The sequence below is a fragment of the Glutamicibacter sp. AGC84 genome (assembly GCF_053543575.1).
On record NZ_JBLVOC010000001.1, the window covers coordinates 1 to 54,525 of the forward strand.

Consider the following 54,525-nt stretch of genomic DNA (forward strand, 5'->3'; position numbering starts at 1 on the left):
GGACGTATCGACGTCCAAAAACGGCTCGGTCAAACTCTTGAGTCTCACCCCGCGCCGGCCTAGATCGCGGATCGTTTCAATGGCCATAAGTTCAGTGCTTGCCACACGATCCAGGGCACGAATAATCAATGTGTCCCCGGACCGCAAATGGTCCAGGCACGCCGTCCACTGCGGCCGCTCAATGACTCGGCTGGACTCGCCCCGGTCAACATAAACACGACCGCGCCAGGGGCGCGCAGCTCCGCCTCCTGCGACTGCGGGTTCTGCTCCCGCGTGCATATCGGGCGTAACCGATAACCTCGTTCACCGTCCCATCCCCTGATCCTTGCCGCGCGCAACACCACGCGGAATGTACGGCTTGGCAACACCAGTAGACGGCAAACCCTTTGCCCCTCGCCCAGGCGCATAAGCAATATTCGGGTTCCTCTCCCAGGCACGCTCCGCGCCAACCTCGGCACTTGCCGGGGCCGAAGTACGTTCAACTGCGTTCCTCGTAAAAACCGGCACCAACGACTCTGGATAAACCGGATAACTCCCAAGATCCGGGGCACTCATCGCTGAGGCGTTATCCGCCCAAGCAAAAACATCCTGGAACAAGTGCGCGTGGATCTGCTGCACATGCGCAGCATCAAACGTCTTATCTACCGACGCACTCCCTGTCATAGGCTCGAACTGCCGCGCCTGAACCGCCGCGTACTCAAACCTGCGCAGCTCCACAGGACCACGCAGACCTGCCTCATTACGCAGCGTGCCCTGATCCGGCTGCGGACACAGATACGACTCCCAGGAACTGAAATCAGCCGTGTCCTACCCCTCGGTATTTGCCGTCGCCCGACGCAAATACTCCACCCGGTCAATCACGCCCGTCACGAAGTTCACCAAGTTCTCCACGTCCGGGCGGTTCGGCATCCAGCCCTCGTGCCAGGAAGACGCAAGTGACTGCAACACCGCGTTACGCTGCCTAGGCTCCAACCCAGCAAACAACTCCGGCCACTGCTGCTCAACGTCTAAAACACGTTCCATCACACAAAACCCCTTACCAGACGCCTAGTAACAAATATATTAGATTTCCCAAAAACGTATTCTCAATTTCGGAAAATACTTTAAGGAACATGCCAAAAACGGATACAGCATTGAACTTGTACGAAAGCCGGGTACGTAGGAACGTCCTACGTCCTGAGACGATACGAAGAAAGTTCGAGAATGGGCACAACGAATACGCGCCCCATAGAAGACCCCACTGAGAAGAATCTCTTTGGGCTTGATTCGCACCTGTCATTTGAGGGTGAAATCGCACCGACATTCCGTAATCAGTCTGTTCCCCTTGAAGTTCGTGCTGCAAGTCTTTCCTGGGTCTTCAAAGCCACGGACCTCCCATGGAAAAATGAGCTGAACGACGAAATTCCTAAAGAGGGCGGGATTTATATGATTGCTAATCGCCCAGCCGAAGCAATGATCTATCACGGAAAAGCCAGCGGCTCCCAAGGACTGCATGGCCGTCTCAGCAATCAGCGCCGCTGGGCCAGACAACAGCGGGAACGAACGGCCAACGCCAAGACATATGAGGATTATTTCCACGAGTCTTTCGAAGTACCCGCCGTTCGGGCTATGGCCCACCCAGACAGTGAACTTTGGATTGCCGTGACTTCGAAGGCTTCTTGGAACGTTCCGCTCAACAATGGTCACTACATACCGGAAACGCCAGAGCATTGGGAGTTCCTCTACGCTTGGTCCCATCTCGTAGCGGGGCACCGATCGATCATCGGCGGTGGCGCATGGGAGGCAAAGCCCGGAACGATGAACTTCATCATGAATCAGGTGGCCTACACAAGATTCCACGACATGTGCATCAACGACCCAGATTTGCTGAACATAATTCCCAAAATGGTTCAATGATGGTTTTGAACCCGCCGGGTCCGGTACTTAGTTTCGGAAAATATAAAATATTGAAAACCCGACGATTGTAAGTTTTCGAAGTCCTCAGCACATCTGTCCATACCCGTCAGCACTGAACCGATCCGCCCGTAAGGGGATCCTTCTGCGGGTCACCGGACCGATATGACGAGGGGAAGATGCATATCATGTTGCTCTTCGGGAAGTCACAGCGCCATCCGCTAGAACCAGAATTTGTTCGTCAGACCCCGCGGTTTCAATTGCTTCGATGATGTGAACAGAAAACAACCTCCAACGTCCATCGTCCTCAGTATCATCCGTGGGGTCCCACAGCGGTACATCCTCGAAAGCTTGAACGTGATGGAGAATCTCGGAAGGAGAGTCCGCGAATTCAAAGTGCTGACCGCCAGCCTTAACAATGATGCACACATGTGTTCCATCAGTCCGTTCAAGGCTAGTGACAATCGCATAGCTCTTTAAGGCCTGGGTCAATCTTTCAAGGATAACTTCCAGATTTTCGCTCAACTCACTGTCTCCTTTGCTCTTGCCCTGATCTATTTGGAGGACAGTATCAGGAACCAATTGCGCAACGTTGAAGCATTGGAACCATACAATATGCCCATAGACTCGTAGAGTCTATGGGCATATGCCAATTCAAGGACTCAAACTAAGGCCCGATTACGTAGCCCTACGTGTCAGGGCTGAACGGTACCAACGCCTCACAGTAAATCCACCCCAACGAGTAGGGGGCAGCCCGAACAAACTGCAGTCACCAATCATCTACGTCAACAGGAGTTCAGCATGCAAACTACCGAAGCCGCGCAACGCTGGGCGACAACATGGGCCAACGCTTGGCCACTCAAGGACGTGGATGTCATTGTCCGGTTGCAAGCTGATGAGGGCGACCACTGGGCCTCGATGTTCAGACGATTAAGTGGGCCTAACGGTCTGCGCACTTATCTAGAGGAATGCTTCGCGGAGGAAACCCAACCGGCAGAAACATGGTTCAGCGAACCAATCGTCAACGGAAGTTCAGCTTCCGTCGAGTACTGGGTCGTCATGTTCATCAAGGACCAGCCAATGACCGTCTCGGGATGCACTGTGCTTTCATTCGACAATTCAGGCTTAGTAACAACGGCGCGAGACTACTCACACGTCAAAGACGGGCACCACTTGCGACCTGAGCTTCCGTTCGGAGCCTGACGTCATACTCTGTCCCGTTGGAGGTTACCACGCGAAGGTCCCTCTCAGATGACACCTAGGCCTACTGCTGAGTGCTATCCATGCTCCTGGCCAGCGCCCGGCGCAGGACGTAGCCAACCACCAGCGGAACGCCTGCCATCAGCGTGTATTGCAACCACAGCGGGTTGATCAACGCCGGCTCAACGAGGATGAATGCGGTGCAGACGGCAATGAAAAGCATCATGAGCGCGGTGAGTGCCACCGAAGTTGCACTCTCTTTGTGGGATTCTGGCCCGGTCTCGTGTAAGCCTGCAATGAAAAACCCAAACAGGAAAGTGGAAACCACGATCCCGAGGGCTGCTAGAAAGGTCATGAACTCCACGATTACCTGGCTCTCCCGCTTGGATGTGTGTTTACACTCATCAGATCGCTATCTTCGTTTGAGGTGAGCATAACAGGATCCCAAACCGAGGATTGTGTGAACGATAAAAAGCTCACCGAAACCTAGCGCGACGGAACTCGATGCGCTTTCTAGATCGTGCAGGGCTTGCCTGCTAAGCGTCAGTGCGGATTAGGCACCACACATGATCGAAATTCCTCGCGTCTAGATCTGTCCGGCGGATCCATACCTGAACCGGCCGCTCGTGGAACCAACCAGGTGTCGGGAAAGTCCTTGGATTGATCTCGAAAAGCAAAACATGTTCATCCGACGCATCCGTGAGCGGCAACAACGTGGCCAGCTGCCCGTTGTACTCCTCACGGATTTCACACGCGCTCCAGCCTGACATCCTGCTGATGCGTTCATCCGGGATGAAATCTGGATGCTCCGGGCGATGATCCGGAAGCTGAGCCTCGAACCTTAACAACCTGTTGTAGATCTCGAACTCGGTAAGCTCTACGAAATCCGCATAGAGATGAGCTTCTTCCTCGGATCTGAAATCGACACTGAACTGATCCTTGAGATTCATGAACCCGTCAATGTCCAGCGGCATCAACGGAATCGAGAGTATTGCATCACCAGAAGGTTCCATGAATGCGAAGGTTTCGACCTCGTCATTTTCGGGTACGAAGTACCGAATCGCCCAAGGCGGATTCAGAAGGTCTTCCACGTCTTCGGGTTCGCCCATGTTCTGCGTGTCGTGGAAGAACTGGATGATGCCTTCGTTCGGAAGACCCGTGGGGATGAATCCAGGATCTCCCACGTTCATGGATTCGTATCCGAGGTCGACTTGGGCAATATGCGTGAGCAGTGTCCCGTCGGAACTTCTCGGCCATTCCCGGCCATTCTCAAAGGGTTGACCGCCGAACCAGGAGGCCCCAAACCGTGTAGGTTCCTTATCCAGTTCCTTGCGCATTCTCTTTGGCTTTTTGAACTCCATGATGCCAAGTCCAAGAGAAACTTTGGGGTCAATCTGGATGCTGGGGAACTTCGACCGAACCGAAGACAGGTATTCCTCGGGGTCATGCAAGTACAGATAGGGATCCGGCAGTATTTCGGTCATAAGGACCTCGCAGTCAAGTATGGAATTACTTGTTGTGACTGTACCTACCCGACCTTGACTCCACAAAAACTCACAAGTTCCATACCCAAAAGTATGTGCATCTCGCTCACGGTAACGTGCAGTATGTAACTATGCTTCGCTGCTATGTTGAAGAAAAGAGTGGCCATGGCACTTTCGACATGTCTTAGCCTTCAATTTCGATCCTCATGCTTGCCCCGTACATGATTCCTCGTGAACCAGTGAAAGTGTGAAGGGCCGCTATCAATTCCGAGAATGCATATTGCTCACCACCAGTGAATCCACGTGGCATCCTAATCCCATTCAAGCTGGCAATGTCTTTTTCTGTAACCCGCCATTTAACGATCGCGCGGCCATTTTCATCAAAGTTCGGAAATTCAATACAGATCCCCCACGGCGTTATGTGAGCTTCATACCCATATTCATCCACCAAGTAGTCAACATAGTTTTGGCGCTTGGAAGTCTCCATAAGCCAACCCTAGTGCGAATGGGTAGACACAAAATAGCGCTGGCCTCGATGTTTAAAACTGTCGGACAGCGGCAAAAGGTTTAAAACTGTCGGACAGCGGCAAAAGTTTAGGGATGAAGCGTCATGCCGAAAGACGAGAGGCTTTCACTCTCACTACGTCTTCCCGGTGGAAGGCAGAGAATGCCGTGGCGGCAAACAGGATCGCCAGGACGTCCAAGACGATGATGACCAGTAGTGAACCTTGAGCCGCGCCCCACATCAATTTGCGTCCTCGAGCAGTTACCCTGGTTGAACCGCGGAGCCGGATTCCCTTCGGCGAATCGCTGCGCTATCCGCGTTCTGCCACAGTGCGTAGAACATAAAGAAGCAAATATTCATTGATAGCAGTACCAAAGCGACGATGGTCGCAAAAGCTTTCCGAATCGGAACTAGCATTCAAAACCTTCTAACAGTGCTTCGGCAGATATATTCTCGAGCCAAAAATACGCATGACTCGCAAGCAAGACATCGTCTATTGTCTGCACTGTTCGCGGAGCATCACGAAGAGAAAGGACCGCACTCGCGACATTCGATATCGCGGAGTTCAGGCTGGTCCTGTCCAACTCAACGCCGAGCAAAGCAAACAGAAAGTCGTGTGTCAGTTTGCGTAGCTCTTGCTTGGAAAGCATCTTCTGCGTCGAAAATTCCAGAGCGTGTTGCATCGACAAAGTCGCGTTTTCCACATCCGGATGCGGCAGACATTGTTGTCGAAGCCTGGACACCAGGAATTCATCGCGAGGAATTTCTCCCAGCATGATTACCCTACTAGTCGGTCTTGCTCCCTACGCCAGGAGGATAGTCAGTCACGGGCAAGCCCGGCATTCCATTAGTTGCATAAGTGAAGCAGTATCGAGCCTACAGCCCAACCCATTCGGAGCTGCCGGAAGAGAAGTGCTGCTTCTTCCAGATCGGGACCTCGGCCTTGATGCGTTCCACCAGGTTCTCAATGGCATCGAATGCTTCCTTGCGGTGGGCTGCTGCCGAAGCAGCGACCAGCGCGGCGTCGCCAATCTTCAGAGGACCCACGCGGTGCACAGCCGAGAGCTTCAGCCCGGTGCGTTCTTCTTCCTCGGCAATGATTTTCTCCAGGAAGTCCTGCGCCTGCGGGTGATGCGAGTAGTCCAGGGAGTTCACCGACTGCCCACCATCGTGGTTGCGAATGATTCCGTGGAAGAGCACCACTGCGCCTGCAGTATCGGACTGCACGGCATCGCGGACGGAAGCCTCGTCAATAGGTTCTTCAGTGATCAACGCATAGCTCATGAGCGGGCTCCTTCGGTGTGTGCATGATCGGCCAGCAGCTGCGGGGCCACTTCAGCCAGTGCGGGAAGCCCGCCTTCAAGGTAGTTTGTTCTGATGCCTCGCCCGGCGAGCAAGGCGGCCGCGCGTTGCGAGCGAGGACCGCGTGCGCAATAGACCGTTACCTGTGCCGGGATCTGCTTCAGATCTGCGCCGGCTTCAATAGCTGCTTCCAGCTCAGGAAGGGGCAGATGCAAGGAACCGGCGATGTGCTGTTGTGCGCGTTCGTCATCATTGCGCACATCCAACAAGACAGGAGCAGCGGAACCAGCCAGCGACTCGGCGAGCGCCTTGGCATCGATGCCTTGGACCTCGGGCAGAGAACCGGAGCAGAAGAGCACGTAGTCAATCAGCTCGGTGACTTCAGCGCCTCGGGGGTCTCTAGAGAATTCGAGGGTGCGGGTGCTAGCAGCCAGCGCATCGTAGATCAGCACCTTTCCCACCAGAGGGGCACCGATTCCGGCGATCAGTTTCAAGGCTTCGGTGGACAGCAGCGAACCGACGGTTCCGCACAATCCGGGCAGCACGCCCCCGGCGGCGCAATCCGGCACGGTGCCCGGGGCAGGCGGGACCGGGAACAGGTCGCGGTAACCCGGACCATGCTCATGCCAGGCCACGGAAACTTGTCCATGATGCTGCAGGATCGATCCCCAGATCAGCGGGATGCCCGTGAGCTGCGCGGCGTCATTGGACAGGTATCGGGTCGGGAAGTTGTCGCTGCCATCGATGACGAGGTCATAATTCGCAAAGATCTGAAGCGCGTTCGATGAATCCAGGCGCAGGTTGTGCTCGATGATCTTCACATTGGGGTCCAGCGCCGTGGCGGCCTGCGCCAAGGAAGCGGTCTTGGCCAGACCGATATTAGCGCTGGTGTGCGTGACCTGGCGGTGCAGGTTGGATAGCTCCACGACATCATCATCCACAATGCCGATGGTGCCTACTCCCGCTCCGACCAGATACGGGACGCTGGCGCTGCCTAGTCCGCCCGCACCGATAACCAGTACCCGGGCGGCAGCCAGCCTGCGCTGCGCAGTGTCATCAAATCCGGGCAACGAGAGTTGGCGTGCAGCTCGTGCAGCCTGTTCCCCGCTCAGTGGCGGCCCGGGGGTCACAAGCGCGGGAAAGTCGCGTTCGCTTTTCATCGTGCTCCTTATCGCCTAGGCGCGATAGCATGAAGTCATGTCGAAGATTACGATACGCTACTTCGCTGCCGCGGCGGCAGCAGCGGGCTGCGAGCAGGAGAGCTGGGAACGCCCCGATACACTCGCCGGGCTGCGTAGCGAACTGATCGATTCCTACGGACCTGACATGGCCCAGGTTTTGCGCGCCGGAAGTTTCCTGATCAACGGCGTGGTGCGCCGCGATGCCGGCGAGCTGGGCACGGCCGACGATCTGACCGTGGATGTCCTGCCGCCGTTCGCAGGCGGATAGTCCATGTCCTGCACTCTGGAAAGCCATCGCGCGGAACTTGAAGAGCTGCTGTCCCCGGTCTTCGCCTGCCTGGACAATGAAGTGCTACCCATCGATAGCCCTGAGGTCAGCGATCGAATCCTCAGCGAGGACCAGTACGCCATTTTGCCCATCCCTGCGTTCACCAATTCGCAGATGGATGGCTACGCTGCGCGCAGCGCGGATCTGGCAGCAGCCTCGCTCCGCTCCCCCATCTCTTTGCCGCTGGGTTTCACAGCTGCCGCCGGCGACCGGCAAATACCCTTGGCTGAAGGCACGGTCAGTCCGGTGATGACCGGTGCGATGATCCCGCTGGGTGCTGACACTGTCGTCCCCATCGAGGAAAGCGTCTCTGGCGCTTTCCCGGAATTGGTTCGTGCCGGCTTCGGCACCCCCAGCGGCCACGCGGAATTCTCGGCCCCCAGCGCCGTGGGCCGCTTCATCCGCCCCGCCGGTGTTGATCTCGAAACCGGCGCCTTGGTGGCCAAGGCCGGAACCCGGCTGACCCCGACCATGATTGCCGCACTGGTTTCCAGCGGGCTGCGGGAAGTACCGGTGCGCCGGGCCTTGAAGGTGGCCGTGTGCACTACAGGGGACGAGCTCAGCGATGGGCAGCGTTCCCAGGGCCAGATCCCGGATTCGAATTCCCCTATGCTCGCAGCCTGGCTGCGCCGCTACCAAGTGCAGGTGCGCACCTTGCAGCTGCCCGATGATCCGCAGCGCTTCACCCTGGCCATCGATGCCTTGCAGGAACAGGTTGACCTGATCGTGACCGTGGGCGGCATCAGCGCTGGAGCCTATGAGGTGGTCCGCCAAGCACTGTCGCCGCTAGGCGGGGTGTTCCATCATGTGGCCATCCAGCCCGGCGGCCCGCAAGGTTTCGCCCGACTGGCCAAGGCAGCGGTGCTGTGCTTCCCGGGCAACCCGGTCAGTGCCCTGCTATCGGCAGAACTGTTCCTGGCCCCGCTGCTGCGACAGCTCAATGCCCTGCCGGAGCCCTTGCCCAGGCACTACCCGCTGGCAGCCGATGCCAGTTCCCCCGAGCACAAGCACCAGGTGCGCCGAGCGCTGATCCGCGATGGCCAGGTCGCCATCCTGGATCCGGGATCCCACCTGGTCCACGATCTGGCCCGCGCCGATGCGCTGGTGCATATCCCGGTAGGCGTCAGCCAGTTGGCTGCCGGCCAAAGCATCGAAACTTGGAGCATGAATGTCTGAGAAACTCACACACCTGCGCGAAGACGGCAGCGCCCATATGGTCGATGTCAGCGACAAGGCCGTCACCAAGCGCGTGGCCACCGCAGAAGCCATCTTCGCCACCCGCCCGGATGTTGTCCCGATGCTGATGACCGGGCAGTTGCCCAAGGGCGAGGCGTTGGGCACCGCAAGGGTCGCTGGCATCATGGCGGCCAAGCGCACCTGGGAACTGATTCCGCTGTGCCACCCGCTGCCGATTTCCAAGGTGTCCATCGATTTCACCGCCGAGGAATCCGCGGTGCGCGTCACCGCCCAGGTCACCACCAAGGGCGTCACCGGGGTGGAGATGGAAGCGTTGACCGCGGCCAGCGTTGCGGCCCTGACCCTCTACGACATGGTCAAGGCGGTGGACAAGCACGCCGAGGTCCGCTCGGTGAAGGTTTTGGCCAAGTCTGGAGGCAAGAGCGGTGACTGGGTTCGTGGAGACTAGCCGCATGGCGGCCGTGGTGGTTGCTTCGACCAGCGCCGCAGCAGGCACCGCCGAAGACAAGACCGGCCCGCTGATCACCCGGTGGCTGTCCGAGCGCGGCTTTGAGACCGGCGAGCCGACGGTGGTGGCCGACGGACAGCCGGTGCGTTTTGCCGTGGATGACCTGCTGGCCAACGACGCGCAGGTCGTGATCGTGACCGGAGGGACCGGGGTCTCGCCCGATGACCAGTCCCCCGAAATGGTTGCCCCGCTGCTGGATGTCCAGCTGCCCGGAATCATCGAGGCCATCCGCCGGCGCGGAGAAGCCTCCACCGCGCTGTCCATCATTACCCGCGGGGTCGCAGGATTCTCCGGCAACAGCTTCGTCATCACGTTGCCCGGGTCCACCGGCGGAGTGAAAGACGGGCTGGCCGTCCTGGAACCGATCCTGGAGCACCTGCTGGTCCAGCGCAGCGGCGGCACCGGGCACGGACCGCGGTAAGTTCTCTAGCACCATCATTGATCAGAAAGGCCACCAGGTTGAGCATCGAACCCGGAATTTACCAGCACTTCAAGGGCCAGCGCTACGAGGTGCTGGCCCTGGGGAAGCACAGCGAAACCGAAGAGCCGCTGGTCTTCTACCGCAAGCTCTACGATGACTACAGCTTCTGGGCTCGGCCACTGGAGATGTTTGCGGAGCACGTTGAACGCGATGGCTATAACGGCCCGCGTTTCGCCAGGATCGCCTAGGGCAAGTTGCAGATTTCCCTGGACCTACTGCGAGTCGGCAACGTTATAGCGTTCCAAGGCTTCGGCAAAGGCCGAGATCTGCTCTTCGCTCCAGCCCTCCAGACGATCGGTTACCGCAGCGCGGTGCACGGCGGCGGAAGCCTGAAGCCGGTCGCGGCCCACGCCAGTCAGTTCCACTACGCGGCCGCGCCCGGATTCCGCATCGTCATAGGCGATATATCCCAAGTCCAGCAGCGTGCCTACCTGCCGGGAGACTGTTGAACGGTTCAGCGAAAACGCGTCGGCAATGTCGGTGGCCCGGGTTCCGGGAGTATCGGCAATGAAGCGCAGCAGGGAATGCTCCACGAGTGTCAGCGGCTCGGCCAGCTGGCGTGAGCGCGTATTGGCACGTCGGGTAATCATTTGCATGTGATGGAAGATCGATTGGATATCGGCTTCCCGCTGTTCCTTGCCCATGTTCCGAGTCTAGTACGCAGGGCTTTGCCGGGCACTCAATGTTGCATCATGCAACATTAAGCGTATTCTTTAATGCTGATGACTCTCACCGACAACGCCCCGCGCCAATCCCCCGCTTCCAAGCATGCCGTTAATCCGGCCAAGAAGAAGTCCCCCGCAGCCAAGCCGGCACCACTGGGCTGGGGAAAGCTCGTGTTGACCATGCTGATCCCGTTCTTCCTGTGCGCCATCATGGGATTGTTCTATCTGGGGGCCTTCCACGCGCCCAGTCCGCACAACGTGCAGGTGGCCGTGGTGGGCGATTCCGCGCAATCCAAGGTTTTCGCCCAGACCCTGCAGGATGGGTCCGACGGTGCATTGAATGTGCGCACCGTCGCCGATGCAGACCAGGCCCGGAAACTGGTAGAGCAGCGCGAGCTCGTGGCCGCCTACGAAACCAGCGGCGGCACGGCAACGCTTTACAGCTCTAGCGCCGCGTCGGAAACCTCGGCGAATATCGCCCAGAAAGTCTTCTTGGACGTGTCCTACGAACAAGGCCAGCCATTGCACATCGAAGATGTCGTGCCCACCGGCGAGCAGGACACCACCGGGCAGGGGCTGTTCTTCCTGCTGGTCGCCTTGAGCATTGGCGGCTACGCCAGCGCCGTGCCGCTGGCCGGGTTCATGAGCAAGGTCAAGCTGCCCGTGCGCTTCGCCATGGCGGCGGTTGCCGCAGCGGTGGTTGCCACGATCGCGGTGCTGATCGCGGGCCCGGTCTACCGGATCATCGAGGATCACTACGCGGGCATCTGGCTGATTTCCTGGGCATACGCCGCCGGCATCACCCTGCTGGGCCTGGGCCTGCATCCACTGCTGCGCCACTGGACCACCCCGACGCTGACCTTGTGCTTCGTCGCACTGAATTTCACCAGTTCCGGCGGGATCTTCCAGCCGCAAATGCAGCCGGGATTCTACGGTGCACTCAATACCTTCTGGAATGGCGCCGGATGGCTGCACGCAGTGCAGACCCTCGTCTACTTCCCCGGGCAGTCCATCGGCATGGATATCCTGCGGCTAATCCTCTGGCTGATCCCCGGCATCCTGCTGGTCATCCTGACCCACGCGTGGAGCGTGCGCAGAACCCGCGTAGCGAACGAGAATGCCTCGATCAAGGATGTCGAGGAGGCTGTCGCAGCCTAGTTGGCCGGCGAACCGATGCGGTCAGCCGCTCTTGCAAACCAGCAGCCACGAACGCGATCTGGACAGCGCATGCCACAATCCGTTTACCGCGTCGCCCATCACCTGAGTGCCGACGTCCTGGAATGATCCCATGCCGCCTTGGTAGAGCCTCATCGCCCGCTTGGCCGCCGCACGCAGTTGCTTGCGGGTCGCGACCTGCCCGAACAGCTCATCGAGCGACTGCGCCACAATCGCCCGCTGCGAATCGCCGTCGACTGCGGCCGCCTCGCGCAGTTGCGAGATAGCTTGGCGGATCCCGAGCAGGCACTGGTCAACTGTACGCATGCCCCAAGGCTAGCTGCTGCGCCACGGTGTTGCCCGGCAACCACGCAATAACGGGCTTTATGCGCAAACTGCCGACAGCCCGGGCATCGTGCTGCCGCCGCTATTGACCCAATGCGGCGTGCACGGCCGGCAGGACCTCGGTGGCCAGCAGCTCGATGGAACGCAAGGTCTGCGCCTGGGATAGCCCGCCAAGCCCGACTTGCGCAAGGAATCGCGTATGACCGAGGATCTCGTGCTCCCAGAGAATCTTGTCCACGATTTCGGCCGGGCTGCCAGCAAAGAGCGCTCCGCGCGGTGACGCCCACGCATCAAAGGAATCACGATCCACCTGCCCGGTACGCGGCATATTCTGCCCAATGTACGAGCTGTAATGCGGGTAGAAGTTATCACGAGCCCCTTGCGAGGTTTCCTCGACATAGAAGTGGGAGGTAATCCCGATCCGGCCGGGCTCCCGTCCGGCTTGCTGGGCGGCGCCGCGGTAGAGCTGGGTCAGCGGCCCGAAACGCTCGGGCGCACCGAGAATCGCCAGATACAGCGGCAAACCCAGTTTTCCGGCGCGCACTGCCGAGGCCGGGGTCCCGCCCACCGCCGCCCAGATAGGCAGCTCATCTTGGATTGGACGCGGCCACACCCCGGCGCCATCCAGTGCCGCGCGGGTGTTCCCGTTCCAGGTGACCGGGTTCTCCTCGCGGATCTTCAGCAGCAGATCCAGCTTCTCTTCGAAATACTCGTCGTAGCGATCCAGCGACTGGCCGAAGAGCGGGAAGGATTCCAGGTAGGCTCCGCGGCCGGCAGTGATTTCGGCTCGTCCGCCGCTGACCAGGTCCAGGGTGGAGAAATCTTCGAAGACCCGCACCGGGTCCGCGGAGGAGAGCACCGTGACGATGCTGGTCAGCTTGATATTCTTGGTCTGCGCCGCGGCGGCGGCGAGCACAACGGGCGGCGCGGACACGGCGAAGTCCTCGCAGTGGTGCTCGCCCACGCCGAAGACATCCAGTCCGGCTTCATCGGCGACTCGCGCCCATTGCAGGATGTCGCGCACCCGGGTGGCGGCATCTATGGGCCGGCCCTGGTCGTCGCGGGTCAGCTCCCCGAAGGTGAAGATCCCGATTTCAAAGGGTGCGCGCTGGCTCATGCCTTGCTTGCCGTCAGGGCGTCCAGCTGCGCGGCGATGTGGCTGCGCACGTCGGTCAGCTCATCCATGTTGATGCCGTGGGCCAACCCCGGGTAGGTGCGGGCGGTCAGGGTCGAATGCTCGGGCAGGAACTTGGTGGTGCGTTCAATGGCTACCGGGGCAATGACCCGGTCTTCGGTGCCACGGCCCCAGAACACTGCTGGACGCTGCGTGGCGATGATTTCGTCGGCTGGCTGGGTGCCGCCTAACACGAATCCGCCCAGGATCGTGGTGGCCAGCACCCGCTCGGGCCGGGTGCGCAGCAGCTGGCTGGCCATCAGCCCGCCCTGGGAGAAACCGACTGGAATGATCTTGGTGGCGGTGTCTACATTTGCATCGATCCAGGCCCAGATCGCCGCGGTGGCCGCTTGCACCGGCGCCGCGTCGGGGACGCCCGGAGTGGTGATCTGGAACCAGGCGGCTCCGCCGTGGCCCAATTCCAGCGGAGCGCGCAGCGAAGCCCAAGGCAGATCCAATCCCAGCGGTTCGGCGAGCGAGCCCAGGTCGTGTTCATTGGAACCGAAGCCATGCAGGAAGACCAACACGGCACCGGATTCCGGGGTGCTGCTCCAATTGGCGGAACGCACATCGCTCAACAGGTTGCTCATAGCAGGCCAACTCCTCATCAGTTGCCGGTGACGGTGCCCTGGGGAGGAATTGCGGATTTCGCTTCTCCCCGGCAAAATTCAATAGTTCAAGCATACTTCAATTTGTTGAAGATACAAGTAAATTCTGTCACTTAAATTCGTCATTCCGGCCGTCGCAAACTCCCGCCTAGGCCCATTCGGAATTACTGAAGCGTTCTACGCCGCGATCGAGCTCACCCCTCGCCAAGAGTCGCGAGGCAGAAGCACGAACCAGCTGGTCAACAAAGATAATCGCGGGCCGGAATCGACCCCAGCCCAATGCGAAAACTTGGGGATTTCCCTTGGTGGAATCACTGATTCCGGAGGCATCCCGTCCCACTTCACGCAAAAATTTGGCGACAGAATCCACGAATCTCAAACTCAGGATCACGGACCGGGGCATTCGTAAATTCCGCGCAACATGGTCATTAACGCTTGAGAACCACACTCTGGACCAGACTGCGGTTCTCAAGTTCACATTATATTATTCCGGATTCATAAACGGCGCTGAATCTTGTCGCCGTGATTTGAGAATTCACCGGTAGGAGCGAGTGATGATTATCCGATATTCATCGCCCAGGGCTTCCACGAGTTGCCGCCGGAGCACTTCAGCTTCGGCCCAGTGAACCGAACTTAGATCTTGCTCTGTCCAGCCAGCAACTTCGTCATACTTATCGATAAATCTTTGATTCCATTGAATCAAACGATTCGCAATGTCCTCGGGAACCATCGGAAGTGGATCACCGCTAAAATATCCTTGTTCATAGGGCATTTCAATTGGCAAAATGTTCGTCCACTGGGGAACGATCATGAGAGTTTTCGTCATGCGTTATCTCCTCACCTGCACGCCGGCTTAGAACTTGGATAAGACGTTATAACCAACTTGTTCGTTTTCGAAATAACGACGGTCGGGTTGAAAGTTACCTTTTTTGTACGTTTGGCATTCGTAAGCACAATCGGTGCGCTATAACAGAGCTTTCCGCCGCCCGCATTGCGAATCATCGCAGGATTTTTCAGAATGCTGCGCGTTGCGTAATCCATAAAATCATCCCAACGCCCATATCCTCCCACAGAACTAATACGCTTGGCCCACTCATATGCATGTCGAGACTTTATGTGCAAGTATCCAGAGGTGCTAGACGTTCCACACTTCAGATTAACTTTTCCGCCAGCAAACGCACTATAGCCCTTAGCTGTGTAAGAAGTTACATTCCAACCTCTATTACGAGAGACGTTACAATTGAAGCTGTCTATCGGGCCCAGTAGCGCTGGATTTGCTACCTGAAGTCCGCTTGGCGACTCTGCATCTGAAGCTGGCGGGAAAATCAGCGAACTGTGCTCGTTCAATTGTTCCACCGATATTTCCGTGATCGTCGAATCTGTCGTTACCACAGTGTTTAGCGGTTGCGCATTCGCAACGACCGTTGAAGACATTGCAAGTCCCACACCGGCGATGACTGCCAAAATCTGCCTAAACTTCACTTTGCCTTGTCCTTTGATAATCGATTTTTCTACTAACGCTGGTAATCATAACTCACTTGGATTATTGAAATCAGGTCTGGAAGAAATATTTTCAATTAGTTCGACAGCCGTAGGCAGCCGCACACCAGTAATTTGAGACTTGAATCTTGCATAAACTCGCAAAGGGCAAGTCCAAGCTCTTGAGCTTGCATGCGCCTGCCAGCCAACCGCTCACACGCGATGCTGTGTGTACCTTGTCTTTTCTGGGCACCACACGCGGCTGATACCCGCCGTCGTATTCTAGATCCGTTTCTTTCCTGTCAAGGACGGGTAACCATGCCCGCTTCGGTCAGCGCCTCCGCCATAGATCCACAGGCCCACCCCGGCGTCAAAGACTGGCAAACTGCCGACTCACTCTTTGTCGACCAATGGTGGGAATCTGCCTGGCCGCTGCCGGATTTTATTGCTGCGGGTGTCACTGCAGATGCAACGCCGGTGCACGCTTGCTGTTTTAACCAAGGTGAACAGGAAGTGCGCAACGCCCTGGACAGCGAGCGTTTCCGGGGTAAGCTGGCCATGCTGGACCAGTTGTCCTCCGTCACTCGGGCCTCAAAATCAGAACAGCGCCCGGCCGCCGGTGAGGCCGAAAGGCTGCTGAGCGCGTCGATCCGCTCCCTGGAAGACGCCCACCACGACTCCGGCGAGGCCGCCGCGGGAGCCGTCCGCGACGAGGCACTGCATCAGGAGCGCAAGGCGGCCAAGGCACTGATGCATCTGGCCGAGTCCCTGGCCTACGGAGGGCTTGATAGCGCCGGTGCGCTGCTGCGGCACGTGCGCAAGCTACAGAGAATCCTAGGCCGGCACCAGGACAGCGCGATGCTGCGAACTTACCCGGACTCGGTTGCCCAACGGGACGATTCCTCCCTCAAGCTGCTCAAGGCCTGTTGCAAGATGCTGGACGCCGAAGAAGCCATCTCCGCCGCCGTGGTCCGCGATTATTCCAAAGCCTGGCATGATGCCCAGCTCTCTGGCCTGGCCGCACATCGAGACTAGGTAGGCGAGCATGGAGATCCTTCCAGCCGGGATCCGCGCGAATCCCGTCAATAAGCGCTGACCCGCGCGGCTCGCTTCATGGCAAGCTGAAATCGAGCGCTGCTGAAGAGGTCAGCGGGCTATGAGAAGGGGCATCCCATGATTTTCAACCCGTCCAGGACCGCAGTGGTGTCCATCCACAACCAGGGGGACATCATCGGGCCCAACGGCGCCTTCGCGGAAATGTTCCACGAGCAGATCACCCGCCGGAACGTGGTGGGCCAACTGGCCGGGCTGCTGGAGGGGGCTCGCACGGCCGGGGCCAGCATCATCTACACCCGCATTGCCTTCGCCCCTGACTTCAGCGATCTGGTGCCCAATTCCCCGCTGCTGCAGATGGTGAAGCAGGCAGGCTGCCTGGTGGACGGCACCGAATCGGCGGCCATCATCCCGCCGCTGATCCCGAGCCCCGGCGATGCTGTCATCACCAACCAGCAGGTCGGCGGCTTAGGCACGGAACTGGCTGAATTGCTCCGATCCCGCAACATCGGCACCCTGCTGATCGCCGGGGTAGCCACCAATATCTCGGTGGAAAGCACGGCCCGGGCGGGTGTGGACCACGGCTACCGGGTGGTGATCGTGGAAGATGCGTGCTCGGCGGCCACCGAAGCGGCCCATGCAGCGAGCATCGAGTCACTCGGGCAGCTCGCCACGATCCTCACGTGCGACGAAATCCATTGGGATCCGGCCGTCGCGTGATCCCCTGCGTGCGCTAGCGGCTAGCGGCCAGCGCCTCGCGCACCTGCTGCGCGGCCTCGAAAAGCCGCGGCAGTACCGATTGGGCTGCCTCCTGCGCGCTGTCGCTGGTATTCGGATGCACGCTCATCGACACGTTCATCGCGGCGACCACGGTGCCATCGGCGCTGAATACCGGCACCGCCACCGAGCGCAGGCCGATCTCCAATTCCTGGTCCACCACCGCATAGCCCTGGGTACGGATCCGCTGAAGTTCAACGCGTAGCTGATCCGGGCCCTCGATCCCCAGCCCGGTCATTGAATGCACGCCGGCGGCGATCACCGCCTCGCTGATTTCTTCGGGCTGGTAGGCCAGCAGCACCCGGCCCATGGAAGTGTTGGCCGCCGGGAAGCGGGTGCCCACCGAAATGCCCACGCGCATGATCGAACGGGTATGCACCCGGGCGATGTAAACGATCTGCGATCCGTCCAGGATGGAAGCGGAGGCCGATTCATGCACAGCAGCCGAGAGTTCCTCGAGCACCGGTTCGATCAGCTGCGGCAAGGTGGCGCTGGACAGGTACGAGTACCCCAGCTGCAGGACCTTGCTGGTCAGCTCGAAATGCTTGCCGTCGGTGCGCACATAGCCCAGCTCCACCAGGGTCAGCAGGAACCGCCGGGCGGTGGCCCGGGACAGGGCAGTGCGTGCGGCGACCTCGGAGAGGGTCATTGACGCGTGATCGGCATCGAAGCTGCTGATGACCGCCAAGCCGCGGGCCAGGGACTGGACCGATGTGGTTGTTGCTGCCTGCTCGCTCACCGTGCTCCTTGCGCGCTGGAAATGATTGCGGGGTGCACTTCCGGGACTCGGATGCGCACCCCCACTAATCTACTGGGTCTTCTAGGCCTGGGTCAGTTCCACCGGGACCTTGGCGGCCAGCTCCTCGAAGCTGATGCCATGGGTGGAGCGCACGAAGACCTTGGCATCACGCAGCTCGAAGACGGCCACTTCGGTGTAGATCCGCGAGACGCAACCCAGCCCGGTGACCGGATAGCTCAGCGTTTCAACCAGCTTGGATTCCCCGGCCTTGGTGAACAAGCTCATCATCACCCAGGTCGCCTTCGCGCCGATGGCCAGGTCCATGGCGCCGCCCACGGCAGGAATGGCGCCTTCGGCACCGGTGTGCCAGTTGGCCAAATCGCCATCCTTGGAGATCTGGAAGGCGCCGAGCACGCACACATCCAGGTGGCCGCCGCGCATCATCGCGAAGGAATCCGCGTGGTGGAAGAAGGAGGCCCCGGGCAGCTGCGTGACCGGGATCTTGCCTGCATTGATCAGATCCGGGTCGATGTCCTCGCCGGTGGCCACCGGGCCCATGCCCAGCATGCCGTTCTCGGTGTGCAGGGTGACGCCCTGCTCCTTGGTGAGATAGTTCGAGACGTTGGTCGGCTGGCCGATGCCCAGGTTCACGAAGGCTCCGGCCGGAATGTCGGCGGCAACGAGCTGCGCCATTTCATCGCGGGTGAGCTTTGCTTCGGTGGTGGTCATTGCGCTCATTACTTCTGTCCTCCCAGTGCCACCACGGTATCCACGAAGATGCCCGGGGTGATGACGTTTTCCGGATCGATGGCGCCGGGCTGGACGACCTCATCCACCTGCACGATGGCCGCCTTGGCCGCGGTGGCCATGATCGGGCCGAAGTTCCGCGCGGTCTTGCGGTACACCAGGTTGCCCAGCGTGTCGGCCTTCAGCGCCTTGATCAGCGCGAAATCGGCGTGGATCGGGGTTTCCAGCACATAGCCCTTGCCATCGATCACGCGGGTTTCCTTGCCCTCGGCCAGCAGCGTGCCGTAGCCGGTGGGGGTGAAGAACCCGCCGATGCCGGCGCCGGCGGCGCGGATGCGCTCGGCCAGGTTGCCCTGCGGAACCAGCTCCAGCTCGATTTCCCCGGCCCGGTAGGCCTCATCGAAGTGCCATGAGTCGGACTGGCGCGGGAAGGAGCAGATGATCTTCTTGACCCGGCGTTCCTTGATCAGCAGGGCCAGGCCGGCGTCGGCCTGCCCGGCGTTGTTGTTCACGACCGTCAGGTCCTTCGCGCCGCAGTCCATGAGCGCGTCGATCAGTTCCATCGGCTGGCCGGCGTTGCCGAAGCCGCCGATCAGGACGGTGGCGCCGTCGGTGATCTCGGCGACGGCGTCCGCGGCCGAGGTGGCAATGCGTGGTGCCATGATGCTGCCTTTCTAGAAGCTACTTGGTTGCGTTCACGTTTTCGACGACGACAGCCAGGCCCTGGCCGACGCCGATGCAGATCGCGGCAAGCCCGTAGCGCTCGCCGGATTCTGCCAGGCGGCGGGCGACGGTGCCCAGGATGCGCAGGCCCGAGGCTCCCAGCGGGTGGCCGATGGAGATAGCCCCGCCCCAGGCATTGACGATAGCCGGGTCGATGTCCCAGGCCCGGATGCAGGCCAGCGACTGGGCCGCGAATGCCTCGTTCAGCTCGACCGCGGCAATATCCGACCACTTCAGGCCGGCCTTGGCCAGAGCCTTGTTGGCGGATTCCACCGGGGCGAAGCCGAAGAACTGCGGATCCAGCGCGGCAGCGCCGTTGGAGACGATGCGGGCGATCGGGGCTGCGCCCAGCAATTCGCCGCCGCGCTCGGAACCGATGAAGGCCGCCGAGGCGCCGTCGCTCATCGGCGAGGCGTTGCCCGCGGTCACCGTGGCATTCTCCCCGGTGCGGAATACGGTGCGCAGCTTGGAGAGGGTCTGGGCAGTGGAATCGGCACGAATGGTTTCGTCGCGGGTGACTTCGGTGCCGCGCTTGTTCGCCGGCGGAACCGAAACTACCAAGTTGTCGTACTTGCCGGCCTCCCAGGCGGCCGCGGCCTGCTGGTGCGATGCCGCGGAGAATTCATCCTGGTCTTCGCGTGAGATGCCGTGCTTCTCGCGCAGCTGCTCGGTGGCCTCGCCCAGCGATACCGTCCATTCCCCGGGCATGGCCGGGTTGACCAGGCGCCAGCCCAGGGTGGTGTTGGCCAGTTCCAGATTGCTCATCGGGAAAGGACGCTCGGTCTTGGGAAGCACCCATGGAGCACGGCTCATCGATTCGACGCCGCCAACAAGGACCAGGTCCGCGTCGCCGGTGGCGATCTGGCGGGAAGCCGCGATCGATGCATCCAGCGAGGAGCCGCACAGGCGGTTCATCGTGGTGCCCGGCAGCGAGGTGGGCAGCCCGGCGAGCAGGGTGGCCATGCGGGCCACATTGCGGTTTTCCTCGCCGGCGCCGTTGGCGTTGCCGAAGATCGACTCGTCGATATCCGCGACATCCAGCTGCGGCGCCCGTGCGACCAGCTCGCGCACCACGTGGGCGGCCAGGTCATCGGGGCGGTGGCTGGACAGCGCGCCGCCGATCTTGCCGAAGGGGGTGCGGATTGCGTCGTATAGGTAGGCCTGCTGCATCGTCTCACTGCTCCATCGCTGCGGTATGTTCACATCGTGAACTTATGTTCGTACAATGAACTTTAGCAGTTGATATCCGTACCTTCAATAGATTTCCGTTGCGGTCCGCCCGGTTCCCTGCACAAAAATTCCCCGGCTGCCGAAGCAGCCAGGGCATTCTCCAAGTCACATATTGCTATTGCGCGTTAATCGCGACATTCAGCGGCTGCCATCCGGAAGACTCGTCGAACGCTGGATCCTGCACAACTAGAGAGCAAATGGATCCAATGAAGTTTCCATCCTCGTCATAAGCGATCTCATCCCAATTTTCTTCAAAATCCATGCAGGAAACCGGCTCAATTTCGCTGGTCGCCTTTCCATCTGCACCGAGGACTTGGCCAGCGGCTCGCTCTATTCCAAAGCTGGCAAACACAACCTTGGGCTCGCCCGGCGATGCTTGATACTTGTCCAGGGTGCTCATGGTTTCAATAACCCTGAATTCGCCTTCGTCAATACTTCCGCCATTGGCATAGGCCTGGTCGGTCTGGGCGATTAGCTCCTGGCACAAGGTGCAGTCCGCTGCCGAGAAGCCCTTGAGTGCGGCGGTGTCACCGCTCGCCACCGCATAGTTCAGCAGCTGCACCCAGTACTCCATGGCACCTTGCAGCCCTTCCTCGGATTTCTCACTGAGGACCGCCGGGCGCTGCGGAACTTCGGCATCTTGCTCCGGGGATCTCGGCGTGGGCGACACCGTGCCAGCAGAAGGATCACCGGCCCCTCCCTGGGATGCACTGACGCAACCGCTGGCTGCCAGCGTCAATGCAGCCATCAAAGCTGCAAGCTTTACTTGATGATTTCGAACCATTGCCGCCGCCTTCTTGGAGTTTTTCCGCGTTCGAAAACGACATTACATCAAGCATTTCGATAATACGACCGCTATTCAAATAACGTTTTGGCTACTATCTTCAATGATAATCGCTGGAAAAATTCCACGTTAACTCTGGATGAACAAGGGAAATTCGGCGCGATAGCGAACCCCGCTTGCACTAAAGCACATAGCCGCTCACCTGGATGCAGGAGAAAGGAAGCAGCCACTGCCCTAAAATAGTTCCATGGCCAATTCGCCCAGTGGGGACTCCATGCTGGACCGCTTGGTTCGGATCCTGAATTCTTTTGATCTCAACAATCAGTCGCTTAGCGTCAGCAGCCTGGCCCGGCGTGCCGATATCCCCAAAGCAACGATGTACAGGTTGCTCGATGAATTGGTATCCCATGACTTGCTGGCACGAGACGGGTCTGGCCAGGTGCGGCTGGGTTTGCGCCTTTGGGAATTAGCCAATCGAAGCGCTGCCACCCAGGACCTTCGCACCGCGGCATTGCCGTTCATGGAGGACATCAACCAGCTGCTGGGGCAAAATACCCAGCTCTCGGTACTGCACCAGGATGAGGTGCTGATCATCGAGCGTCTCTCGCGGCCCGGCTCTGTTGTCAATCAGGCGAATGTCGCCGGACGCATGCCTGTGCACCGAACCTCGATGGGCATGGCACTTTTGGCCTTTTCGCGGCCGGAAACCATTCACGGGTTCCTGGAACGCCACCACGAACTGATGACCGCCACCCATCCTGAACTCCGCGCAGAAATGGCGGAAATCCGTCGCAACGGATTCGCCTCGTTCGACGGATTCATCGACCCGGAAACCACCGGTGCCGCCGCCCCGATCCTCGACGAGGCGGGCTATCAGGTTGCCGTAATCTCGGTGGTTGTTCCCCGCGACTCCGGAACACTGCAGTCCGCAGCTCTGGCGCTACGCACCGCAGCCCGGGGCATTTCCCGTGCACTGCGCATCGACAACATCTAGCAACCAGAAATAGCAGGGCCAGCGCCCTGTTGCGCTTGACCGGTGAGGCATAAATACGCAACCAATTATTCTCATTCATTGAGAACCCGGCTGTCTGCCCGATCACATGCGCCGCATCATGAGGGAAGTTCTTATTATTTCCTTAGACCAGATGCATCGGTCCGGCAACGCAGCCGGCAGTGCGGCTTCTGGTCCAGACGCTAGCGAGGCAGGTCCCATGGCTCAGAATCCGCGCATTCTCAAGACCAAGGTCGGCATCATCGGCGGCGGTCCAGCAGGGCTCATGCTCTCCCACCTGCTGGCCGCATCCGGCATTGAGAACATCGTCGTGGAAATGCGCGACCACGAGGCCATCCGCAACACCCACCGCGCGGGCATCCTCGAAGCCCAGGCTGTCAAGATGCTCACCGAGTCCGGCGTGCAGGGACGGGTGCTGACCCACGGCGACGAGCACGCCGGCATCGACCTGCGCTTCAACGGCGAATCCCACCCGCTGGACTTCCGCGATCTGGTCGACGCCACCGTCACCCTGTACGCGCAGAACGAGGTCTTCGTTGACCTGGCCGCGGCGCGCCAGCGCGACCAGGGCGACGTGCGGTACTCCTGCGAAGTCACCGAGATCCTGGACATGGAGACCTCCACCCCGAAGTTCCGCTTCACCGATGAGCAGGGCAACCTCTTCGAGGTGCACGCCGATGTGATCGTCGGCGCCGACGGCTCGCGCTCCTTCGCCCGCCGCCAGATGCCCGAAACGCTGCGCAAGGATTTCAAGGTCGCCTATCCCTTCGCCTGGTTCGGCATCCTCACCGAGGCGCCGAAGTCCGCGCCGGAACTGGTCTATGCGAACTCCCCGCACGGCTTCGCGCTGATCTCCCAGCGCAGCGAAACGGTGCAGCGCATGTACTTCCAATGCGACCCGAACGAGGACGTGAATGCCTGGAGCGATGACCGCATCTGGGCCGAGCTGCAAAAGCGCGTGGACGGGCCGGATAATTTCCAGCTGAAAACCGGCGAGATCTTCGACAAGACCGTGCTGGGCTTCCGCTCCTTCGTGCGCGAACCCCTCTCCCACGGGCGGATGTTCCTGATCGGCGATGCCGGGCACACCGTCCCGCCCACCGGAGCCAAAGGCCTGAACCTGGCCTTCGCCGATGTGAAGGTGCTCTTCGAGGCGCTGGATTCCTTCTTCTCCACCGGCAGCGAGCTGCTGCTGGACGGCTATTCGGACCTGGCATTGAAGCGGGTCTGGAAGGCGCAGAACTTCTCCTACTGGATGACCTCCATGCTGCACACCCCGGTAGGCGGGGACCCTTTCATGGCCAAGCGCGCCCTGGGCGAACTGGAAACGGTAACCTCCTCGCGCTTCGGCCAGCAGTACCTGGCCGAGTCCTACACCGGCTGGCCCCACGCTTAGCCCTCGCCCTTCCCAAGCATTTCCTCCACCACGCCCGTACGCCCCCCCTTCGAAAGGAGCACGCAGTGAGCACCGAAACCACAGCTAACGAGTCGTTCAGCGATTCCCCCGTGCTGGACCCCGCAGCCACGACGCTCTCGCAAGAATCCATCAGCCAGGAAATCGCCGATATCCATGCGGCCTACCGCCAGTCGGTGGCCGAGGGCAAGAAAGCCGAGACCCAGCCGCGCATCGACTTCGCGCCCTACCGTTCCTCGCTGCTGCGCCACCCGACCAAGAACCTGCGCCACGTGGACCCGGAAACCATTGAGCTGCACTCCCCGGCCTTCGGCCAGCGCGACGTGCACGCGCTGGAATCGGATCTGACCATCCAGCACAACGGCGAGCCGATCGGCGAGCGCATTGTGGTCGCCGGCCGCGTGCTCGATGGCGACGGCCGCCCGGTGGCCGGGCAGCTGGTAGAAATCTGGCAGGCCAACGCCGCCGGACGCTACATCCACAAGCGCGACCAGCATCCGGCCCCGATCGATCCGAACTTCACCGGCGTGGGACGCGCCATCACCGGCCCGAACGGCGAATACTCCTTCACCACCATCAAGCCGGCACCCTACCCGTGGAAGAACCACCACAACGCCTGGCGCCCGGCGCACATCCATTTCTCGCTGTTCGGCACCGACTTCACCCAGCGCATGATCACCCAGATGTACTTCCCGGGCGACCCGCTGTTCAGCCTCGACCCGATCTACCAGGCGATCACCGACAAGGAAGCGCGCGACCGCCTGGTCGCCAGCTACGACCATTCGCTGACGTCCCATGAATGGGCTACCGGCTACAACTGGGACATCGTACTCACCGGCTCCAACCGCACCTGGATGGAAGATGAAGAGGGAGACCACTAGCATGGCTCAGGCACCAGAACTGAAGCTGGCCCCCACACCGGGGCAGACCATCGGCCCGTTCTACGGCTACGCGTTGCCCTATGAGAAGGGCAATGAGCTGGCCAGCCAGGCCCATCCCCGCTCGGTGCGCCTGCACGGGATGGTCTATGACGGCAACGGCGAGGCCATTCCGGACGCCCTGCTGGAAATCTGGCAGGCCGACGAGAACGGCAATGTCGTTTCCCGCGATGGCTCGCTGGTCCGCGACGGCTACACCTTCACCGGGTGGGGACGGGCGGCGGTGGATAACGCCGGGCACTACACCTTCACCACCGTGAACCCGGGCGCTACCGAAGAGGGCAAGGCCCCGTTCATCATGCTCGCGGTTTTCGCCCGCGGCCTGCTCAATCGCCTGTTCACCCGCATCTACCTGCCGGAGGACACCGAAGCGCTGGCTAGTGATCCGTTGCTGTCATCGCTGGGCGAAGCAGAACGCGCAACGCTGATTGCTGCTCGCGAAGACGACGGCTCGCTGCGCTTCGATATCCGCCTGCAAGGCGAGAACGAAACGGTGTTCCTCTCCTACCCGCGCGAGAGCTAGTTGCCACCGCCACACCCCGCTGGATTGCCCCAGTGCCCGCACTGTTACGGGCGTTGGAGCACCCGGCGGGGTGTTGCCCGTTGCCGGGCACTACAGTTCTAGATAGACGGCTTATACGCTCAACAGCTAAGAATCGAGGCACCGAATGGATGGCGCAGACTACGGCGTGCTGGCCCCCGCCTGGGCAGGAACTGCGGCCGCGTCCCTGGCCAGCGATGCGTCTTTCGTCCAAGCCATGCTGGATGCCGAAGCCGGATGGGTGCAGGTCCAGGCGGATGCCGGCCTGTGCAGCGTCCAGGATGCGCAGGCCGTGCGCGAGGTGGCCAGCGTGGACCGCTACGACCTGGCCTTGCTGGCCTCCAGGACACCGGATGGGGCCAATGCGCTCATCCCGCTGCTGGGCATGATGCGCGGCCTGCTCAAGCACGACGGGGCCGCGGACACTGCGGGCACCGCGTTGCACCGCGGTGCCACCAGCCAGGACATCATCGACACCGCGTTGATGCTGGTTCTGTCCAAGACGCTCACGCTCACGCTGGCAGATCTGCGCAGCACCGCTGGCGGGTTGGCTGCCCTGGCGCAGGCCCACCGCGGGACCGTGTGCATTGCCCGCTCGCTGACCCAGCATGCGTTGCCCACCACCTTGGGCTGGAAAGCAGCCAGCTGGCTCTCGGCCGTGCTGGATGCCGAGCAGCAGCTGGATGCCGCGGCGCGGCAGCTGCGCTTGCAGTGGGGCGGTGCGGTGGGCACGCTTGCCTCCTTGGAGCAGCTGCTCTCCGGCCAGCCGGAGACAACGGCCACAAGCCAGTCGCTGTCCTCGGACCTGGCGGCCCTGCTGGGCCTGGAGGATCCGGGAACGCCCTGGCACACCAACCGCATGCCGATTCTCCAGCTTGGCTCCGCACTGGGTGCGGCCATTGCCGCGCTGGGGACCCTGGGCGCTGATGTGCTCACCGCCTCCCGTCCGGAAATCGGCGAGCTGTCCGAACCGCGCGAGGCCGGCAAGGGCGGCTCCTCGGCCATGCCGCAGAAGCAGAACCCGGTGCGCTCGGTACTGCTGCGCAATGCGGCGTTCAGCGCCCCCGGGTTGCTCTCCACCCTGTTCACTGCTGCCGGCACCGCGGTGGATGAACGCCCCGATGGCGGCTGGCACGCCGAATGGAGTGCCCTGCGCGAACTGGCCCGGCTGGCATCAGGGGCGGCATTCCACGCTTCGTTCCTGGCCAACGGCCTGGGAGTGGATCGCGCTGCCATCGAGCGGAACCTCGCCCTGGGCGGAGATGCCGTGCTCTCCGAGCGCCTCGCTGCCGCCCTGGCTGACCTGGTGGTCGGCGGAAAACCGGCCATCCAGGCCTTGGTGCGCCGCAGCCTCGACGAGGGCATTTCCCTGCGCGATCTGCTGCGCCTGGAAATCTCCGTGCATGACTTGAACGACCAGGACCTCTACGAATTATTTGATCCAGCTGGCTACCTCGGTGCCGCGGATCGCTTCACCGAAACCGTACTCGCCGATTACTCGGCACGGAAGGAATCATGGCAGTCCCGCAACTAACCCCCTCCTTGCTGCACACCGACAAGGCACTTCCCACCCTCATCGTCGGCCCCTCGCTGGGCACCGCGGCCCTGCCGCTGTGGGCCCCGGCCTTGCCGTACCTCAAGGACAAGTTCCAGGTCCTCGCCTGGGACCTTCCGGGGCACGGTGAAAGCAAGCCGTCCACCGAGGCCTTCTCGCTGGCCGAACTGGCTACCGGCGTCACCAAGGCCGTCGAGGCGCTGCGTGCCGACGGCGTCATCTCCGGGGGCAGCAAGCTGTACTACGCCGGAGTGTCGGTCGGCGGTGCCACCGCCCTGCAGCTGGCCGTGGACCACGCCGGCTTCTTCGACGCGTTGTCCTCCATCTGCTCTGCGGCGAAGATCGGCACCCCCGAAGGGTGGGCCGACCGTGCCGAGCTGGTCGCCAAGGCCGGCACCCCGACCATGGTCGCCGGTTCTGCCGAGCGCTGGTTCGCACCGGGATTCATCGAGAAGGAGCCGGTGATCAGCACCGAGCTGCTGCACAGCCTGCAGGACGCTGACCGCTTCGCCTACGCCCACGCCTGCGGCGCCTTGGCAGGATTCGACGTGCGCGGGCAGCTGGCTTCAACCAGCGACCCGATCATTGCCATCAACGGCGCACAGGATCAGGTGTGCCCTCCGGCAGACGCGGAGTTCATCGCCGAAAATGCACCCCGCGGAACCATGGCGGTCATCGATTCGGCCGCCCATCTGGCCCCGGCCGAAGCGCCCGAAGAGACCGCGGCCTTGCTGGCCGAGTTCTTGCTGGCCAACTAGTAGCGAGGACCTGCAGAAATGGCTGATTCACCGCGCCTTCCCGGCGATACCTACGATGCCGGCATGGAGGTACGCCGCCAGGTGCTGGGCAACGAGCACGTTGAGCGTTCCACTACGAACTCGAATGAGTTCACCGACGAATTCCAGGAAATGATCACCCGCTACGCATGGGGCACCATCTGGACCCGCGACGGCCTGCCGCGCACTACCCGCAGCGCCATCACGCTCACCGCAATGATCGCCGGCGGCTACTGGGAAGAACTGGAAATGCATGTGCACGCGGCCCTGCGCAATGGCATGGCTCCCGAAGAAATCAAGGAAGTCTTCTTGCAGTGCGCCATCTACTGCTCCGTTCCGGCAGCGAACGTGGCGTTCAAGATCGGCAAGAAGGTGCTGGAGGAGTACGAGGCAGCCGAAGGCCAATAGCGGTGACGCCGCGCCGCTAGCGGCGCGCCGCCGCGGCTTGCCGGATCGAGTGCAGCAGGGCCCACGGGACGATGCCGCTGGTGCGCGGGTTGCGTGGCGAGGGGTGGTTCTTGATCGAGAAGCTGTACTCGCCGGCTGGGCCGCGCGCCTCGATGCGGTGCTCGGTCAGGCCTGCCTCCGGGTCGGCGATCAATCTGGCTGTCACCGCATCCCAATCCCCCACAGCCAACGCCACCGCCGCCGCCACATTCAATGACTTCGGGAAGTCCTGGGCCGCTGCCGCGGCTGGACCGCGAAATACCTCTACCGGTCCGGCGGCCTGCTCCAATTCACAGCGCCGCTGCGCATCCATCCACGGCTGCACCAAGGTGGCCGGCAGCTTGCGCGTAGTCACCAGCACCTGGTCGATGCCGCCCATCCGGGCAGCCGCGCCCAGCAGGTCCAATCCGCCGATGGCCCCGGCGGTGCTGGAAAAGCGTCCCGGTCCGGCGGCCTGCACTTGCGCGGCGAACTCCGGGTCAGCCAGCGCTCCCATGGAACTGGCCAGCAGGTCAACCCCGCAGGCCAGGATGCGCACCGCATTCTCGCGCAGGGCTTGCTGGCCCGCGCATTCGACCACCAGGTCGCAGCGCTCCAGGGCCGCCTCCCAACTCAGCTGCTCATGCTCCAGCCCGGCTTGCGGACGGCGCAGGATCACCCCTTCGAGCTGGGCACCGTGCACCGTCCCGGCTGCCAGCTGCTCTGCCACCACGGAGCCGATCGCCCCGTGGCCCAGTACTCCCACCCGATACATGCTGCCCGTGGCCATGCCCGTCCTGTCCGAAAAGATCGATGTAAGCTACCGCCAGCTTAGGCCAGCTCGCAGGCTCGGCACGAACTGCCAGCTGGCCAGGGTGCGGTCCATTGCCGCTAGTGCCCGGAAGCGGATGAATGGTCCGTGCGTTCCATGAGCCGGGAGGCGCCATATCCGATGAGGATGCCCCAGAAGGCGGCATGGATGTTGAACAGGTCCAGGCCGGAAATGGTTACCACGAACGTCACGAGGGCGCCCAGGGTGAATTTGGTGGCGAAGGCCGTCACAAAGGCCTGCTGCAGGGCCTTGAGCATGGCGATGCCTCCCAAGGCCAGCACGAAAGCCTCCGGGGTGGCCAGCATGAAGCGCGTCAGCGTTGGAGCGAACAGGGCGAAGAGCAGGGACAGTAAGCCATAGACCACCGCTGCGGTGTACTGGCGGTGCTTTTCGCCAGATGATGTGAGCAACGCGTTGGTTGGCCCGGTAACGCAGGCGGACACCGCGCCGAAGCAGGCGTTCAGGATCGAGAACCCGCCCGAGACCAGCGCAAAGGCATTGACCGGGGGCCGGTGCCCGGCAGAGCGCAGCACCGCGACACCCTGGCCGTTCTGCACGATCAGCACGGTGATGGCCAACGGCACCATCAGTTCCAGCTGCGCAGCCCAGGTGAATTCCGGAGCGGTGAACACCGGGGTGGCCAGCACGGGCCCGCCAGCTGCGTCCAACGCGAACTGGCCGCTGGCCGCCACCGCGATGACCCCGGCGATCAGCGTGCCCAGCACCGGGGGAATTCTTCTGCCCAATGCCGGCACCGCAGCGAGCAGGACGAAGACCAGCACCATGGGCCCGGCCACCACCGGGTTGGCTTGGGTGGACGAGACGATGTCGGTGCCGAAGCGCAAGAAGACCGCGGCCACCATGGCCATCACAATCGGCATGGGTATGGCCGCCATGATCCGGCGCACCACCCCGGTAGCGCCCAAGGCCAGGACCAGCACCCCGGAGACGAAGAACGCCCCGACCACTTCGGGGAAGGACAGGTGCTGCAGCGAAGGACCCAGCAGCACCGTGCCGGGGATGGACCAGGCGAATCCCAGCGGCTGGCGGTAGAGCAGGGACATCACGATGGTCGCCAACCCGGCGGAGAGGAAGATCCCGCAGACCCAGGAAGCCATCTCGGCCGGGGACAGCCCGCCAGCGGCACCCACCGCAAGGGTGACCGCGATGGGGCCCGAAGCGGAGAAAACCAGCCCGATCACGCCATTGCTGGCATACACCCCGCCCACGTCGCGCAGCAGGTCGCGAATTCCGGCAGGCCGCTGCTCGGCCCGCTCCAGCAGCGGTTCGCGTGGTGCTCGCGCAGCTGCTGGAGCCGATTCGCGGGTGGGCAGGTTATCGGCGGGTTTGGGCATGTGCGCTCCTGGGCGATGGTGGCAGTGGCATTAATAGTCCACCACCATTGCACGGCTCCAGGGGCCGTGGGACGTGGCGCATTGATCCGGGGTATGGCAGTCCTAGGATAGTTCGGGCTGCTGGCTGCCACTGCACGCAGGGCTAGGATAAGACCGGGGCGATGCGGCCCGCGGATGAAAGGAATGCAGGGATGAATTCCAATACCGAGCTCGGCGAATTCCTCAAGGCACGGCGGGCCCTGGTCAGCCCGGCAGGCGATGGCGGTCCCCGGCGACGCGTGCCTGGCCTGCGCCGCGAAGAGGTTGCGGTCTTGGCGGGCGTGAGCACCGACTACTACACCCGGCTGGAACAGGGCCGGCACAAGCGCCCTTCCGAATCCGTGCTCGGCGCGTTGGCCAAGGCCCTGGAACTGGATGAGACGGCGGCCGGGCATTTGTTCAATCTGGCCCGCTCGGTCTCCGGTTCCGGGCGCAACAACCCGTCGAGCAGCATCCAGCGGGTACGCCCCTCATTGCATCAGCTGCTGGATTCCTTCACCGGGCATCCGGCCTTCATCCGCGGACGGCGTACCGAGGTGCTGGGCATGAATGCGCTGGCCGCCAGCCTGCTCACCGACTTCTTGGCCAAGCCGGTGCGCCACCGCAGCCTGATCCGCTGGGCCTTCCTGGATCCCGAAGCCAGGCAGCGCTACGCCGACTGGGAGCAGATCGCCGCCTCGATGGTCGGCACCTTGCGCCTGGATGCCGGGCGCCATCCGCATGATCCGCTGCTCGCGCAGCTGGTCGGAGAGCTGTCCATGAACAGCGAAGAATTCCGCACCTGGTGGGCCGATCACCGGGTGGTCGAGCGGCGGGACGGGATCAAGCGGTTCAACCATCCCCAGATGGGCTATCTGGAGGTCAACTACGAGGCCTTGGACGTGACCGGGGCACCGGACCAGACCCTGTTCATCTACACCACCGAGCCAGGCTCGGACTCCGAAGCGAAGCTGCGCGATCTGGCCGTGCTGCTCAACGGCCAGGGACCGGTGCCCGAAGCCTAGCTGCGTGCTGGGATCAGCGATTTGCCGAGCCAGCTGCGCTCCAGCTCGTTGAGCGGCCGCGACGAGACGCCATCGGCTGCCAGCGGCACCATGACCGTGGTCGAGTCGAACACCGGCTGCCCATCCTGGTAGCCGATGCCCCGCACGGTGAAGGACTTGTTGCCCAGCCGGCTGATGCCCATGCGGATGAGCATCTCGGGCTGGTAGTACAGCGGGCGCAGGTAGTCGATCTGGATGGATGCCACGACGGTGCCGAATTCGAATCGGCCTGTTATCCCGTCCTCGCGCGTCCAGCGGATCCGGGCTTCTTCCATCAGGGTCACGATGCGCGCATTGTTCACATGGCCCAGGGCGTCCTGGTCCGACCAGCGCAGCTGCAAGATGACTTCGGTAGCCGCGGCCAGTTCATCGTTTGTCGTTTCACTCATGGAACCCATTGCACCAGAAACCCGGGCTGGCTACTGCGCCCGTGACGGCTCATGAACTTGGGTCATTGCCAGCAGGCAACCACCGTGCATCCTCGTTGTTGGCGTCCAGGCAGATCCATTCCCGGGCCGGCCCGTAGCACCGCAGCTCTTCGGTGAACCAGAACGCCTGGTCCGGGTCCCACCCGGCAATCACGCTGGCGTATTCTTCATCGATGTCGAGGCACTGCCCGGCGAGCGCCAGATAGGCACCGATGCCCAGATGCACCCCGTCGTAATCGCGCGCCACGGCCAGCCAGTCGGGGATCTTCCATGCGCCGTCGCGTCCGGTGGCCAGGTACCAGTCATGGCGCTTGTGCGCGGTGACCTCGATGCCGTCCTCGCGGCAGAGCCGTATCCAGTCCTCGGCCGTGGCGATCTCCAGCACCTTGGCTGCGGGAGGCACGCTCGTGAACCTGACGCTGGCTTGCTCCCACCCAAAACCGTCTTCCACGCAGCTCAGGCCCACTGGCTCCCGGTCTGGGAACACACCGGTAGTGGAGGGCAGGCGGCTGCTGGGCTTGGACCACCATTCCCCGCTGAAGCTGCCCAGCGGGGTGCTACTCATTTCGGCGGCATCGCGGGCTTCGGTCGCCAGGATGCCGGCCCTCCACTCCTGCAGTAGGCCCAGGGCATTGCTGCCGGGAGCTTGCGTCCTGCCCTGCGGGTCATGCTGGTCGAATTCGACCTGGAATTGGTTGCGCAGATCCACGGGGTCCAGCCACCCCGCCGCGAGCCCGCTGTCCGCCAGATGCCGGGCCACGCGCTCAAGCGGCGCGGCCAGTTCCGGCAACGCCAGCAGGGTGTCTTCCCCATCCGGTTCCTGCCAATAGCGGGCACTGTCGACCGAGCGGACCAGCGCTTGCTGCAACAGCGCTGCGGTGACCGGCCCCAGGGTGGTGCCGTCAAGGTGCCGGGCGATCTGCTGGACGCTGGTTTCGGGCATGCTGGATTCATCCGCGCCAAACAGGCCAACGCTTTCGCCGCGTTCGACCGCTACGCGATACGCGGCGTAGAACATCGCCGCATGCAGCGGATGCTCCCCGAACGCCGGTAGCAGCTTCTCTTCGCTGGCAGTGGCGAACTCCCACAGCATCCTGCGCCCGCGCGCGCCTGCCATGAGCGCCTGCACTAGTTCCATCCGCGCCACTTCATTTCACTGGTTCGAAAACAGTAAATCCCGCCAAGACAGTCGATAACTATTTACGGGATCGATTATTAGACATTACCTGAGCAGGGGTTGCAATTCACCTGCCATTGGCACCGTGGAAGACGGCCGGCCAAGGGGCCGGCAGATTGTCCCCACCCGGAGGAACGTTCGTGAAAATCTTCGCTCGACCCGGCAAAACCAATCATCTCACCCCACTGCATCTCACCGCCGGAAGCCTAGTTGCCATTGCAGCTTCCACCGCATTCATCGGCGCCACCCCGGAACTCAAGGCAGTGCCTGCCGCCAAGTCCGCCGCGGACTGGAGCTCCTCGGCCTACCGCGGGTCAGTCGAGGTGATCCCGGCAGGAACTGGCCGCAGCGGCACCGCGCAAGAGACGCTCGACGGAGTGGTCTTCGAGGATCGCAACAAGAACTCCACGCAGGATGCCAACGAGCCTGGCCTACCGAACGTCACGGTTTCCAACGGCCGCGACGTCGTGGCCACCGATGGGCAGGGACGCTACGAACTTCCGGCCTACAACAACATGACCGCGTTCGTCACCCAGCCCCGGGGCTTCCAGGTTCCGGTCGACGACGACAACGTCGCCCAATTCTTCTACACCCACCTGCCTGAAGGCTCCCCGGACCTGAAGTACGACGGCATCGCCCCGACCGGGCCGCTGCCCGAGGCGGTCAACTTCCCGCTGGTGGCCAGCAGCGCCACGCAATCGCCCGAGCAGAGCTGCGTCATCGGTGCCGATGTGCAGACCTACACCCAGCAGGAAGTCGAGTACGCCAGGGAAGGCGCTTTCGCCGATCTGGCGGCCCGCACCGACTACACCGGCTGCGGCGCCTTGTTCATCGGCGACCTCGTGGGCGATGACCTGACCTTCTTCCATCAGACCCGCGAACTGTCCTCCATGCTCAACGGTCCGGCCCGGTTCCTGCCGGGAAACCACGACATCGACTACGACTCGCTGGACGGGCAGCACGAGTACGATTCCTTCCGCGCCCAGTTCGGTCCGGAGTACTACTCCTACGACACGGGCAAGACTCACGTCATCGCCCTGAGCACCATCGATTACCCGACTGCGGTTCCGGCCAAGAAGAGCGACTACACCTACGATCTGGGCAAGCGCCAGCTGCAGTGGCTGCGCGCGGACCTGGCCGAGGTTCCCAAGAACAAGGCCATCGTCCTGGCCGGGCACAGCCCCCTGCTGGAGTTCTTCTACAGCGACGAGCATTCCACCAAGCAGGTCCGGGAGATCTACGAGCTGCTGGAAGGACGCGAGGTCGTTTCCCTGGGCGGGCACACCCACATGTCCGAGAACCTGCGCGCCGGGGACCTGATGGATGGCTGGCGCGACGAGGTCGGCGAGGCAGGCCTGCCGTTCACGCACCTGACTGTCCCGGCCATTTCCGGGCAGTGGTATGACGGACGGGTTACCGAGAACGGCTACCCGACTTCCATCCAGCGCGACGGGACCCCTCCGGGAGTGCTCACCTTGGACATCAAGAACACCAAGATCACCGAGCGCTTCACCGTGACCGGCGGGGATGCCAGCAAGCAGATGTCCCTGGGCTTGAACACCCCGGCGTACCGGCAGTGGTACGAGGAGAATCTGGAAAAGGAGCGCGGCACGGTTCCGGCCCTGGATGACCCGCTGGCGGTGAGCCGGCAGGGACTGGCCGAGGACACCTGGCTGACCACGAACTTCTGGATGGGCAGCACCGGCTCCGCTGTCGAGGTCTCCATCGACGGCCAGGACCCGGTTGCGGCCGAGCGGACGCAGAAAATGGCCGGCGAACGCCCGCTGTCAGGCGCCGAGTACTCGGATCCGGCGGCCATCGCCGAGCAATTCGTCCATGGTGGCGGCTTCGCCGAGAAGACCAGCCACCTGTGGCGCTTGGAACTGCCAGATGATCTCTCCGCCGGGGCGCACACCGCCACGGTGACTGCCACCGACGTGCATGGGCGTTCTTTCACCGAGGAATTGGATTTCACGGTCATCGGGTAGCGTCATCCTTCGAGCTGGTGCCTGCATGATGATGCAGGCACCAGCTTTTTGTTACGCCCGCAGTGGGACAGCATCGGCTGCAGGTGCCTAGGATGAAGCCATGCGCATTGCAATCCTGGATGATTACCACAACGTGGCCCGCTCGCTGGCCGATTTCGACGGCCTCGCCGCCGCCCTGGACGCTGAAGTCACGGTCTTCACCGAGCACCTGGGCCACGAGGACAGCACCGTCGTCCAGGCGCTGCAGCCCTTCGACGCCATCGTCGCCATGCGCGAACGCACGCCTTTCCCGGCCGCCCGGCTCAATGCCCTGCCCAACCTGAAGCTGCTGGTCACCACCGGCCGCCGCAACGGATCCATCGACCTGCAGGCTGCCAAGAACCAGGGCATCGTGGTCAGCCACACCGGCTACGTGGCTACCGATGCCGCCGAGCACACCTGGGCGCTGATCCTCAGCGCCGCGCGCCGACTGGACGTGGAGCTGTTTTCCGCGGACCGCCCGCTGGCGGCTGGCTCGGGCTGGCAGACCACTTTCGGACTGGGCCTGTCCGGCAAGACCCTGGGCGTCTACGGCCTGGGGAATCTGGGAGCGAAGGTTGCGAAGGTCGGCTTGGCCTTCGGCATGCGGGTCATCGCCTACAGCCAGAATCTCACCAAGGCCCGCGCCACCGAAGTGGGCGTAGAGCTGGTCTCCGAAGCCGAGCTGTTCTCCACCAGCGACATCGTGACCGTGCACCTGAAGCTCTCGGAGCGCAGCACCGGGGTCATCGGACCCAAGCAGCTGGCTTGGATGCGTCCCGATTCCATCCTGGTCAACACCTCGCGCAGCAGGATCGTGCAGACCGACGCGCTCATCGACGCGCTGGACAGCCGGCAGCTGCACCTGGCAGCGGTGGATGTCTTCGACGTGGAACCGCTGCCGGCCAAGGACCGGCTGGCCGCTACCCGGGGCGTGATTGCCACCCCGCATATCGGCTATGTGACCATCGAGCAGTTCGAGATGTTCTACCGCGACGCGGTGGAAGACATCCGCGCGTGGGCTAGCGGCGCAACGATCCGGGTGCTGGCCTAGGTACCCGGGGACGCTGCACACTGCTGAACGGCTGCCGGGCCCGCCTATTCGGTGCGGCGGCCTGGAGCGAACGTCCGCTTGGCAACCACCACCGTTGCCACAGTGATCACCATGAGGACGAGCACCGTCCACGCCTGTGTTTCGCTGGATCCGCCGAGGGCAAGAACGACGCCGCCTGCCAATCCTCCGCCAGCCACCGCGAGGTTGAATACGGTCACGAATAAGGATTGGGCCACGTCGGTATTTTTGCCGGCGCGATCTGCCAGGCAGGTTTGCAAGAGCACCGGCGCTCCTCCGAATCCGATCCCCCATAGGATTATCGCGGTGGCAGCCGCCAAGCTGCCCAGTTCAGGATGCGCCAACACCAAACCGGCAATTCCCATCACAGACAGGCAACCGAGAATCAGGACCCTCATGGCACGGTCAATGACGAGTCCTGTGATGGTGATTCCGGCGAAGGATGCCACCCCGAATAGCAGCAAGCCCAAGTCGAGGTTCAGGCCACTGGGAGATAGCACAGGTGCGATGTAGGTATAGAGCACGTTGTGGGCCAGCACCCAGAACAGGGCCACGAACAGGACCATGCGAACTCCGCGAATCCGCAGTACGCTGCCTAACGACGGCTTGCGCGTTTCTGGCCGCCCAGCAATTGGGGGCAAAGAAACAAGGATCCAGAAAAACAAGGCAAGTGCCGCGACCGAGATGCCCAGAAATACCCATCGCCAGTCAACGATTGATCCAGCCCAAGCTCCCAATGGGACCCCGAGCGCCAAGGCGATCGGTTGGCCTAGCCCTGCGATGGTCAGCGCACGTCCCTGCAAGGATTCGATAACGAGGCTTCTCGCGTACCCGGACATGACGCCCCAAATGAGAGCCGCTGCCGCACCAGCAGCAAACCGGGGCAAGGAGCACCAGCGGATACCACGGAGCCAGTGCTGTAACGGTGTTGAAAAGTACAAGTCCCAGTACTGCGCAGAGCAGGACCTTCTTCCGGTCCATGCGACGGGTCGCAAAAATCAGCGGAATGGCAGCGAGGAGCGAACCGACTGCGTATAGGGTGACCAGCTGGCCAGCGCCTGCAGGTGAAGTCCCGAGCCCTGAAGCCAACTGCGGCAGTAACCCGGCCGGCATGGTTTCTGTAAATATTGCCAGGAACCCCGCTGAGGACAGGGCCAGGAGTGCACCCCACGGAAGGCGGGCTCTCGCTTGGAACGGCTGGTAACTGATCGGTGACGTTGTTGTCATTGGGCATCATTCCGAGATTGAAGGGCGAAGGGATTGCTGAAACGTGGTAATCGGATAGTGAATTGCCCCGCGGCCAGTGCAGCCACCGCCAGCGAGAAGCCAAGGAGCTGGCCGGCGTTGAGCGATTCCCCTCCAAGGCCCACCCCGAGCGCCGCTGCAACCAGCGGGGAAAGCATCCCTAAAAGGGCCGTGGAAGTGACCGGAAGACGCCCTAGGCCACGGAACCAAAGGGGTAGGCCAGCAGTCCGCCTACGAGCCCGAGCCACAGATATCCGGCAAAGCCCGAAGCCGGCACGCTGTTGGGGAATCCTTCAAGCAGCATTGTCGGCATCAGCAATACGAGGCCACCGGCAGTCAGTTGCCAACTGGCGAAACCCATCGCCCCGAGACCTGCAGGCCGGCCCCACCGTTTGGCCAAGACCAGGCCAAGGCCCATGGCGAGGCATCCGTCCAATCCAGCAAGAATTCCTACTGGATCAAGCCTGGCGGCGGGTCCGAGGACTACAAGCCCTACGCCCAGAACACCGGCGACAGCCCAAGCCAACTGCCATCCGGAGGGGCTTTGCCTCAGGATCAGCACTGCGAGAATTGCAACGACAAGCGGTTGCACGGCCCCGAGGGTCGCGGCCACTCCTCCCGGGAGCCGACCCGCGGCCACGAACAGAAGTGGAAAGAAGAGTCCGACGTTCAAGAAGCCGAGCACGGCGGCTTTCCACCACCAGACACCGCGAGGGAGCTGCCGTACCAAAAGCAGTCCGATGATCCCTGCCGGCAACGAGCGAACGAGCGCGGCGAACATCGGGTGCCCCGGGGGAAGCAGTTCCGTCGTCACCAAATATGTTGTGCCCCAGACGGCCGGAGCCAACGCCGTCAGCAGGGTAGTGCCGGCACGAGAACTCATCATATGCGCAGGTGAAGGAGCCGTAGTTGTGATCATGCTTCAACTATCACGGTGAACTCATCAATCAGTCCAACACATAGTTTTCATGGCAACAATCGTGTGCCACGATAGATGAATGGAATTGCAGCGAGGCTCCGGTGTGCGTTGCGGAGGACGGCACGGGGGAGGATCACTGGTCCGGCTTCCGGCCCGATAACATCAGCCGACTGGCCGCCATAAAGCTGTAGTTCAGTGGCTGCCTGGTTCGGCTTACCCTTACCGAATGATCTACCTTTTCGTGCTGCGGGTCCGAATACGTCGGTGCAATAGGTATTCAAAAAATCCCGAGGAAACAGCAAAGATCGCTACGACGATCAATCCCAAAAACGGTGACAGCATCACGCCTGATGCGTAGTCTCCCTGAGCAACATCACTTTGTCCTGCTGTCGAACTCCAGACGGGAAGACTGGCAATTACGCCAAACAGTGTCGCGCCGAGAAAGACACCGATCAGATCACGTACTACGGATCGAGTTTTCTTGATCAAGGTCGGTACGGTGGCAAAGATCAAAATGGCAGTAAAAGGAACAAGAATGCCAGCCCACAACGTCGTGTACCCTAGCGTCGTAGCTTCAGACATGTATGAGATCAGATCAACAGTGAATGCAATGAGAATAAATATCGGCAGCGATATCATCTGTGATGTAAGTCGTTCCTTAACGCAATTTTCCAACTCGTAAGACCTTTCAAAATATTATTTCTAGCTGTAGTTCAATTGATCTTCAATTTCACAGTTCGGGCGTATGCATTATTTCCGCAAGGGAGAGCTAAGCAAGCGAAAGCTTTCCGCTTGAGCCTATGGATGTTGGTCCAGTTCCCACGGAGGTTGGTGCGTGCATACATTTCATGGTTCGGGACCTGAACTCGGTTGAAACTAACTTTCATCGTTCCGGACCGGTACATTTTCACAGCGCCCGTGTAGCGGATCGCTCCCGCCCCGGGGCATAAAGGGTTAGAAACTTGATGACGCATCCTCCAGTAGACGTAACTGGATGATCGCTGCATCTCTTCAGTCTTGATACCCCGTGCGCTTGCCTGCTTCTTTTTCTTAAGGTTTCCTGATTTGTCGTAACCCTTGGAAACGGAAACCTGCGCAACGTTATAGACCTTGCCACGAGACCAGTCGACTTTGATGCCAGCTACGGTTTTATAGGATTCGTAGGCTGCTCCGTTCTTCAGATTCTTCCATGACCTGTTGTTGCCGTTGTGCTTCGTAACGTTCCAGCTATTTGAAGTGACCTTGCATGCCCCAGGGACATCTACATACTTCTCAGGAATAAACGTCGTGTAGTAGAACTCGGTCCATTGATTCTTTTTCGCAGCCGCGGGAGTGGCAATAGGAATCGTCAGTTGGGTCGTTTCGTCTCCCTGTTCGGTCTCCACACCAAACATTGCAGCCGCTTCAGCGCGAGGAAGCGTGATGGAGCCGTTACTATTTTCAGTTTTGTTCGCTGGCATAGCCACCACGATGCCAGAGGAATCGTAAGAAATTACATCTTTTACTGCGGTTCCGGCTGGAGCTGCAATGGTCACAGTTGTGGCCGTACTAGCGATAGCAAGCACCGGTTTGAAGTCAGCCGCGGAGACAACTTTCGAGGTCGCCTCCACCTCATAGCCATCTGACTCGCCGGAAACTGGGACCTCGTCAATGGGGTCAGCGGGGCTTCCAAGGGTCTCCGGATCTGCCAATGGTGCGGTCTGTGTTTCAGACAGCACTTGAACTTCTACTTTTTTGCCATTCTTCGTCAAGCCTTCATAGAAGTCTTCCCCTGAACCGTCTCCATCGATCTTTTTTAAAGCAATATTTTGACCAGCTGGATCTTTCAGACTGATGCTTGATTTAGCAACGGTCATTGCGCCGAGATCCGAAAAATTAAACGGAAGAGGAGCAGGAGTCCCCACTCCTATCCCTGGTATCGCACTGTTCAGAGCATTCTGATCTGAGTCGGTAGCAGTTGATGGTGCCACTAGCCGCTCCGCCCCGAATGCCGGTCCTGCGATTGCCCCTAGCATTAGAGACATCGTCACACCCCAGACAACTGTTTTCGTTCGATGCACAGAGCTGTTCATAGGCCCTCCCCTTTTTGGCTTGACCTTATATCAAGAAGCATGAATTACTGCTTTATGACTTTGAAGGAAACAGCCGCCTAGCAGGTATCCAGTAGATGAGCTTCTTCATAAATTCAATGATTCCAGAGAGCTCGAAACTTGAAATCTTAATTGAAGTACATTCAATGGACTTGGATTATCTAGAAACAGAATGATAATGAAGGTTCTGCCTACACCTATGAACATCTGAAGCTACCAGTAAGACGATAAATATTTTGGGGCAGTACCTAACAGGCACTGCCCCAAAAATTTTTTGCAAATCGTTTCTGTTCTCACCGATCCAGGCCCGCTCGTTGGACTTGGGTGCCATGACCGCGGGCCCTACGGGCCTTAGGGGTCTTGGCCTTCCCGGCGCCCTTGACGGCCTCGGTGGCAGGCTTGCCCTGACTGACGTCTGCCCGCATGCGCGTGGCCACCACCTCGCGGTCAATACCCTGAACTTCGAAGCTCTGGGCAGTGCCTGCACTGCGCTCGGCGCTGTCGTAAACGGTGCGCCCGTCCTCTCGGGCACGGTCCGCCTGTGCTTCGCGCTGCTCAGCTTCGGCAACGGCACGCACGCGCCCCTCGGGGACCGGCTCATGTTCGGCAGCAGCCCGGGATTCCTCGGCCCGACGCTCGTCCTGTTCTGCCATTGCCATCAGCCGTTAAGCTCGCCAGAGTCTCACAGATGTGCGCAATCAGACGGCCCGAGAACTTGTCGAGCTTCAAGCCTAAATTGCAAAGCGAGTTGGTGATGCTGAGCGCGAGGACGTCAAAGCTTTCAACGCTGCAAGAACGGCCGGTTGGTCAGTCGAGGAGTCGCGAAAAATCGACTACGCCGAGCCGGACAAAAAAGTTCGCGCCCGTCGCCGCTCCACACGTAAAACTGGGCCGAAGCCTGCCGCGCAGACCGATTCAGGTTCCAATGAAAAAGACGCCCCACAGGGCGTCGAAGAATCGTCGTCGGGTTCGTAATCTAGCCCCCTGACCACCTGTGGACGGCGGGACCCTGGCTGACCGCCCGCACCTCACCTTGCATCGATACGTTGCAGTGAGAATATCACGGCCCGTGCACGGCCTCGGTGGTGGCGGTTCCCCTCGTTATCGGAATCAGTTGAACCGCCATTATTAGCTGGGAGAAAACCGTCAAATCAAGCTAACAGTCACAAAAAACGATCGTTTGCGGTATACCGCAAGAGGAACCCTCTGCGGGACACTAAATAATGCCAAATATTGATCTGTCATTCTCTTGAAAAGTTTAAGACGATCGCTAAGGCGTCTTCGTTAGTAGAGCAACCTAGATTGTAGCCTCGTGATGGCGTATTCCCACGATCACTCGTCGGTAGCGTCTGCGTCGAGCCAGGATGCAAAAGGTACCGAACCGAGCTGTTCGACGGCGGGAAGCAGCCTATCTGGAGCGTCGAAGGTCATGTAGTCCACCGAGTGAAGGACCCCGTCTGGCGCCCAGAGATCCAGATGCCCCAGGAGAACTTCATCTTCGTAAACCTCGAGGCTCGCAAATGGCCCACCTGGATGCGGGGGAATCTTCTCCAGATTCAGACCTTCGGAAATTTCAATAAGGAAATCCTCGCAATCATCGAACTGGAGTCCGCCCCAATGCGCATGAACCGCCTGTTGGCGTGCTTGTTTTGCTCCAGGCCAGTCTCCTGAGCACAAGCGCTGCAGCAAGATGCGCTCGTGCGGACTAAGTGGGCTACCTGGTATCCGTCGCGTGTAGTGGTCCATTGGATCAGTATCCCAGCCTTGCCATCGGCTCGCCCCATGAGTTTCGAGTTGCATGAAGTAACGGGAGCTTTCGTCGTCCTAAACGAGGTCGCGCACTACTTTATTTGCGACTGAGCAAATGACGACCATTCCGCAAGACGGTCCGTCTACGGACTAATTGCGCGTCCGCAAGGGAACCCACTGCGGGACAATGCCTTGTTGCTGATTGGTTTACGTGCTAGGCGTAAATAGATCCTCAATGCTGCATTGAAAGGCAGCTGCGATTCTGAAAGCAACCGGCAATGAAGGATCGTAGTGCCCTTTTTCAATAGAAATGATGGTTTGACGGGACACCCCGAGTTCGTCGGCCAGGCGCTGTTGAGACCATCCCAAATCTTTACGGCGCTGAGGGAGTGTGTTCTGCACTATGAAGCCGACTTCTTCTGCCAGAGGTAACGTGCTGCGATGTCGAGCATGGCGAAAAGGACCATGGCGGAGAGGCACCAACTAACAGGAGCTTCGATCTTCATGAACGCGAACACTGCAGCGCCGAGCCCGCCAACAAGGAGAATGTCTCCGAAAGCGCCACTTGCAGCTTTTTCATACCAAGCGGATTCGATGGAGTCGTCTGGCCTTTTGACTACACCAGAAAGTGTTGATCGGTCAATAAGGAGTACCCATCCGAGCGCTGCACTTGCTGGCAGGGTACCAATGGCCATAAGGGCAAAAACGAGCACCGGGCGCTCCGCGTTACCGAGCAACGAGAAGCCCCAGCCTAGGCTTGCTGAGACAAAGATGCCTATCCCAAGCGAGACACCTATTAAGGCTGCAGAGCTGCCGCCAAAGCGCGCTTTCCCCCAGCGGGTCTGTGAAACCTCGTTGGCGTTCATTTCATCCACCCTCTCTAAAACAAGGCCCTGACGGAGCCACTACTGTAAAACATACTTTACTGACAAAGGAGCTTTACGTCAAAGGAGCTTGTCTCTATGCGGAAGATCGCTCCTTCCGATCCCCCGTCTCACCGACGGTCCCGTAAGCCAGTCCCCTAGAGAAACGACCGCAAGGGGAACCCTCTTCGGGGCAGAAATCAGGCGAGCACCTGTTTGAAAAGAGCTTGATACTCGTCGTTGGCCAGATCCAAACTGATTGCCTCATCCAAGGTGAACCACCCGAAATCGTCATGTTCCTCGGGTGCAGCGTTGATGATCTCGCCGTCCCATTCAGAGACCCGCCAAATTTCTAGGAAGAGATTTTCTTCCTGACGAGTGGCAAGTAGGTCTTCCGTGTTTGGCGGGACTATTTCTACGTTTAACTCTTCGCGAAGTTCACGCACAATCGCTTGTCGACCGTTCGCGGACTCTTCAACATGGCCTCCTGGAAGATCCCAGACATCCGGATATTTGGCCTTTGAAGGGGAGCGGTGCACAAGAAATACCCTCCCCGAGCGTACGAGCAATCCGCAGGACACATAGTGTTTCATAGGCTCTCCCATGAGATGAGTCTACAGATGTCGTTACGAATTGAATTACAAGGATACGACCGCTCTGAGAGGGATGAGTGAGGTAATTTTGGGAGCTGGTCACGTCTATCCCGTATGACGGTCGTTCACCGGTACAACTACAGACGACTTCGGACACTAATAAATTTGGCGAGTTTCAGCGATTGCTAGATTCCCGTATACCCCGCCCGATAAAATGCCCGGTGAAGGGGCCCTAAACGGTACACTCCAAATCATGACCGGACTCCTGATCGGATACGCGCGCGTATCCACTAACGACCAAGACCTCACAGCTCAAAAGAACGCGCTCATGGCCTCGGGCGTGCCTCCTGAGAAGATATTCACCGGCACCAATAGAGCACGGCCAGGACTCAGCGAAGCATTGGCCGCCTGCCGCAATGGGGATACGCTGGTGGTCACTAAACTAGACCGGCTGGCACGCTCATTACGCGACGCAAAAGACATCGTTGACGAACTCACCCGCCGTGAGGTGAAGCTCAGCATCGGCGGATCTATCCATGACCCCACCGACCCTGTAGGCAAGTTACTCTTCAATGTCTTAGCCATGGTTGCCGAATTTGAGGCAGATCTAATCAGGGCGCGTACCCGCGAGGGCATGGCCGTTGCCAAAGCAAAGGGCAAACTGCGCGGCAAACAGCCCAAACTCTCCAAGAAACAAGAAACCCACTTAGTCGCGCTTCACCACGCGGGGACCCATACGACGGCAGAACTTGCCGAACTCTTCTCAGTGGCTAGATCCACTGTTTACCGCGCTATTAAACGCGCGGGTGAAACAGCCAGTTAGGGCCGCACATTCCCTCTGTGCAGGATAGTGCAGAGGACTATTGATCAAAAACCGACTCCGTGCAGTCGACTTCTGAAATTTTTATGTCCATAGTCGACTGCACAAGCCCGGAATTTCAACGGCTCATGTGCAGCCAACTTCGGAATCTGACAGTCATAGTCAGAGTGGGTGTTCGCATAAAAACACCCCCTAAAGAACTGTCCAAAACGCCATGCCGGACAGACCCCTACGGGACGGTGTGACTGTTGCAGGTGCGAAAGAAAAAGCTTGTAGGTTCGAATAAAGCGCGGGGCGCGCTTCAGCGATTAACATGATTCGGACTGTGCCATACTGGCGAAATGGACACGCCACGCATCCCCGTATCATCGATCATGGCGCGATGGAACTCCGCTGATCAAGCCGTGGACCTTGTCATCGACGGGACCGCGGTCATCGATATAGTCGATATTCAACGACATTGGGGGGTTTCTCCGTTTGCACGCCGTTTCTCGCGCGCAGCAGTACACCAATGGTTGACTGATTATCGCGGGGCGTACGGCGACCGCGATGAGAGGCTTTCGGGAGAAGAACTAGAAATCACAGTCTGCAGGGCGTGCGGCGATATGGATTGCGGCAATCTTGCGGTCGAGGTCGAGATGACAGCCGACACAGTCACCTGGAGACGACCTCACTGGGCCGGAGATGACGATGAAAACGACGACGAGCCCGATGCTAACGATCCAGAATCACTCTTCCCTCAGCTATTGGTATTCAACCGTGTCCAGTACGATACCGCGCTAATAGACGCGGAAAGGTTCATCGCGCGATCCAGGTGGCGTCGGCAGGAACCTGAGGCCGCAATATGGCTTGATCGACTACGCAACCGGTTCATGAGACTGTGGAATAAATAGGTACGTGCGCGCTGGTGGTAGAGGCCTGCTAACGCGATCCCAGTTAGGGTTCAGCTGGCGGTCATCGGATCTCAGTGGAGACGGCTTTGGAAAACGACAATTGCTCAGCCGGAAGTTGCATCAGCTTCTGCAACGGCAGCCAGAGCTGTACCTTCTACGCTCAACATCACAGTGCTGTCCCGACGGTTGAAGAAGTGTGTAATGATCGTCCGGCCGTTGGCCTCCCAAATCCAGGGTGGCGTCTCTTCGTTGTCCCACGGATGTTCTGGTTTTCCAAAGAGATCGGTGAGTTGGATACGTAGTTCGTTGAATCCGTTTTGAACTGCTGGTGCACCGGATTCTTGAGTGCTGTAGAGGTGGATTGTTACACCTAGGAACTTACGGTTATACGTGTCCCATGAACCAAGCACTTGTCCGCCGACACATATATCCAGCTCATTCATCTGGTGGGGTGATTCTTCGTTCTCTAGCTCGTACCGGCCCCCTGATATGAATCCAACACGCGCGAATAGATTTTCGCGTTCTTGATCAGACCGTGGCCAAGGCTCGTCGACCAATTTCTTGACGAGCTTCACGACGGTGCCAGGAGTGGGATTCAATTCCAACAAGAGGTCAGTCTCGGACATAGTGTGAGCTTACCTCGCAAGAATTGAGACATGGCCCTTAGAGGTTCCTCATTCGGGACACCAAAAACGGTCGTTTCTGACACACTCGACGCGTGACTTTTCAGAATTTTCCTAACAGTTGAAAATTCAACAGATTTTACGGGTCTTTTCGTCGCAAAACACAGTGTCACAAACTATGCGTCGAAACATCTGACATTTCACGAGTATTGATACATTTAGAGTCATGGGACACCTACTCGGATACGCCAGAGTCTCCACTACGGATCAAGACGCACAACTTCAACTCGATGCACTCAGTGCAGCAGGGTGCTATCGGATCTTCACCGACACCGCATCCGGCGCGCTCGAGTCACGCCCCGAGCTCGATAACCTCCTGGACCAGATCCGCCCCGGCGACACTCTGGTAGTCTGGCGCCTCGACCGGCTTGGCCGCTCCATCCGTCACCTGATTAACCACATGGATGCGCTGCAGCAACAAGGTATCGAATTCAAGTCCCTGCAGGAGAATATCGACACCAGCTCCTCGGGCGGCCGGCTCGTGTTCAACATTTTCGCTTCCCTCGCCGAGTTCGAACGAGACCTCATCCGCGAACGCACCAACGCCGGCCTACAAGCAGCACGAGCCCGCGGGCGCACCGGAGGACGGCCAACTTCTCTCTCCCCCGACAAACTGCGTACCGCCAAAAGACTCTATGAGCAGAAGGACATGACGGTGGCGCAAATCGGCGAAGTACTGGGAGTCAGCCGCAGCACCCTCTATCGAGCTCTAAGGAAAATTTCTACGGTCTCCAGAGCGGGCAAAATGGAAAATTAGCGAACAAAAGCATTGCGAAGGTCCGTGCTTCACCGAAAATCTATTCTGACGCTCAAATCAACGTGGCGAATTTAAATCATATGAGTGATGTTCATTCCAACGTCAGCAGTCAAAAAGACTTCAAATTATGCTTCGGGAAGCACTCACATCATTCTGAATAGATGGGAACTAAGATTTCGTCCCTGGCCACGACTACATCGTTCTTGAGAATGAAGCACTCAACGTGATGGTCTCCTCTGAAACTGGTGACTTCATGACGTTCATAGCCTCGATTTGGAAGAATTATTTGACCTCGTGCTAAATTCTTCCTTTCGGCTATGGGTCCTCGATTAAGCACCTTCCACCGGACGTCGTATGGCTCGGGTACGTCGGATTCCACAATCTTAAAGTCCAGCTGTTTGTTCGGCGAGAGACTCCTAACCGAGGCGAGAATACTCCTCAGTGACAATGGCCGAAATCCATCCTGAGTAACGGTGCAGTCGATGGACACGTTATAGCGGACATCTACTCTGTATTTATCTTCTATGAACTCTTCGGTGTTGTTGAATGCACTTGCCAAGAGTGATTCTTCAACTCCCGATACGTTGGGTACTGAAATTCCAAAGACGGAGCGCCATTTTTTATATGCATTTTTTTGACCATTTGCAGCGATTGCTTCGTTGCAAAGCTCGTAAGCTCTTTTTGCCTTACGCTGAAACTTTTTCTTGACTCTAACTCGCTGGCGACTGCCGGGAGCGGCATAAAATTCATGGTCTTCTTCTTCAGATAAATACAGGAAGAAATCTCGGACCATCTGGTCATACGTTATGTATCCTACTTTCCGGTAATCTGGATACTTTTGCATGAAGTTGTACGCCAAAGTGTCAATTAGCAGACCTCCAATCCCGACCCCGTGTCTGTTCTTCCATGAGCGAGCTAATTTGCAGAGGCGCCGTAGATTGCCATTAGCCAATATGTCATCCACGCTGATCGACTCGATCTCTTCCCGAGGTTTCGTAACTCTCCATGAATCGCTATACGTATCTGGATAGGAGAACGATCTATCGGCATTCTCGAATACAGGTTGAACTTCGAACATGAAACTAGCGAATTCGACCACGACCACAAGTCTGTCGACCTTCACAGTCGTCGTCGGGTACCTGTCTTGGATGGATTTCCGCGTGCGCGCTAAGACTTTTGAAGATCCTCCTTCCTTCTCATATGTAGGACGAATCGAGGCAGGAAGGATGTAGAGCAGATCAAGGTCAGAAATCCCTTTAATAGCAGTTGAGCGTCCGTAAGAACCTGCCATGAGTCTGTTAGATGTCGAGCCTTCCAATCCGCGGAACTCTTTGTTGAGCTTCTTAGTTACCTCATCACGACGGACCACAATCGTTTCGTTGTTGTCCACTTTGAGATTGGAGATTAGCCCCTCGAAAATTTCACTTGTCTGATTCAAAGCCGGTCTCTTTTCCATTTCGAAGCTGCACAGGGAGAAGTAGGTCTATCTCACGTTCCGCGAACGTCAGGTCTTCTTTGAGCTTTAGTCCTTCTTGTGCCTTCGAATACGCTTTAGGAGTAGTTCGTGGCGCATCAGCAAGGACCTTCTCCGTCATTTCTTGAAGGCTCTCCCGCCTTCTGCGTATTTCATCAACGCTGGACAGTGATCCCTTTAGATCTACGATCAGCGACAAATAGGATTCACGTAAGCTCCAAAGCTTCGCGGCAGTATCGCGGTGCTGCTGCATTTCTTCACCGTGCTTAAACGTCTTGTCCCCAATGCTTGATGCAGTCACCAAAACAGCGATAAACGAAGTCGCAAGAGCCGCCCATTGCTCCTCAAGCAGCAACCCGCTAAGAGATACGAGGAACGCACCAGAGCTTACGGCTGTTAAAACAACTTTTACTCCTCGCTGTCGCCGATCAAGGTTCGAGCAGATATCCGCCTGCTTCTCATGGGTCTTGTGTACATACGCAATTCGTCCATAGATTTCTCGAATCTGGGCGAGGAGCAGAGCTCGTTCATCACTAAATAAAGGTGAAGAATTGTTGTCCAAGTATCGCTCTTTCTATATAGGCCAATATGTGCCGAATTGGGCGAAATGGTACGCCCGTTCCGGCGACTTGGTACGGCTCGATTCCACCTACCGGGTACCGCAATTCCGGCTTGTTGGTACCGCTACATCGGCATTGGCATCGTTCTGAGCCCGGCGCGTGTCGGACCCAGAACGATATGATTGAGCCATCAGGCCCCGAGGATCATCAAGGACCTAGGAGTATTCAGGGCTTCGAAACCTATTCCCAGAAGTCCTTGGATTTTCGGGCCTGATCTCCAAGTTGCTTACGCATGTCCAACGCTCCAAGAGGCAACCACCTGGTATTCGTGGCCAACCGATTCACTATTGAATCCCCGGCAATCCTGTCCGGGATTACCGAAACCCAATACTCCGGATCAGTCTGCGAAGCGATAATCGTCGGCAACGTGTACTCACGGTCAGAAAGCACCGCAAACAGTTCACTGGCCCCTTGCTGGTCAATACCCACAGTCATGAAATCGTCAATGATCAACACGTCAACAGTACGCAGCTTGATCAGCAGCCGTTGGTAATCACGGGCATCTTCCCGCGCAAGCCGGAAGTCCCTGACCAAATCGTCCATCCGACGATAAAACACCGTGTGCTCGGTATGGCAGGCAGCCACCCCTATCGCGCACGCCAAGTACGTCTTGCCGCCGCCCGTTGGTGAAATGATCAACAGGTTCTTCGGATCAGCCCGCCATTCATGGCTCAGGTACCGGCGCATCCTGGCCTCATCAATCTTCCTGCCGGGAAGATAATGGATCTGGGCAATCGATGCGGTCGGCAACGGGAATCCGGCCTGTGAAATCAACTTGTCGATCCGCCGGCCTCGACGTGTATCGACCGCATGCTCAACAGCCTGCATGAACACTTCTTCCGGGGTCAGCCGCTCGTTGGCTTGTTCGCCGGTCAGCTCGAAGAACTTCTGCGCGAAGGCCGTCAGCCGCAAGTCCTTGATCTTCTTCTGGTCTGCGTCGCTGAGCATTACTGGCCACCGCCCATCGAGTAATAGCCAGGCGCCCTGACGAATTCACGCAGTCGCTCAGATTCCGCGGACAAGTCCTTGGCGGCTTCCGGAACCGGACCCGCAGTCCCCCGCTGCTTTTCTTCTTGGGCCATCGTTGCGATGATCCGCTTCAGCCCGCTGTATGAGGAATATCCACCGCGCTCCAACAGATACTCACAGGCTGGCTCCAGCAAGCTACGGTGCTTGACCCCCAACCCCTTGACGATATTGCGGCACTCGACAAATGCTTGCGCTTCAACAACGGCACGATCCAACACGGCCGTGATGACATCCACGGTTGCAGGGCCGAAAGACTGGGCATGAGCGATGAACCACTCCCGGCTCCAAAGACCGGAAACATCCTTATGCTGCGGCGGAACGTGGGCTTCCAGCGTGGAATGCTGGCCTCGCCGTCCGCCCAGGCGCGGATGCTCGGCCACCACGAGCGTCCCGTCGATCAACGTCACCTTGGTTTGCGTCAGCTGCGTGCTCAACGTGCGCCCGACCAGCTGATACGGAACCGAGTAATACTGGTAATCGCAATGCACGTGATAATTCGGGCCCACCTTCAACTGCTTGTATTCAACCTGCTCGAACCGGTGCGGTGGCAAGGGTCTGAGCAAGGATTTCTCTGAACTGGCAAACAGCTCGGCCCGGCTGATCCCATTGGTGCGGTGCACTTTGGAATTCACATGTTCCAGCCTGTCTTGCACTGCCTCGTTGAGCTGCTCGAAGCTCTCGAAGTCCGCATCGGCCAGATACCCCAGGACCATTGTTTCGATGACCTGCACCATCCGCTCAACATGGGCCTTGTCGCGGGGCTTGCCCGGCCGTGCCGGCACGATCGCTGTCCCATAGTGATCAGCCAACGCAGCGTAGGACTTGGTGACCACCACTTCGCGGGCACCGCCCTTGGCACCGGTGCGTCGGTCCTGCCGGAAGTGGGTGGCAGTCTTCGCATTATCTGGAACGATCATTTGCGGAACGCCGCCGAAGAACTCCAACGCGTCAGCATGGGCTTGATTCCATGCATCTTGCCTCATGCTCGTAAACGCCTTGGCGAACACCATGGACGAGAAGGGCAACGAGGCGACGAAGAAGAACGCTTGAACTGCTCGCCAGTCACCGCGTCAACCACCGTCAAGGTTGGACCAGCCCAGTCAACGAACATGGCCTTGCCCGGCTCATGCTGCAGCGTCGCCACCAAATCATGCGTCAGCGCGTGCTGGTGGAACTTCGAACAGAACTGGGAATAGCCGTATTTCTTCAGCCCATCATCCAGATCCGTGTATTTCACCCAGGCTTGCTGCAGCGTGAAGAACCGATTGCGCTGCAGCTGCTCGGCAGCCAGGGCGAAGTCCGGCTCCGAATAGTTCGAGCTGATCACTTTGCGCCGGTCCGGGAAGATCTCCACCAATCTGGCGTGGGTGATCCCAGCGAGGTTCTGTGCGGTGATCTGGTGGGTATCGATGGCTTTCTTGGCTGCTGAAATATCTCTTCGAGAACAGTTCATCGCGGCCGTGATTTCCGTGTACGTGTATCCATCGAAGAGCATCTGCATGATGCGCCGATAATCCATTTTCAAGGATTCTCCTTGGGTCAGGGATACTCCGTGGAACCTTGTGTGGTTCACATCGGGGAATATCCATGACTAGAAAATCAACGCTCGGTGACCACCCGTACCATCTAGGCAGAACAGCAGTACCTTCTTGCAAGAACAGAAGTACCCGGAAGCGCTATTCGGCAATATGTAAGTTCTCCGATGGGTAGAACCCAAACTTATCAAATGAGCTCTTGGTGACGCTCCAACATAGAGTAGATGACATTACCGACAGGCAGGATTCCGAGCACTACCTCGGTAGGTGGAGATCGGGGACACCGACTTCAAACCTCCAGAATTTTTGACTGATTCCTCAGTTTTTTGATTCGTATTTCTTGCAACTCATCAGTTCCGAGACGTCTAATGTGCCGCAAACATTTGTAAAAATAGGGAATTGACGAAAGGATAAGAGGCACACCATCCGAGTGAAATAATACTGAATAAGAATGCAACACCTTACTCGGGAGACCTGCTGCGCGAGGGGCATCCGGATTACGCCCTTCCTTGGATGGCCGGTGTGAGAGTTGCTTCGCTGACACGCCTCCGGAACGAGACACGGTTGCCGGTTCTGGGAGAGAATTAGGAAATCTATGGGTTAGGTGAGCACAGCAGATCACTTTGCCTGAGACAGGGCATTTTTCATTGAAAATTCTGTTGAATGTGGGTTTCCAGCCTGCACGGTTATGGGGGTAAACGTCGTGAATATGTTCGAGGGTTGGTGCTCAATCCGCGCACGGACTAAGATCGCCGATCAAGCAGTTGCCAAAGAGGTCGGAAACATCGACTCTCAGGACGATGCTATAGGAATTGAGCTCCTAGTTTCCAAGCTTCCCGACGCCTACGCTGATACGACAGCTCTTACATTGATTGCCGAACGGTATGGAAAGCCTGGGTTGGCAACGTTTCTCCGCGATCGGTTGCCAACAAAAAAGAGCGCCCGATCCGGTGATATGGGTGAGATTTTGGCGACGGCCTATCTAGCTGATGAGCTTGGTTACGTCGTTGGACCTAGCCGGCTTATCGACCGCGACCACCAGGAGTGGGCAATGAGGGGTGACGACGTGCTCGCCGCAACTGTTCGTGGCGGATCAAAATTGCATTTGGTCAAAGGGGAAGCCAAAAGTGGTGTTAGCATCGGCAAAGCAGTAATCACGCAGGCCAGAGAGGGGCTCTCCCGCCACGACGAAATGCCGTCTCCTCAGTCGTTGTCCCAATTTGCTCACCGGCTCCTAAAGTCATCTGATAGTCAGGTTGGAGAAGCGATACTCCATGTGCAGTTGACCAAGGGTTTGAGGCCGGACCAAGTAAGTCATTTGATGTTTTTACTGACGAGCAACGACCCAAGCACACACATCAGCGCAGATCTCCAGGCGTACCCTGGCGCCATCCCTCAATTGACTATCAGGCTGCAGGTCCAGCATCACCAGAAGTTCATCAGCGATTCCTATGACGGGGTAGTCGGCAATGACTCGTGACGCGCAGACTCTTTTGCATAATCTCGGAGCCGCCATGGATTCGAGCTTCCGTGGACGCCTACTGGCTCGCGGGCAAACCCAGTCGATGATTCGTCGGGACGGTGTACTTCCTGCCGGCTCACCGGAGTTTAGTCCCTTCCTTGACGCCGACCTCTTGAACTATGGTTATGCGCTCCTCGCCGACGGACTGAACCTACTTGACCAGATTGAAGTAGACGACAGTGATGAAGCAACCAGTCAAGCCGAGGTTGCCCGGCTGTCGTTTATTCAAAGCTCATACGCCTTAGAAGCAGCCACTCGCAACATCGTGAACGCTCCCGATATGATGTTCCATCGACTCATTGCGGGAGCAGCCAGCCATCTCGGTGGTTACGCCGCACGTGCCTTCTCGCTGATGGAAGGGTGTCGCGAATCCGGCCAGATGACGCCAATGGAGTTAACCCTGGCTGATCTGATAATGCGCAATCTCGATGCTATCGAGGAACGAACGCGGCTAATGCGCTCTTCTGCAGAAGTTTCGGATGGTGCCCTCCTGGCTTCTCTCTCCGGGGAGGGTACTCCTGAAGATGATCCACTTGGGCCCATCGCGCTGTTGCTCAGCGAGAACTATCTTTCGTCCGTGTCCACAGGCCTGTTTGCAATTGAGGTCGGCGACCGCGAGCTTCTAGCTATCTCGCTGGAGAATATGGTTCTAGGGGAACGTGCTTCAATGGACGTGAGCGCTTCCGGGCCTTGGTGGGTTTACCGGCTCACCCATCTGATGCTTGCTGACTTGTTCAATACCAGCATCAGCTCGAATGTTCCGGTCGCACCGCCAGTCGGTGCCGAGGACAAAGCATCCCGATGGCGTTACCTGCGTCGCACCTACATCGAAAATCTCCTTGCAAGAGGACGATCCGAGATAGACTTATGGCCGTCGCAGCTCCACATTGTGAACCGGATTTTTTCCGAAGCACGCGATCTAGTCGTCTCCCTTCCTACAAGCTCTGGTAAGACGCGCATTGCCGAATTAGCAATACTGGCGTGCTTAGCGCAAGAACAGCGCATCGTCTACGTCACCCCGCTTCGGGCGCTCTCGGCCCAGACCGAGCAGATCCTGGCAAGAACGTTCGGCCCCCTCGGAGTACGAGTGTCGTCGCTATACGGTAGCGCGGGAATCAGCGACGTAGACGACGATACGTTGCGCTCGAGCGCAATAGTCGTTGCCACCCCGGAAAAGCTTGACTTCGCGCTTCGATCCGATCCCTCTGTATTAGACGACGTCGGACTAGTTGTGCTCGACGAGGGACACATGATTGGTGCATCGGAGAGAGAAGTGCGTTATGAAGCCCAAATTCAAAGGCTGTTACGCCGCGCGGACGCTTCAACTCGTCGAATCGTCTGCCTATCCGCAGTGTTCCCTTCCGGTAGAGATTTGGAGGACTTCGTTGCTTGGATCACTAATGAAGATCCTCAGGGCTTGCATCAGGAGACTTGGCGCCCGACCCTGCAGCGCTTTGGACTCGTTGAATGGATAAGTGACCACGCGCGGCTGACAATTACTTTAGGTTCTGACCAGCCATTTATTCCCCGATATCTCGAGGCAATCCGGCCGTCGGGAAAG

65 protein-coding genes and 1 pseudogene (1 of these 66 only partly in view) are annotated in these 54,525 nt (G+C 59.3%); 25 read left to right on the forward strand and 41 right to left on the reverse strand.

Going from position 1 to position 54,525, the window contains the following annotated elements:
* Positions 1-279, reverse strand: a 279-nt coding sequence (locus tag ACNPN0_RS00005; protein WP_448938817.1) for a recombinase family protein, incomplete at its 3' end; no start/stop codon positions are given.
* Between the two features lie 528 nt (positions 280-807).
* Positions 808-1,023: an antitoxin VbhA family protein gene (locus ACNPN0_RS00010; RefSeq protein WP_448937438.1), complete on the reverse strand. Its 216-nt coding sequence runs from the start codon at positions 1,021-1,023 to the stop codon at positions 808-810.
* A 180-nt stretch (positions 1,024-1,203) separates the two neighbouring features.
* Here ACNPN0_RS00010 and ACNPN0_RS00015 point away from each other — a divergent pair, with 180 nt between their 5' ends.
* Positions 1,204-1,896: a hypothetical protein gene (locus ACNPN0_RS00015; protein ID WP_448937399.1), complete on the forward strand. Its 693-nt coding sequence runs from the start codon at positions 1,204-1,206 to the stop codon at positions 1,894-1,896.
* A gap of 183 nt (positions 1,897-2,079) precedes the next feature.
* Here ACNPN0_RS00015 and ACNPN0_RS00020 read toward each other — a convergent pair whose 3' ends face one another.
* The gene (locus tag ACNPN0_RS00020; protein WP_448937398.1) at positions 2,080-2,418 is read right to left on the reverse strand and encodes a hypothetical protein; all 339 of its coding nucleotides are present in this window, start codon (positions 2,416-2,418) and stop codon (positions 2,080-2,082) included.
* A gap of 276 nt (positions 2,419-2,694) precedes the next feature.
* Here ACNPN0_RS00020 and ACNPN0_RS00025 point away from each other — a divergent pair, with 276 nt between their 5' ends.
* Positions 2,695-3,096 (forward strand): nuclear transport factor 2 family protein, encoded by a 402-nt coding sequence (locus ACNPN0_RS00025; RefSeq protein ID WP_448937397.1) that lies wholly within the window; start codon positions 2,695-2,697, stop codon positions 3,094-3,096.
* A gap of 61 nt (positions 3,097-3,157) precedes the next feature.
* On the opposite strand, the gene ACNPN0_RS00030 is transcribed toward ACNPN0_RS00025, so the two are convergent.
* From ACNPN0_RS00030 to ACNPN0_RS00055, 6 genes are all read right to left on the reverse strand, one after another.
* Positions 3,158-3,457 (reverse strand): hypothetical protein, encoded by a 300-nt coding sequence (locus ACNPN0_RS00030; RefSeq protein WP_448937396.1) that lies wholly within the window; start codon positions 3,455-3,457, stop codon positions 3,158-3,160.
* Between the two features lie 172 nt (positions 3,458-3,629).
* On the reverse strand, positions 3,630-4,577 hold the full coding sequence (locus ACNPN0_RS00035; protein WP_448937395.1) for a DUF1963 domain-containing protein: 948 nt from the start codon (positions 4,575-4,577) through the stop codon (positions 3,630-3,632).
* 184 nt (positions 4,578-4,761) lie between these two features.
* Positions 4,762-5,064, reverse strand: a complete 303-nt coding sequence (locus ACNPN0_RS00040) for a hypothetical protein (RefSeq protein WP_448937394.1) — start codon at positions 5,062-5,064, stop codon at positions 4,762-4,764.
* A gap of 428 nt (positions 5,065-5,492) precedes the next feature.
* Positions 5,493-5,858 (reverse strand): hypothetical protein, encoded by a 366-nt coding sequence (locus tag ACNPN0_RS00045; protein ID WP_448937393.1) that lies wholly within the window; start codon positions 5,856-5,858, stop codon positions 5,493-5,495.
* Positions 5,859-5,958: 100 nt separating this feature from the next.
* Positions 5,959-6,366, reverse strand: a complete 408-nt coding sequence (locus tag ACNPN0_RS00050; protein ID WP_448937392.1) for a molybdenum cofactor biosynthesis protein MoaE — start codon at positions 6,364-6,366, stop codon at positions 5,959-5,961.
* On the reverse strand, positions 6,363-7,544 hold the full coding sequence (locus tag ACNPN0_RS00055; protein ID WP_448937391.1) for a ThiF family adenylyltransferase: 1,182 nt from the start codon (positions 7,542-7,544) through the stop codon (positions 6,363-6,365). Before ACNPN0_RS00055 ends, ACNPN0_RS00050 begins: the two co-directional genes overlap by 4 nt.
* Before the next feature lie 37 nt (positions 7,545-7,581).
* Between ACNPN0_RS00055 and ACNPN0_RS00060 the strand changes: the two genes are divergently transcribed.
* Genes ACNPN0_RS00060 through ACNPN0_RS00080 form a run of 5 tightly spaced genes read left to right on the forward strand, consistent with a single transcriptional unit; the run spans position 7,582 to position 10,267 of the window.
* A complete protein-coding gene (locus tag ACNPN0_RS00060) occupies positions 7,582-7,833 on the forward strand; it encodes a MoaD/ThiS family protein (RefSeq protein ID WP_448937390.1) in 252 nt (83 codons plus the stop codon).
* 3 nt (positions 7,834-7,836) lie between these two features.
* Positions 7,837-9,069, forward strand: a complete 1,233-nt coding sequence (locus ACNPN0_RS00065) for a molybdopterin molybdotransferase MoeA (protein WP_448937389.1) — start codon at positions 7,837-7,839, stop codon at positions 9,067-9,069.
* Positions 9,062-9,538, forward strand: a complete 477-nt coding sequence (gene moaC, locus ACNPN0_RS00070; RefSeq protein WP_332487502.1) for a cyclic pyranopterin monophosphate synthase MoaC — start codon at positions 9,062-9,064, stop codon at positions 9,536-9,538. The genes ACNPN0_RS00065 and moaC overlap by 8 nt, the downstream gene beginning before the upstream one ends.
* Positions 9,528-10,019, forward strand: a complete 492-nt coding sequence (locus ACNPN0_RS00075) for a MogA/MoaB family molybdenum cofactor biosynthesis protein (protein ID WP_448937388.1) — start codon at positions 9,528-9,530, stop codon at positions 10,017-10,019. Before moaC ends, ACNPN0_RS00075 begins: the two co-directional genes overlap by 11 nt.
* 38 nt (positions 10,020-10,057) lie before the next feature.
* The gene (locus ACNPN0_RS00080) at positions 10,058-10,267 is read left to right on the forward strand and encodes a DUF1653 domain-containing protein (RefSeq protein ID WP_448937387.1); all 210 of its coding nucleotides are present in this window, start codon (positions 10,058-10,060) and stop codon (positions 10,265-10,267) included.
* A gap of 24 nt (positions 10,268-10,291) precedes the next feature.
* On the opposite strand, the gene ACNPN0_RS00085 is transcribed toward ACNPN0_RS00080, so the two are convergent.
* Entirely contained in the window at positions 10,292-10,723 is a 432-nt protein-coding gene (locus ACNPN0_RS00085) for a MarR family winged helix-turn-helix transcriptional regulator (protein ID WP_448937386.1), read from the reverse strand.
* A gap of 78 nt (positions 10,724-10,801) precedes the next feature.
* On the opposite strand from ACNPN0_RS00085, the gene ACNPN0_RS00090 reads away from it, so the two are divergent.
* Entirely contained in the window at positions 10,802-11,902 is a 1,101-nt protein-coding gene (locus tag ACNPN0_RS00090) for a hypothetical protein (protein WP_448937385.1), read from the forward strand.
* Positions 11,903-11,923: 21 nt separating this feature from the next.
* On the opposite strand, the gene ACNPN0_RS00095 is transcribed toward ACNPN0_RS00090, so the two are convergent.
* The 5 genes from ACNPN0_RS00095 to ACNPN0_RS00115 all read right to left on the reverse strand — a co-directional run bounded on the left by ACNPN0_RS00095 (position 11,924) and on the right by ACNPN0_RS00115 (position 15,508).
* Positions 11,924-12,226, reverse strand: coding sequence for a hypothetical protein (locus ACNPN0_RS00095; protein WP_448937384.1), 303 nt, complete (start codon positions 12,224-12,226; stop codon positions 11,924-11,926).
* 100 nt (positions 12,227-12,326) lie between these two features.
* Positions 12,327-13,361: an LLM class flavin-dependent oxidoreductase gene (locus ACNPN0_RS00100; RefSeq protein WP_448937383.1), complete on the reverse strand. Its 1,035-nt coding sequence runs from the start codon at positions 13,359-13,361 to the stop codon at positions 12,327-12,329.
* Complete coding sequence (locus ACNPN0_RS00105) at positions 13,358-14,008, reverse strand: alpha/beta hydrolase (protein WP_448937382.1); 651 nt, start codon at positions 14,006-14,008, stop codon at positions 13,358-13,360. Before ACNPN0_RS00105 ends, ACNPN0_RS00100 begins: the two co-directional genes overlap by 4 nt.
* Positions 14,009-14,561: 553 nt before the next feature.
* A complete protein-coding gene (locus tag ACNPN0_RS00110) occupies positions 14,562-14,852 on the reverse strand; it encodes a hypothetical protein (RefSeq protein ID WP_448937381.1) in 291 nt (96 codons plus the stop codon).
* An 11-nt stretch (positions 14,853-14,863) separates the two neighbouring features.
* On the reverse strand, positions 14,864-15,508 hold the full coding sequence (locus tag ACNPN0_RS00115) for a hypothetical protein (protein WP_448937380.1): 645 nt from the start codon (positions 15,506-15,508) through the stop codon (positions 14,864-14,866).
* 510 nt (positions 15,509-16,018) lie between these two features.
* Here ACNPN0_RS00115 and ACNPN0_RS00120 point away from each other — a divergent pair.
* Positions 16,019-16,540 (forward strand): CHAD domain-containing protein, encoded by a 522-nt coding sequence (locus ACNPN0_RS00120; protein ID WP_448938818.1) that lies wholly within the window; start codon positions 16,019-16,021, stop codon positions 16,538-16,540.
* Positions 16,541-16,678: 138 nt separating this feature from the next.
* Positions 16,679-17,278, forward strand: coding sequence for a cysteine hydrolase family protein (locus ACNPN0_RS00125; protein WP_448937378.1), 600 nt, complete (start codon positions 16,679-16,681; stop codon positions 17,276-17,278).
* Between the two features lie 13 nt (positions 17,279-17,291).
* Here the strand turns inward: ACNPN0_RS00125 and ACNPN0_RS00130 are convergent, their stop codons facing one another.
* The 5 genes from ACNPN0_RS00130 to ACNPN0_RS00150 all read right to left on the reverse strand — a co-directional run bounded on the left by ACNPN0_RS00130 (position 17,292) and on the right by ACNPN0_RS00150 (position 21,522).
* The gene (locus ACNPN0_RS00130; protein ID WP_448937377.1) at positions 17,292-18,074 is read right to left on the reverse strand and encodes an IclR family transcriptional regulator domain-containing protein; all 783 of its coding nucleotides are present in this window, start codon (positions 18,072-18,074) and stop codon (positions 17,292-17,294) included.
* A gap of 81 nt (positions 18,075-18,155) precedes the next feature.
* Positions 18,156-18,812, reverse strand: coding sequence for a 3-oxoacid CoA-transferase subunit B (locus ACNPN0_RS00135; protein WP_105658562.1), 657 nt, complete (start codon positions 18,810-18,812; stop codon positions 18,156-18,158).
* Entirely contained in the window at positions 18,812-19,483 is a 672-nt protein-coding gene (locus tag ACNPN0_RS00140; protein ID WP_448937376.1) for a 3-oxoacid CoA-transferase subunit A, read from the reverse strand. Before ACNPN0_RS00140 ends, ACNPN0_RS00135 begins: the two co-directional genes overlap by 1 nt.
* A 19-nt stretch (positions 19,484-19,502) precedes the next feature.
* On the reverse strand, positions 19,503-20,714 hold the full coding sequence (locus tag ACNPN0_RS00145; RefSeq protein WP_448937375.1) for a thiolase family protein: 1,212 nt from the start codon (positions 20,712-20,714) through the stop codon (positions 19,503-19,505).
* A 175-nt stretch (positions 20,715-20,889) separates the two neighbouring features.
* Positions 20,890-21,522 carry a DUF6318 family protein gene (locus tag ACNPN0_RS00150; RefSeq protein WP_448937437.1) on the reverse strand — a complete coding sequence of 211 codons (633 nt, stop codon included), beginning with the start codon at positions 21,520-21,522 and terminating at the stop codon, positions 20,890-20,892.
* A 283-nt stretch (positions 21,523-21,805) separates the two neighbouring features.
* Between ACNPN0_RS00150 and ACNPN0_RS00155 the strand changes: the two genes are divergently transcribed.
* From ACNPN0_RS00155 to pcaC, 7 genes are all read left to right on the forward strand, one after another.
* On the forward strand, positions 21,806-22,552 hold the full coding sequence (locus tag ACNPN0_RS00155) for an IclR family transcriptional regulator (protein WP_448937374.1): 747 nt from the start codon (positions 21,806-21,808) through the stop codon (positions 22,550-22,552).
* Positions 22,553-22,769: 217 nt separating this feature from the next.
* Positions 22,770-23,966, forward strand: coding sequence for a 4-hydroxybenzoate 3-monooxygenase (locus tag ACNPN0_RS00160; RefSeq protein ID WP_448937373.1), 1,197 nt, complete (start codon positions 22,770-22,772; stop codon positions 23,964-23,966).
* A 65-nt stretch (positions 23,967-24,031) separates the two neighbouring features.
* Complete coding sequence (gene pcaH / locus ACNPN0_RS00165) at positions 24,032-24,865, forward strand: protocatechuate 3,4-dioxygenase subunit beta (RefSeq protein WP_448937372.1); 834 nt, start codon at positions 24,032-24,034, stop codon at positions 24,863-24,865.
* A 1-nt stretch (position 24,866) separates the two neighbouring features.
* On the forward strand, positions 24,867-25,445 hold the full coding sequence (gene pcaG, locus ACNPN0_RS00170) for a protocatechuate 3,4-dioxygenase subunit alpha (protein WP_448937371.1): 579 nt from the start codon (positions 24,867-24,869) through the stop codon (positions 25,443-25,445).
* Positions 25,446-25,590: 145 nt separating this feature from the next.
* Positions 25,591-26,997: a lyase family protein gene (locus ACNPN0_RS00175; protein WP_448937370.1), complete on the forward strand. Its 1,407-nt coding sequence runs from the start codon at positions 25,591-25,593 to the stop codon at positions 26,995-26,997.
* A complete protein-coding gene (locus ACNPN0_RS00180; RefSeq protein WP_448937369.1) occupies positions 26,979-27,776 on the forward strand; it encodes an alpha/beta fold hydrolase in 798 nt (265 codons plus the stop codon). Before ACNPN0_RS00175 ends, ACNPN0_RS00180 begins: the two co-directional genes overlap by 19 nt.
* 18 nt (positions 27,777-27,794) lie before the next feature.
* Positions 27,795-28,202: a 4-carboxymuconolactone decarboxylase gene (gene pcaC / locus ACNPN0_RS00185; RefSeq protein WP_448937368.1), complete on the forward strand. Its 408-nt coding sequence runs from the start codon at positions 27,795-27,797 to the stop codon at positions 28,200-28,202.
* Positions 28,203-28,218: 16 nt separating this feature from the next.
* On the opposite strand, the gene ACNPN0_RS00190 is transcribed toward pcaC, so the two are convergent.
* Positions 28,219-29,010, reverse strand: a complete 792-nt coding sequence (locus ACNPN0_RS00190; protein ID WP_448937367.1) for an aspartate dehydrogenase domain-containing protein — start codon at positions 29,008-29,010, stop codon at positions 28,219-28,221.
* Between the two features lie 101 nt (positions 29,011-29,111).
* Positions 29,112-30,407, reverse strand: coding sequence for a benzoate/H(+) symporter BenE family transporter (locus tag ACNPN0_RS00195; RefSeq protein WP_448937366.1), 1,296 nt, complete (start codon positions 30,405-30,407; stop codon positions 29,112-29,114).
* A 191-nt stretch (positions 30,408-30,598) separates the two neighbouring features.
* On the opposite strand from ACNPN0_RS00195, the gene ACNPN0_RS00200 reads away from it, so the two are divergent.
* A complete protein-coding gene (locus tag ACNPN0_RS00200; protein ID WP_448937365.1) occupies positions 30,599-31,450 on the forward strand; it encodes a helix-turn-helix transcriptional regulator in 852 nt (283 codons plus the stop codon).
* On the opposite strand, the gene ACNPN0_RS00205 is transcribed toward ACNPN0_RS00200, so the two are convergent.
* Positions 31,447-31,878, reverse strand: coding sequence for an acyl-CoA thioesterase (locus ACNPN0_RS00205; protein WP_448937364.1), 432 nt, complete (start codon positions 31,876-31,878; stop codon positions 31,447-31,449). The two genes, ACNPN0_RS00200 and ACNPN0_RS00205, sit on opposite strands and share 4 nt — an antisense overlap.
* A 49-nt stretch (positions 31,879-31,927) precedes the next feature.
* A complete protein-coding gene (locus ACNPN0_RS00210; protein ID WP_448937363.1) occupies positions 31,928-33,055 on the reverse strand; it encodes a hypothetical protein in 1,128 nt (375 codons plus the stop codon).
* A 179-nt stretch (positions 33,056-33,234) separates the two neighbouring features.
* Between ACNPN0_RS00210 and ACNPN0_RS00215 the strand changes: the two genes are divergently transcribed.
* On the forward strand, positions 33,235-35,082 hold the full coding sequence (locus ACNPN0_RS00215) for a calcineurin-like phosphoesterase C-terminal domain-containing protein (protein ID WP_448937362.1): 1,848 nt from the start codon (positions 33,235-33,237) through the stop codon (positions 35,080-35,082).
* Between the two features lie 100 nt (positions 35,083-35,182).
* Entirely contained in the window at positions 35,183-36,154 is a 972-nt protein-coding gene (locus ACNPN0_RS00220; protein ID WP_434692401.1) for a D-2-hydroxyacid dehydrogenase family protein, read from the forward strand.
* A gap of 44 nt (positions 36,155-36,198) precedes the next feature.
* On the opposite strand, the gene ACNPN0_RS00225 is transcribed toward ACNPN0_RS00220, so the two are convergent.
* From ACNPN0_RS00225 to ACNPN0_RS00275, 11 genes and pseudogenes are all read right to left on the reverse strand, one after another.
* Positions 36,199-37,167: an MFS transporter gene (locus ACNPN0_RS00225; protein WP_434692404.1), complete on the reverse strand. Its 969-nt coding sequence runs from the start codon at positions 37,165-37,167 to the stop codon at positions 36,199-36,201.
* A pseudogene (locus ACNPN0_RS00230) lies at positions 37,061-37,399 on the reverse strand (MFS transporter); the annotation flags it as partial. The gene ACNPN0_RS00225 and the pseudogene ACNPN0_RS00230, both read right to left, overlap by 107 nt.
* Entirely contained in the window at positions 37,396-37,665 is a 270-nt protein-coding gene (locus ACNPN0_RS00235; RefSeq protein ID WP_434692407.1) for an EamA family transporter, read from the reverse strand. The gene ACNPN0_RS00235 and the pseudogene ACNPN0_RS00230, both read right to left, overlap by 4 nt.
* The gene (locus ACNPN0_RS00240) at positions 37,611-38,336 is read right to left on the reverse strand and encodes an EamA family transporter (RefSeq protein WP_434692410.1); all 726 of its coding nucleotides are present in this window, start codon (positions 38,334-38,336) and stop codon (positions 37,611-37,613) included. Before ACNPN0_RS00240 ends, ACNPN0_RS00235 begins: the two co-directional genes overlap by 55 nt.
* Before the next feature lie 231 nt (positions 38,337-38,567).
* Positions 38,568-38,918 (reverse strand): hypothetical protein, encoded by a 351-nt coding sequence (locus ACNPN0_RS00245; RefSeq protein WP_434692411.1) that lies wholly within the window; start codon positions 38,916-38,918, stop codon positions 38,568-38,570.
* A gap of 131 nt (positions 38,919-39,049) precedes the next feature.
* Positions 39,050-40,306 (reverse strand): DUF3238 domain-containing protein, encoded by a 1,257-nt coding sequence (locus tag ACNPN0_RS00250; protein ID WP_448938819.1) that lies wholly within the window; start codon positions 40,304-40,306, stop codon positions 39,050-39,052.
* Between the two features lie 413 nt (positions 40,307-40,719).
* Positions 40,720-41,079, reverse strand: a complete 360-nt coding sequence (locus ACNPN0_RS00255; RefSeq protein ID WP_402735348.1) for a hypothetical protein — start codon at positions 41,077-41,079, stop codon at positions 40,720-40,722.
* A gap of 679 nt (positions 41,080-41,758) precedes the next feature.
* Positions 41,759-42,172, reverse strand: coding sequence for a hypothetical protein (locus tag ACNPN0_RS00260; RefSeq protein WP_448938499.1), 414 nt, complete (start codon positions 42,170-42,172; stop codon positions 41,759-41,761).
* Positions 42,173-42,382: 210 nt separating this feature from the next.
* Entirely contained in the window at positions 42,383-42,577 is a 195-nt protein-coding gene (locus ACNPN0_RS00265; RefSeq protein WP_448938500.1) for a helix-turn-helix transcriptional regulator, read from the reverse strand.
* Positions 42,577-43,041, reverse strand: a complete 465-nt coding sequence (locus ACNPN0_RS00270) for a hypothetical protein (RefSeq protein ID WP_448938501.1) — start codon at positions 43,039-43,041, stop codon at positions 42,577-42,579. Before ACNPN0_RS00270 ends, ACNPN0_RS00265 begins: the two co-directional genes overlap by 1 nt.
* Positions 43,042-43,238: 197 nt before the next feature.
* Complete coding sequence (locus tag ACNPN0_RS00275; RefSeq protein ID WP_448938502.1) at positions 43,239-43,643, reverse strand: NUDIX domain-containing protein; 405 nt, start codon at positions 43,641-43,643, stop codon at positions 43,239-43,241.
* Positions 43,644-43,884: 241 nt separating this feature from the next.
* Here ACNPN0_RS00275 and ACNPN0_RS00280 point away from each other — a divergent pair, with 241 nt between their 5' ends.
* Together ACNPN0_RS00280 and ACNPN0_RS00285 are read left to right on the forward strand one after the other, a co-directional pair.
* The gene (locus ACNPN0_RS00280; RefSeq protein ID WP_448938503.1) at positions 43,885-44,454 is read left to right on the forward strand and encodes a recombinase family protein; all 570 of its coding nucleotides are present in this window, start codon (positions 43,885-43,887) and stop codon (positions 44,452-44,454) included.
* Positions 44,455-44,792: 338 nt separating this feature from the next.
* Positions 44,793-45,344, forward strand: a complete 552-nt coding sequence (locus ACNPN0_RS00285; RefSeq protein ID WP_133833159.1) for a hypothetical protein — start codon at positions 44,793-44,795, stop codon at positions 45,342-45,344.
* A 104-nt stretch (positions 45,345-45,448) separates the two neighbouring features.
* Here the strand turns inward: ACNPN0_RS00285 and ACNPN0_RS00290 are convergent, their stop codons facing one another.
* Entirely contained in the window at positions 45,449-45,970 is a 522-nt protein-coding gene (locus ACNPN0_RS00290) for a hypothetical protein (protein ID WP_448938504.1), read from the reverse strand.
* Between the two features lie 223 nt (positions 45,971-46,193).
* On the opposite strand from ACNPN0_RS00290, the gene ACNPN0_RS00295 reads away from it, so the two are divergent.
* Positions 46,194-46,784 carry a recombinase family protein gene (locus tag ACNPN0_RS00295; RefSeq protein WP_448938505.1) on the forward strand — a complete coding sequence of 197 codons (591 nt, stop codon included), beginning with the start codon at positions 46,194-46,196 and terminating at the stop codon, positions 46,782-46,784.
* Between the two features lie 148 nt (positions 46,785-46,932).
* Here the strand turns inward: ACNPN0_RS00295 and ACNPN0_RS00300 are convergent, their stop codons facing one another.
* The 5 genes from ACNPN0_RS00300 to ACNPN0_RS00320 form a co-directional block, all read right to left on the reverse strand.
* A complete protein-coding gene (locus ACNPN0_RS00300; protein ID WP_448938506.1) occupies positions 46,933-48,174 on the reverse strand; it encodes a nucleotide-binding domain-containing protein in 1,242 nt (413 codons plus the stop codon).
* 31 nt (positions 48,175-48,205) lie between these two features.
* A complete protein-coding gene (locus ACNPN0_RS00305; protein ID WP_448938507.1) occupies positions 48,206-48,820 on the reverse strand; it encodes an SLATT domain-containing protein in 615 nt (204 codons plus the stop codon).
* 238 nt (positions 48,821-49,058) lie between these two features.
* Entirely contained in the window at positions 49,059-49,826 is a 768-nt protein-coding gene (locus tag ACNPN0_RS00310; protein ID WP_060700394.1) for an ATP-binding protein, read from the reverse strand.
* Positions 49,826-50,917 (reverse strand): Mu transposase domain-containing protein, encoded by a 1,092-nt coding sequence (locus ACNPN0_RS00315; protein WP_448938508.1) that lies wholly within the window; start codon positions 50,915-50,917, stop codon positions 49,826-49,828. Before ACNPN0_RS00315 ends, ACNPN0_RS00310 begins: the two co-directional genes overlap by 1 nt.
* Positions 50,887-51,432 (reverse strand): hypothetical protein, encoded by a 546-nt coding sequence (locus tag ACNPN0_RS00320; protein ID WP_448938509.1) that lies wholly within the window; start codon positions 51,430-51,432, stop codon positions 50,887-50,889. The genes ACNPN0_RS00315 and ACNPN0_RS00320 overlap by 31 nt, the downstream gene beginning before the upstream one ends.
* Positions 51,433-52,151: 719 nt before the next feature.
* Here ACNPN0_RS00320 and ACNPN0_RS00325 point away from each other — a divergent pair.
* Together ACNPN0_RS00325 and ACNPN0_RS00330 are read left to right on the forward strand one after the other, a co-directional pair.
* Complete coding sequence (locus ACNPN0_RS00325; protein ID WP_448938524.1) at positions 52,152-52,922, forward strand: Hachiman antiphage defense system protein HamA; 771 nt, start codon at positions 52,152-52,154, stop codon at positions 52,920-52,922.
* A protein-coding gene (locus tag ACNPN0_RS00330; protein WP_448938510.1) for a DEAD/DEAH box helicase crosses the window boundary here: on the forward strand, positions 52,912-54,525 show its 5' portion. Its footprint extends 1,902 nt past the window's final position; only the first 1,614 of its 3,516 coding nucleotides appear in the window; its start codon is at positions 52,912-52,914; its stop codon lies off the right edge, out of view. Before ACNPN0_RS00325 ends, ACNPN0_RS00330 begins: the two co-directional genes overlap by 11 nt.

Excerpts from the sequence above, each read along its gene's own strand:
- ACNPN0_RS00025 (WP_448937397.1), top strand. The coding sequence starts at position 2,695 with ATGCAAACTACCGAAGCCGCGCAACGCTGGGCGACAACATGGGCCAAC.
- ACNPN0_RS00195 (WP_448937366.1), bottom strand. The coding sequence starts at position 30,407 with ATGCCCAAACCCGCCGATAACCTGCCCACCCGCGAATCGGCTCCAGCA.
- ACNPN0_RS00125 (WP_448937378.1), top strand. The coding sequence starts at position 16,679 with ATGATTTTCAACCCGTCCAGGACCGCAGTGGTGTCCATCCACAACCAG.
- ACNPN0_RS00060 (WP_448937390.1), top strand. The coding sequence starts at position 7,582 with ATGTCGAAGATTACGATACGCTACTTCGCTGCCGCGGCGGCAGCAGCG.
- ACNPN0_RS00010 (WP_448937438.1), bottom strand. The coding sequence starts at position 1,023 with ATGGAACGTGTTTTAGACGTTGAGCAGCAGTGGCCGGAGTTGTTTGCT.
- ACNPN0_RS00310 (WP_060700394.1), bottom strand. The coding sequence starts at position 49,826 with ATGCTCAGCGACGCAGACCAGAAGAAGATCAAGGACTTGCGGCTGACG.
- ACNPN0_RS00245 (WP_434692411.1), bottom strand. The coding sequence starts at position 38,918 with ATGTCTGAAGCTACGACGCTAGGGTACACGACGTTGTGGGCTGGCATT.
- ACNPN0_RS00190 (WP_448937367.1), bottom strand. The coding sequence starts at position 29,010 with ATGGCCACGGGCAGCATGTATCGGGTGGGAGTACTGGGCCACGGGGCG.
- ACNPN0_RS00275 (WP_448938502.1), bottom strand. The coding sequence starts at position 43,643 with ATGGGAGAGCCTATGAAACACTATGTGTCCTGCGGATTGCTCGTACGC.
- pcaC (WP_448937368.1), top strand. The coding sequence starts at position 27,795 with ATGGCTGATTCACCGCGCCTTCCCGGCGATACCTACGATGCCGGCATG.
- moaC (WP_332487502.1), top strand. The coding sequence starts at position 9,062 with ATGTCTGAGAAACTCACACACCTGCGCGAAGACGGCAGCGCCCATATG.
- ACNPN0_RS00285 (WP_133833159.1), top strand. The coding sequence starts at position 44,793 with ATGGACACGCCACGCATCCCCGTATCATCGATCATGGCGCGATGGAAC.
- ACNPN0_RS00295 (WP_448938505.1), top strand. The coding sequence starts at position 46,194 with ATGGGACACCTACTCGGATACGCCAGAGTCTCCACTACGGATCAAGAC.
- ACNPN0_RS00015 (WP_448937399.1), top strand. The coding sequence starts at position 1,204 with ATGGGCACAACGAATACGCGCCCCATAGAAGACCCCACTGAGAAGAAT.
- ACNPN0_RS00040 (WP_448937394.1), bottom strand. The coding sequence starts at position 5,064 with ATGGAGACTTCCAAGCGCCAAAACTATGTTGACTACTTGGTGGATGAA.
- ACNPN0_RS00105 (WP_448937382.1), bottom strand. The coding sequence starts at position 14,008 with ATGAGCAACCTGTTGAGCGATGTGCGTTCCGCCAATTGGAGCAGCACC.
- ACNPN0_RS00220 (WP_434692401.1), top strand. The coding sequence starts at position 35,183 with ATGCGCATTGCAATCCTGGATGATTACCACAACGTGGCCCGCTCGCTG.
- ACNPN0_RS00035 (WP_448937395.1), bottom strand. The coding sequence starts at position 4,577 with ATGACCGAAATACTGCCGGATCCCTATCTGTACTTGCATGACCCCGAG.
- ACNPN0_RS00145 (WP_448937375.1), bottom strand. The coding sequence starts at position 20,714 with ATGCAGCAGGCCTACCTATACGACGCAATCCGCACCCCCTTCGGCAAG.
- ACNPN0_RS00095 (WP_448937384.1), bottom strand. The coding sequence starts at position 12,226 with ATGCGTACAGTTGACCAGTGCCTGCTCGGGATCCGCCAAGCTATCTCG.
- ACNPN0_RS00255 (WP_402735348.1), bottom strand. The coding sequence starts at position 41,079 with ATGGCAGAACAGGACGAGCGTCGGGCCGAGGAATCCCGGGCTGCTGCC.
- ACNPN0_RS00085 (WP_448937386.1), bottom strand. The coding sequence starts at position 10,723 with ATGGGCAAGGAACAGCGGGAAGCCGATATCCAATCGATCTTCCATCAC.
- ACNPN0_RS00200 (WP_448937365.1), top strand. The coding sequence starts at position 30,599 with ATGAATTCCAATACCGAGCTCGGCGAATTCCTCAAGGCACGGCGGGCC.
- ACNPN0_RS00160 (WP_448937373.1), top strand. The coding sequence starts at position 22,770 with ATGGCTCAGAATCCGCGCATTCTCAAGACCAAGGTCGGCATCATCGGC.
- ACNPN0_RS00270 (WP_448938501.1), bottom strand. The coding sequence starts at position 43,041 with ATGAACGCCAACGAGGTTTCACAGACCCGCTGGGGGAAAGCGCGCTTT.
- ACNPN0_RS00325 (WP_448938524.1), top strand. The coding sequence starts at position 52,152 with ATGTTCGAGGGTTGGTGCTCAATCCGCGCACGGACTAAGATCGCCGAT.
- ACNPN0_RS00090 (WP_448937385.1), top strand. The coding sequence starts at position 10,802 with ATGACTCTCACCGACAACGCCCCGCGCCAATCCCCCGCTTCCAAGCAT.
- ACNPN0_RS00240 (WP_434692410.1), bottom strand. The coding sequence starts at position 38,336 with ATGATCACAACTACGGCTCCTTCACCTGCGCATATGATGAGTTCTCGT.
- ACNPN0_RS00110 (WP_448937381.1), bottom strand. The coding sequence starts at position 14,852 with ATGACGAAAACTCTCATGATCGTTCCCCAGTGGACGAACATTTTGCCA.
- ACNPN0_RS00050 (WP_448937392.1), bottom strand. The coding sequence starts at position 6,366 with ATGAGCTATGCGTTGATCACTGAAGAACCTATTGACGAGGCTTCCGTC.
- ACNPN0_RS00315 (WP_448938508.1), bottom strand. The coding sequence starts at position 50,917 with ATGGTGTTCGCCAAGGCGTTTACGAGCATGAGGCAAGATGCATGGAAT.
- ACNPN0_RS00155 (WP_448937374.1), top strand. The coding sequence starts at position 21,806 with ATGGCCAATTCGCCCAGTGGGGACTCCATGCTGGACCGCTTGGTTCGG.
- ACNPN0_RS00055 (WP_448937391.1), bottom strand. The coding sequence starts at position 7,544 with ATGAAAAGCGAACGCGACTTTCCCGCGCTTGTGACCCCCGGGCCGCCA.
- ACNPN0_RS00210 (WP_448937363.1), bottom strand. The coding sequence starts at position 33,055 with ATGGAACTAGTGCAGGCGCTCATGGCAGGCGCGCGCGGGCGCAGGATG.
- ACNPN0_RS00280 (WP_448938503.1), top strand. The coding sequence starts at position 43,885 with ATGACCGGACTCCTGATCGGATACGCGCGCGTATCCACTAACGACCAA.
- ACNPN0_RS00140 (WP_448937376.1), bottom strand. The coding sequence starts at position 19,483 with ATGGCACCACGCATTGCCACCTCGGCCGCGGACGCCGTCGCCGAGATC.
- ACNPN0_RS00260 (WP_448938499.1), bottom strand. The coding sequence starts at position 42,172 with ATGGACCACTACACGCGACGGATACCAGGTAGCCCACTTAGTCCGCAC.
- ACNPN0_RS00180 (WP_448937369.1), top strand. The coding sequence starts at position 26,979 with ATGGCAGTCCCGCAACTAACCCCCTCCTTGCTGCACACCGACAAGGCA.
- ACNPN0_RS00045 (WP_448937393.1), bottom strand. The coding sequence starts at position 5,858 with ATGCTGGGAGAAATTCCTCGCGATGAATTCCTGGTGTCCAGGCTTCGA.
- ACNPN0_RS00065 (WP_448937389.1), top strand. The coding sequence starts at position 7,837 with ATGTCCTGCACTCTGGAAAGCCATCGCGCGGAACTTGAAGAGCTGCTG.
- ACNPN0_RS00150 (WP_448937437.1), bottom strand. The coding sequence starts at position 21,522 with ATGGCTGCATTGACGCTGGCAGCCAGCGGTTGCGTCAGTGCATCCCAG.
- ACNPN0_RS00205 (WP_448937364.1), bottom strand. The coding sequence starts at position 31,878 with ATGAGTGAAACGACAAACGATGAACTGGCCGCGGCTACCGAAGTCATC.
- ACNPN0_RS00175 (WP_448937370.1), top strand. The coding sequence starts at position 25,591 with ATGGATGGCGCAGACTACGGCGTGCTGGCCCCCGCCTGGGCAGGAACT.
- ACNPN0_RS00100 (WP_448937383.1), bottom strand. The coding sequence starts at position 13,361 with ATGAGCCAGCGCGCACCCTTTGAAATCGGGATCTTCACCTTCGGGGAG.
- ACNPN0_RS00290 (WP_448938504.1), bottom strand. The coding sequence starts at position 45,970 with ATGTCCGAGACTGACCTCTTGTTGGAATTGAATCCCACTCCTGGCACC.
- ACNPN0_RS00135 (WP_105658562.1), bottom strand. The coding sequence starts at position 18,812 with ATGAGCGCAATGACCACCACCGAAGCAAAGCTCACCCGCGATGAAATG.
- pcaG (WP_448937371.1), top strand. The coding sequence starts at position 24,867 with ATGGCTCAGGCACCAGAACTGAAGCTGGCCCCCACACCGGGGCAGACC.